Origin of the sequence: Desulfosporosinus lacus DSM 15449 (genome assembly GCF_900129935.1) — a bacterium.
Lineage (GTDB): Bacteria > Bacillota > Desulfitobacteriia > Desulfitobacteriales > Desulfitobacteriaceae > Desulfosporosinus > Desulfosporosinus lacus.
The window spans coordinates 57,672-115,342 of sequence record NZ_FQXJ01000011.1 but is presented as its reverse complement, the minus strand read 5'-3'; the positions used below and the strand labels follow the sequence as shown (position 1 = coordinate 115,342).

The following is a 57,671-nucleotide window of genomic DNA, read 5'->3' as shown; positions in this document are numbered from 1 at the left end:
TGAAGCCATTATCTATCTGGAGAAACAAGGAAAGGTAACAGCGCCAACTGGAGACGGTTATTACAATGGTGAAATAACTCATCATCATGGGCACCATCACTGTCACAATGGGAATCACCTTTTTTCTGGCCTGAAGAAAATTGGTCAGTTTTGCTTGAAAATGATTCGCAAAGGCAACACAAATTCCTTTGAAGTACTCAAGGGTGAGGAAATCAAAGCATCATTTCCCGTGATCGTCCTTGGATTGCTGCTGATCTTTGCATTCTGGGTTACTATTCCACTTATCATTATGGGATTATTCTTTGGTTTGCGTTATCGGTTCCTTGGACCTGAGTTTAATAATAACACAGTCAATGACGCGATGAATAGTGCGGCTAACGCTGCTGAAAATCTAAAAAAATCCATAAACATCTAAGAAAATCCGGATGATTGAATCCAAAAGGATGCGGACGATTAAAAGTCGTCAGTATCCTTTTTTACTTGGTGGGAATTGTCACCATATTGCATTTGCATTTAGTACCGCTCCATACCTCAAAGAAAGAATGATTCACAAAAATAACAAGCCCTTTCTTTTTGGGTCAAGAAAGGGCTTGTGCCTCCACAGTTATTTGTAAAATAAACTGCAGGATTTCTCGATATTACGAAGAATACTTCTAACAAGAATGATTTGAGTCGTTTTTTGGAAGGCAGGGATAAATAATGAGGCCGTTATTGAATCGGCAAAACTATTTTCTTTTTTGGATTCTTAGTTTGACATTTTTGCTAATTCAAGCGACCCATGTCAATGCAGCCCCCCCTGAAATAAAAACGATCAGCGTGGTTATGGATGACAGCTATCCCCCTTATGCTTTTCGCGACAGTCAGGGTAATTTACAAGGAATCACGCTTGACCAGTGGAAACTTTTTGAGCAAAAGACTGGGATAAAAGTGACTATCACCGGGATGAACTGGAATAAAGCCTATGAGAGTATGATAAATGGTGAATTCGATGTCATTGATACGATCTCTTATAATGCTGACAGAGCCAAGATCTTTGATTATTCAAATCCTTATGCGACAATTGATGTCCCCATATTTTTTCACAAAAGTATATCTGGGATTACTGATGTTAAATCTTTGAAAGGATTTACTGTGGCAGTGAAAAAAGGGGATAACAGTATCCATTTTCTTAAAGAAAATGGCATCACCAATATTGAAGAATATGATACGGCTGAGGCGATTGTCCAAGCAGCTAAAGATCAGAAGGCCGTAATATTTACGATAGGAAAACCCCCTGCCCTCTACTATCTGTATAAATCGGGAATACAAGATAACTTCAATTATTCAAGTTCGTCATTATACACAAGCCAATTTTTCAGAGCCATTTACAAGGGTCATTCGGGGTTTATGCCTGCCATTAATAATGGATTTGCGCAGATTTCCGAGAGTGAATATGAAGCCATTGATAAAAAGTGGTTTGGTTTAACGAATATACCTTTCTATGAACATCCCTTATTCAGAGTTTCTGTCATTGTCGTAGGTACAGTTTTTCTGGTGGCATTGCTATTATTTATCTGGAATAGGACGCTTCGGCGCATGGTCCAACAAAAAACCAATGAGCTAAGGAGTGCCCTTAGAACAAAAGAACAAGTTGAAGCTGAAATCAGAGAGTTAAATGCTGAACTTGAAAACAGAGTCATTGAAAGAACCTCACAGCTGGAGGACCTTAATAGTGAGCTTGAAGAAAGTAATGCGCTGCTTGAGGAAGAGATTGTCAAGCGTGAGAACGTAGAAGAAGAGATCAGAGCCTTGAATGAGGAGCTTGAAGATAAGATAAGAATGCGTACAAGTCAGTTAGATCAGCTCAATAGAATATTGGCGCAACACAATGCTTTGTTAAGCGAATCACAAAGAGTGGCCCGTCTGGGGAGCTATGTTACAGATCTCATAACGAGAGAATGGCAGTGTTCACCAGCGCTTGAAGAAATTTTGGGGATTGATCCAATCTATCCACACACGAAGGAAGGATGGATGAGAATTGTTCATCCAGATTGGAGGGCCCCCCTTTCTAATTATTTTTTGCAGATTAAAAATGCACAGCAGCGCTTCGATTTTGAATACAAAATCATACGTATCAATGATGGAGAGGAACGCTGGGTGCATGAGCTTGGAAAAGTTGAATTTGATCAACAAGTCAACAGGGTTCGATTGATTGGCATGATTCAGGATGTGACCGATCGCAAGCGTACCGAAGAGGAAATCATATATTTAAGCTTCCATGATCAATTGACTGGTCTCTATAACCGGCGCTTTTTTGAAGAGGAATTAAAACGACTCGATGTTGTAAGGAATTATCCCTTGACTCTAGTAATGGCTGATGTTAATGGGCTTAAACTAATTAATGATTCCTTCGGTCATGCCATCGGAGATGAACTCCTAAAAAACGTTGCCCTAGTGCTTCGCAAAGGCTGCCGAGGAGATGATATTATTGCCCGACTCGGTGGAGATGAATTTGTCATCCTTTTGCCCAATACAGATGCTGCTCAAACTGAACAAATTCTCAAACGAATCAATACCTTAGCTTCACAGGAAAGAGTTGGTTCAATCGAATTATCTATTTCGTTTGGCTATGAAACAAAGCGTTACGAGAAAGAGGATATCCGTGAACTTTTAAAAAAAGCCGAAGATTATATGTACAAGAGAAAACTCTTTGAAGGCCCAAGTATACGTGGGAAAACCATCGAGACGATTATCCGAACCCTTCACGAAAAGAATAAACGAGAAGAACAGCACTCATACCGAGTTTCCGCCCTCTGCCAAAGTATGGGGGAAGCCCTTGGTCTGCTGGAAGGAGAAGTTCAGGAACTAAAAAACGTTGGCTTACTTCATGATATTGGCAAGATAGCAATCGACGAAGAAATACTCAACAAACCCGGGAAATTAACCCATGAAGAATGGGAAGAAATCAAACGGCATCCAGAAATCGGTTATCGCATTCTGAGTACGGTCAATGGTATGGTAGAAATAGCGGAATATGTGCTGGCTCACCATGAACGATGGGATGGTTTAGGCTATCCGAGGGGTTTAAAGGGTGAGGAGTTACCCCTTCAACCTAGGATTATTGCCATTGCAGATGCCTATGATGCCATGACGAGTGCCAGAAGCTATCGAGCCGCTTTACCTAATAAAGCAGCTATCGCAGAACTTCAAAAGAATGCAGGCATTCAATTCGACCCTGAATTAGTTACCCTCTTCATTGACAAAGTTATCAACGCATCTTCAGACGATATTTTGTGATATAAGGGAAGCCATCTCTGGCTTCCCTTATATCATCATAATATCAACACAATTATTAAAGATAGCCAATATTAATATCCCATTGCCCGTCTTATTCCTCCATCAAAATGTTCATTTCAGTTGAAGAAGCAAAATGAATTCTTTTTTTGAATTCGTATCAGGATATCATGGAATAATGCACCACATTTATTCACTTGAGAGTCTTTATCTCTCATCCACCATAAGATGATTCACGAGCCCAAAAATCCGTTCTTGTCGCTCAGTCGTAAGTTGATCAGTATAGCTTTTTACATATAACCTTAATGTCTGTTCCGTTTCTGATAAATCCACAGCTTGAATACTCGATTTGAATGGGTGCCTTCTAATCAATTCGGCGATTTCAACGTCTCGAAAGATGTCAAGAACCGAGGTGATTTCTTCTTCGCTCAACCGTGCATCAAACAGTAGATCTTCGATATCCCCAAAAGATTTCGCTTTTTCTTTGATAAGCGCAAGCTTATCCGATGAATATCGGCATATTAACAATTCGTTAATGAATTCTCTATAGTCTTCATCATCCATTTTCGCACTGGATAAAAACTGGATTTTGGGTTTCAAGTCTGGATTAGTGGGAGATACAAACGTTTTGCCGAGGGTATTTGTTCTGACTGCATTGACGATACTCGATGTGATTCTCGGCAAACTTTTTTCAATGTATCTATGAAGGGAAAGAGTTGTAATCCTCAACTCTTGAAGTACTTTTTCAGTGGCCTTGCGAATCTTCAAAGCAATTAAATAATCATCATCTTCCGCCAGTTCATCCTGCAGACGTTCAATTTCCTCCTTCAAACTATCTAATTTTAAAACGCTGCGGTTTGCAAGCGTGCGCCCCAATGTTGCTGTCACTACCTGCTCAAAGATATTAATTAATAAATCTTTGTACCCCTCATCATACCCGCTAAGCAAATGATGTATATCCTCGGCATCGAAATAACTGCAAAATTCATTTTCGATAAATAAGTTCTCTAGGTATTTTAGAATAAACTCTACTCCCGTCAAATCCGTAACGGGATTGCAGAGCTGATAATCTATCGATGCCATTACTTCATGCGCTGCATAATCAGGGTTGTAAGCTTTGAAAAAAATTCCAATGCCCTCGTCAAGTGTTGCGTTATAGGTATAGTTTAAAGTCGTTACTTTATTGGCTTTAGCCATTATATAGAAATGTTTTGCAGAGTGTACTTTGCCATTGATTAATACTCTTCCTTTTTGATACATTTCGGGAATCTTACCTATTTTAAGTTCACTGACCGCACAATCAGCATCTGGCAAGGATTTTAAATAGAGCCCAATTGTATAAAGATTGGATTTCATGATGCTTTCGGCGGCTTCCACTCTTATTGAGCTACTTTCACCGTCGTTGTATCGTTCACTTTTATAGGCTAAAAACTTAATACATTGCAGTTGAATATTTTCGATTTCGGAATCATTTAAGAGACCGTAGGCATATGCCTCGTGTAGAATTGAAGTAAAATAGGATTCACCGCTCAAATTTTTGTTGTCAATGAGATGTCGCTTTTCAAGATTGGCCATCGTCATCTACGCCCTCCTCATCACAAGCTAAATCTTCCGAGTATTCGGCTGTATATCCGAATCGTATATTGCGTGCCATATTGGCAAGTTCTCGCCCCGAAAGCAACTCGAGTGATCCCTGACATATGCCGTCAAATCTTTGTTTCATGAATTTGATCAAATCGTCATCGCTCATTAGATCGAGGGTTTCGTTTTTGTAATAATAAAACATATCCGTTAAGTCATGAAGTGATTCAGCATAGTTGGGCATAGAAAGATAAGGAGAGTTACAAAACTCACGGATGATTTTTTCGATCACTCCTCCTCCGAACTCGATTCGCCCGTTATCTTTTAAGGCTAAGTTACGCGTTTCAACCAAGTCAACCGCATCGCATTGAGACAACCTTAAACCGAATTGCACAGTTAGGTCGTTACATTTTTCAAGTTCTGCTACCGATTGTTTTCGAATTAGTGCTGAGGATATACCCATTATTTCGAAAGACAATAGGAACCACCTCCATCGAAAATATTTCCTAAAATTTGTTGACATATTCCTTCAACTGTGATATGATTATATTATATAGAATAATTTAAAACTATTGATTAATATCTATAATAGCATTTTTCCAAGTAAAAAGAAATACCAAAGCGACAATTTTTTCGCTTTGGTATTTTTCCTTTTGAACGAATTTTAATATGTTTTACTTTCATGCATCGTGCCTTCTAAATAGGTAAGCTTCTGGCGAAATGGAAATCACCTTCCAAATCCTTTCTTTTGCCGTAAATCATATGCCAAAATGAAGAAATACTCAGTAGACGTATCCCCCACCGCTTCCGATGGGGGTTCAAATGAGTAGGACGGGAGAAATTCATTTTTCATAAGACGGGAAATTTAATCATGCCAATTACCTTTTACTAGGAACAAGAAGGAAAATCTGTCCCTTCATAAGCATGCCTATGCCTATCTTCAAAGGTTGTTATTCCCCTGTAGCAGTGAATATGCCCACCACCAGGAAGATGTAAAGCAGGTCCAGTTTCACCTCCGTAGTTATGAACATGACCATTGTCTAGGGTGGTGACCCCATGATAGCAATGGACATGGGTATTCCCTCTTCTGATTCCTAGGCTGGATACACCGATAATTCTGTGAGAGTGACCGTGATCAAACGATGTGGGAAAGCAATACTTATGAACGTGAAATATATCCGCATTATAATCCACCAACAATTACCTCCTATTCCAATTTTATATAGGTTATGCAATTGGAACTCGAAGGTGCTCAGTTGTTTATACCAGTCTGCCGAATATACTGTTTATGGCGGCCTTAAGCCCTCCTCCTCGAGCAGGAATTTAAAGCCCCTTTCAGACATTTCCAAAACCAAACGGCAATGTCTATATTCCAACCATTTGATACTGTGATAATAGCCTTACGCGGAAATCATACACTGGTTTCTTCCAGCTAATTTGCCCCGATAAAGAGCCTCATCTGCGCTGGCGATTAGTATGTCCAAGGAGGTGTTTTCCCGGTATTGACATAATCCAAGGGTAATCGTAACGCTCTTGCCGATGTCTGCGTGGCAGTATTCCGCTACTGCCCTGCGTATCTCATCGGCCTTGCCATGAATCGTATCCAATTGCTCCGTCTCCAGTACTATTAAGAATTCCTCGCCGCCCCACCGACCAACAAAACCACCGTCGCCAATAGCTGCCCTTAATATTGCTGATAAAAGCACAAGGATTTCGTCGCCTTTAACATGCCCGAACTGATCATTAATCTCTTTAAAATGATCAATATCAGCTAAGCCAATGTAAAAGTCCTTTTTCAGCTCAATAAGTTCCTTAATTTTTGCAAGCACCAACCGTCTGTTGGGTAATTTAGTTAGATAATCTGTTTTAGACATGACTTCCATTTCCTCCAGAGCCTTCTGTAAATCGGAAGTCCGTTCCTTAACCAGGGATTCAAGATTACTGTTCATAAGCTTAAGCTCTGACAAAATAGCTTTATTCTCTAAAGAGAGCTGCTCAGCTCTTGTAAAAGCATTGGAAAATCTGGCAGACAAGGTATAGGCCTGCGTAAAGGTAAAGACTGAAACACCGAAGGGAATGAGTGAAGGTGTATTGGCAAGTGTGATTTGATAAATAAAATCATTGATGATTGTTATTCCTAAAAAAGCAAAACCCAGCAATACGATATTGGCAAAGGGAAATCCTTTCCATACGCCAATCACCAAGCGAATCATGGCATAGCTTAATAGTATAAATGCGAATCCAGCATAAATCATCAATAGCCTGTCCGCTGAACTATAGGGAATCCATAGGATGAGAAAAGCAACCACTGATCCCAGAGCGATGCTGAACTTGACAAACCATTTGGCGAACAGGCCATCCAAAGCATAGTATAAGAATCCACATAAAGCTGCAAAACCGATAAACACAGATAGATAAGCTATTCGTCCGTAAACAAAAAAACCGAGATTCAAATGACTTGGTAAAAAGCGTTCTCCTACCAATAACATACGGAGTGCAAACAAGAGGCAAAAAACCCCGAAATAAAGCGGTGCACGATCCTTTGTCCTCATAATATACAGACCAAAATGATAGATTCCCATAATTAGCAGCATACCAAAAAGGAACAAATCCCTGCCTAAACCCAACTGTACTGCTTGGGAAATCTGGGAGGCTAATCCGATTCTGGGCGCTACGATGGTACAATCTTCCGCTGTAAAATCTGATGTATGATAAATTAGCTCCACTTCATTGCTTTCCGGGTTAAAGTAGGTGGTGAGTATATTGTAGTAAGGTACGCTATTCTCCCGGCCCGTTCCGACTTTTCCCACTTCACCGTGTAGATTGCCGTCAATGTAGAGTTTAAAGGATGTCAGTATGATATCTGTCCTTAGTCCATATGTCGACCTACCCTCAGGCAGTTTTATTACGAGCCTCATCGTACCGTAGAATTTGTTTTCCGCAAAGGGCTTGAAGCGTGCCATGCCTTCTTTGGTGCTGGGTATTTCAATAGGGGTTGGAATAACGTCAACACCCTTCGCAAAGTCTTCATGAGTCAGAAACCGATTGAAGTAGAATGACCACGCACCTTCTAAACTAACAATTCCATTTTTCTCAAATGACCAATTGCTTAAATCCAGGACACCGTTGATTGGTTTTGGTGGTTGCGCGACAGTTGGTTTATGTAAAAATAATGTAGCTGATAAAAGGATGATTAGCGCTATAATTGCAAATATCGGAGCGATTTTCTTTCTCATAATATCATCTCTACTTATTCAGTCTGGCCCCATCAATAAAGTGAAAAGGCTGCAGGGAGGGCATATTGTCGCCTTTGTTAAAGTCATCCGGACAATACCCGTTTGGTACGTATTCTGTAGAGATAAATCCCATCGCCATGAAAGTCTCTGCCGTTAATTCACTGCAAAACACTTCCGTATTGGGCGCTGGTTTATTAAAAGACCTGCCTTCTATATAGTATTTCAATGCATTTTCAGCCGTTGGAAATCCACGATCATGAACTTTGTATATGAAAGCCTTAAGCTGTTCTAGCTCCGGTTGCTTCAACGAACGATTTAAATATTTCACCAGAAAATGCGTATCGTAATGTTGATTTACATCCACCTGGATACGATCATGCAGTGATACGAGCATGGGGCCGTTTTCTTTGGGTTTGCCTGTCAGGTAATCCGTAAGGCCGTCACCGGAGGCTGTCGACTCCCAAAAAAAAGGTTCTTCAACCGTCATGCCGATATCCTTGGGTAAAACAACCATACCCACGTGTGACCAGTAGGACCATTCAATCAATTCGATCAGCTTACTTGTCGTTTGAACACCATGGAATAAAATCAGATCCCCGGTTTTGAGGCTGGCTTTTACATCATTGTAAGCTATCTCTCTAATCATAATCTTCATCATCCTTTTAATTTTTTCGAAATATCCTTGCCCACTCCAACCTTACCACCGTCTCTACATGCCTTGTCATATTTCTCTTTGTGTTTGATCCTTGGTATAGTGTCAAATAAACCCATTTTAGACACTAATCTTTTTTTTTCGAGCTATCCATTTATATTTCCGCGTGATTTGTTTATTCCCTTCCAGGACATTGAAAAAAAGCAAAAAAAATCAAAGACGTAGCTTCTTATTGCTAATTGATGAAACAGCAAATCTGCTACCGCAACGCCTTGAGGAGACAAAAAAAATGCCGCTTGAAGCTGATAAGCTCTTGGCGGCGGGGTATATTTCTTTATCCAGTTAATTATTCAGTTGATTATTTTGCAGCGCAAATTTCAAAGCTGTAATATATTCTTTTCGAGCTCGTTGGCTGATTTCAGCCGTAGGAACAATTTCATCAAAGCCATGAAAGCACCCGGGATATAAATGAAATTCCGTAGGTACACCAGCCTGCCTTAGTCTTGCTGCATAATCCATGGTTTCATCGCGAAATGGATCTAAATCACCTACACAAGTATATGTGGGCGGAAGCCCTGATAAATCAGCGGCACGGGCTGGAGCAGCATAGGGAGATACATCTCCTTTATTACTTCCTAAATACATTTTCCAGGCCTTTTGACAAGATCTTTTATTCCATACTCTTCCATCAATTATTTCGTGATAGAATATGAACCGAATCCAAGAAGGATCTTTAATACTTCTTAAGGAAACCGGAATAATCCTCCAGTCTATGGAAACCCTATATATCTTCTCTCCGTCTTATTTTGAAATATGCTTGTTTAGTTTATCAATCAGTTCCTGTACCGAAACACCATGCACCATGCAAGCCTGCTCCAGACTTTCGCTAGTGGAAGAAGGACAACCCAGACAATGCATTCCCATCTCTAAAAAATAAGGTGCCGTAGTTTGATCTGCCTTTAGGATTTCCCCAATTAAAGTATTCTTTGTTACGGTCATTTTCATTTCCTCCTTTCTTTATATTTAGTTAATTAATCTTGTTGATCTATTAGCTTGGTGAAAAATCCAGGTCCTGTCAAGACTTGTTCAATTTTAGGCAAAGCGATCCCTAACGCCTCTTTCAATACATCTTCGATGGTTTCCACCGCAACAATTTGAACCTTATTTTTCACTTCTTCTGGGACATCCTTAAGATCAGCAACATTATCCTTGGGAATCAAGACTTTGGTGATCCCAGCACGTTCCGCAGCTATCAATTTTTCTTTTAATCCCCCGATCGGAAGAACAACACCTCTAAGCGTGATCTCCCCCGTCATGGCGAGTTTCGCATCCACCATTATACCGGTAATCAGAGATGCAAATGCTGTAAATAGGGCGATTCCTGCTGACGGCCCATCCTTGGGAACGGCTCCGGACGGTACATGAACATGCAAGTCTTTATCTTTAAACTGAATGGCATTCATAGGCAACCGAGATTTCAGAAGACTTAAAGCAATCCTTGCCGATTCCTTCATAACATCTCCTAACTGACCTGTTAAGAGGATGTGATCGTTGCCAGGCATTTCTGTTGCTTCGATAAACAGAATCTCGCCCCCCACCGGCGTCCACGCTAATCCAGTGACAACGCCCGGCGGATTAATTTCCTGAGCCATGTCATGCCTGGACATTTTTCTGCCCAGAATCTCCTCCAAGGCATCCACTTCAAGAACATAAGGTTTTTCAACGGTTCCAAGTACAACCTTTTCCACGACACTTCTGGCAATGGCAGCCAATCGTTTTTTCAGTCCCCGGACACCGGCCTCCATGGTGTAGTCTGAAATGATGTTCTTTAAGGTTGCATCACTGATTTGGACATCAGCCTCCGTTAAACCATGTTCTTCTAGTGCTTCCTGAATCAAATGGTTTTTACCAATGTTAAACTTTTCATTTGTTGTATAGCTTGAAAGCTGGATGACTTCCATGCGGTCCAGCAAGGGTCCGGGAATGCTTTCCAGGGAGTTTGCTGTTGCAATAAAAAATACGTTGGACAAATCGTACGGCAAATCCAAATAATGGTCTGTAAAGGTATTGTTTTGTTCAGGATCCAACACTTCGAGTAACGCACTTGCTGGGTCCCCGTTATATCCCGTCATCAATTTATCCACTTCATCTAAAACCATAACAGGATTCATTACTCCAGCCTTTTTGATGCTTTGCAGGATTCGTCCGGGCATTGCACCTACATAAGTTCTGCGGTGCCCACGGATTTCAGCCTCGTCGCGGATACCACCCAGACTGAGTCTCGTATATTTTCGGCCCAATGCTCCCGCGATACTCTTACCCAAGCTTGTTTTCCCTGTTCCAGGAGGACCCACGAGCAGAAGAATAGAACCATGTTTATCTTTCTTTAATTGCATGACCGCAAGATGCTGTATGATACGGTCCTTTACTTTTTCCAGGCCATAATGCTGCTCATCTAGGATACGCCGGGCTTCTCCAATATCGACGGGTTTCTCCGCCTGCATTTCCCAAGGTAGTTGTACAAGAAGATCTAAATAGTTTTGAATCACATGATAATCCGAGCTTGCAGGATTCTGACTTTCCAGTTTGCTTAACTCTTCTAGTGAAGCTGTTTGAATCTCTTCAGGCATGTGTGCCTCTTCAATTCGTGTTTTATAATCTTTCTTCTTTTTGCTGGCTGGTTCGTCTTCATTCAGTTCTTTCTGAATCTCTCTCAGTTGTTCCCTCAACACTGCCTCACGATAATTTTTATTCGCTTTTTCAGAAAACCGTTCCGACATTTCAATCTGGAGCTGAATTGCTTCTTTGTAATGTAAGAAATAATCAATAAACGTCAAACCGCGCTCCTTTAATGACGCTGTTTCCATCAAGGTATATTTCTCTTCCTTTGAAAATGGAAGAAACCGTGAGATATATCCTATCAGAACATTAAGATCCTTTATCTCATCAATTGCTTTTACAATGCCCTCTGACTCTCTGAATTTGGCTCCAATTTGATGAGATATAGTTTGAATATAGGTCATCATTTCTTTCTGACCGGTTTCGTTGAGGTCGATGACCTCCTGCGCTGATACCGTTTTTCCAGTGATCATGTTTTCGGCAATGTTGATGTCCGAAACTTCCACACGGTCTAAGACCTTAACTTGAACATGGTATCCTTTTTCGCTGGGGTTCACCTCTAGTATCTTAAGGGCAACGCCTGTTGAGTAGAAATCCTCCTCATTGATTTCGTGTCGGTCCCTATGCCGCTTTAACGGCAACGCCACAATCTCTTGATTTTTGTCTCGAATACAGGCTAGCTCATCCTCGCTGAAGCGGTCTATTCTTAATGGATAAGTCATTCCAGGTAATAAAACAAGATTTTCTATGGCTAATATCATATAAATTGTCTCCTCTTTCATAAATGAATGCTCATTTAATAATTTTTAAATAGGGAAGCGAGCTATTACCCTCGCTTAAGAACTAGAAATCTAATCGTTTGAGACCGAATGAACCTAGCTCAGACTAGATTTTAAGAATTTTTAAGAAGTGCCTTTTGAATGATATAAATCAATTCGTCCAAACGTTCCATGGCCATGCTTTCAGACTCACAACTTTTCACTGCAATCATTTTTACAGGGGCAAACAGAATAGCGTATAAATTATCATTGTTAAAGTTATTTAATATCTGCTGTTTCTTTAAATCCGTCAGCAACTGATTTAAATCCGCTGGTCCCTTCATCGAACCACAACTGCTCTGAAGAACAGGGCAGGTACTAAATTGTTCAATAAAATGAAAAACTTCTTTGTTTTCAATAATGAAGAAATAATACCGTCGGATCAGTTCCGCAATAATTTCTTCTCCAACCATATTGGGGCTTAAACATTGAAGCAAATATTGAATCGCATCTTCCGAATATTCCCGATAAATTTCTCTAAGCATGGTCTCCTTATTTTCATAATAGATGTATACTGTCGCCGGAGATACGCCAGCGGCCTTTGCTATTTTTGAGATAGATGTGCCCTGGAACCCCTCCTCCAGAATCAATTGCACCACTGCAATTTTAATGCATCTTTGCTTTTCGTCATCTTTTCTTCTCATGAGCGCCGCCTAACTTTTAGATAAAATTGATGATAAATATATAATAAACGATCATTCGTTTATTGTCAAATGGAATGATTTTGAGTTGACCTGTACGCTCTCCATCAGCTAACAAAAACTCATTAGAGCTTTAGTTTATAAAGCCCTGTTAAATCATCGAAGTAATAACTGTTATACTCAAGTACTTTGCTTGATACAATATTGTCTTTAACCGGATCTGCGATTATTTGGGCAGGATTTTCCTTATATATAATCATTTGAGTTAGTTTCTTAACTATTTGATTCCCAATTCCCTTGCCTAAAAAATGTTCATTTCCAATGAGATAATCAATACCAAATGTACCTTCCGGCTCATTGTCCCAGGCATACCCTTCATCAGTTTTGCCGCAATCATAGTACTGGCAAAATCCGATAGGTCTATCCTCATATTCGATAATATAATGGTTTATCCAATAATATTGGCCTTCGCGATTATATATTTCATTGAGCCATTCACTTGGATCACCAAACCATTTTCGGATATGTTCTTTATTCAACCATTCTTCAAACAGCGGTATATCAACGTTTTTTATTTTTCTGATATTTAAATCTCCGCTATCCATACTGCTGTTTATCACTCCTTCCATACACAGAGATATAATCAAATGCTTTATTCCCTTCTAGCCGGGCAGGATGCGCTGATTATTATTACTATTTTTGTTCAATTTCGCTAACACATTCACTTTTAATCTTTTCAACCAGAAATTGCAGTGCATCAATAACATGTGGTCGGATGTCACCGCCTATCAGCACATACATTATGTCGTCGCCAAGTTCAAGCTGGCCTTCATTAAGCCAAACCCTGACATAGAAGATACCCTCCATCTTATAGGTTTCAGCAATCGCCCAATCAACCTTTGCTGCATCATAAGCAAATTCCATTCCCGTTACCAGCGAACCGTCATCAATTCCTTGGCGCACCTTGGCTTTAGGCGTTTGACGCACAACACCATTGTGAACTAAAAACATCCCTTCCTGTAAAGCCGCCGGATCGGTTTTTGCTTCTTTAAGCCATTCATCCATTGATGGCGATGGTTTTTTCATATTTTCATTAATCATAAACTAATACACTCCCATTCTGAATACTCTTCAACTTGCTCCATGATTTCAGGAAAACATACTAATCTATCCACCAGTATTATCTTTCACTACCCCATATTTTAACATTGGCGTAAAGATTTTGATAGATAAAGGCGGCGACAAGTATTAGGCGGAGACTTTGGCCAAAAAGGAAACCTCAGGAAAATCACGTATTCTCCCAAGGTTGAGGTTTCATGTTATTCAAATCTCCTGCTACATCCAATCGATTCTCATTTATTTAATACCCTTTTCTTAACTTCTTCATGTGAGTACACTTTACCTTCTTCGGCTCTTTTTAGAGACAGCTCTATTTTCTTCTTTACATAAAGCTGGTACATTATATCATCCCCCAAAAATCCCATTGACGGGATGTGACTGTTGGGCTTTGTCAGGTTTAAATAAATAAATTCACGTTGGAATCCTCTGCTTCTCCTAAATAATAACCGACTCCACCAATTTTAACGCCGTCGAGTAACTCCTCTTGTTTTAGACCCATGACATCCATGGACATTTGACAAGCTACTACCTCCACTCCATTGCTCATTGCGGCCTGGATGAGCTCTTCCAGGGAAGAGACATTTTTGTCCTTCATAATTTTTCTGATCATTTTTCCGCCCATGCCCAGCATATTCATGTTCGATAACTTAAGCCGTTTGCTCCCCCTCGGCATCATCATGCTGAACATCTTATCCATAAAGCCCTTTTCAGTGTTGACTTTTTCGTGTTTACGCAGAATATTTAGTCCCCAAAAAGTAAAAAACATCGTAACTTTCTTGCCCATGGACGCAGCTCCATTGGCAATGATGAAGGACGCTATAGCCTTGTCCAAATCTCCGCTAAAGACAACCATTGTCTTATTATCCTTTAAAGATGTTGCTCCCGACTCTTGCCTAACAGAGTCATTTAGAGCACCCTTTTTGATGAAAGCTGTAATAACACCCCCGACCTTGGCTACGTCGATTAGTTGATTATTGGTTCTCTTACTCCAAGCTTTAATATCTTCATAAAAGCCCGGGTCAGACGCCACAATCTTGAGAATTTGGCCCTGCTTTAAAGGGTCCATTGCAGCTTTGACCTGCATCAGCGGTCCAGGACAACACAACCCGCAGGCATCAATGCTTTTATCAAAATGGCCCTTAGGGGTATCCACTCTAATTGGTTCTTGGCTAGATTGTTGGTTCTCAGCGCATATCGTTTTCGGATGGGATTCCTCTATCATGGCAGTTTTATACCCTCCTGTAACATTTAATACGTTAAAGCCATTTTGACTTAGAATCCTATCTGCTACATATCCCCTTAAACCTACTTGGCAATACTCTATGATCTGTTTATTCTTATCTAACTCGCCCATTCTGTCTCTTAAACTATCCAAGGGAATGTTGATGGAACCGGGTAAGTGCCCATTGTTATGCTCCTCTTCCGTTCGCACATCCAGAAGTATGGAATCCTTGAGTGCAGACAACTCAAGGTCCTTCCAAGCTACAACATGAGTTCTTCCTGCTAGGACGTTTTGAGCTAAAAATCCGACCATATTAACAGGGTCTTTTGCCGATGAAAAGGGAGGAGCGTAGGCTAATTCTAATTCAGCTAAGTCATCTACCGTGCCTTTTAAGCGAATGACCGCAGCAATAACATCAATTCGTTTGTCAACGCCATCATAACCAATACCCTGCGCTCCTAATACTTGGCCTTCATCACTAAAAATCAGTTTCAAGGTCAGCTGTAAAGCAGCCGGGTAATAGGATGCATGAGCTACAGGATGAACGTATACCACCCGATAAGGCAGATTGGCTTTTTGCAGACTGCGCTCATTGGCCCCTGTGCTGGCCGCCGTTAAGCTGAAAACTTTAAGGATCGAGGTTCCTTGAGTGCCCTTATAAATCGAATTCAAACCCGCAATATTATCAGCAGCGATTCTTCCCTGCTTATTTGCCGGTCCCGCCAAAGGGACAGCCGTCTTTTCTCCAGTAATAAAGTCGACAACCTCTATGGCATCTCCTACTGCGTAAACATCTTTTACATTGGTTTGCATTCTTTCATCAACGACTATATGGCCTTTCGACCCTAACCCTATTCCCGAGTCTTTCAAAAAAGCAGTGTCAGGTGCTACCCCAATGGCCAGAATGACTAGATCAGCAGAAACCATTTTTTCACTGCTCAACGTCACTTCGATTTGGCTTCCACCCTCTTGAAAAGCTTTAACGCCGTCACCCAAGATAAGATCCACGCCATTTTCAACTAATTCCTTTTCAGCCATTACCACCATGTCTGAGTCAAAAGGAGCTAAAATATGGGGAGCGGCTTCGACTAAAGTAACTTTCAAACCTCTCTCGATCAGGTTTTCAGCCATTTCAACTCCGACGAAACCTCCACCAATCACTATGGCACTATTGATACCCTTTTGATCAACATATGCCTTGACTCTATCTGTGTCCGGAATGTTTCTCAAGGTAAATATCTTCGAACTGTCTACCCCCGAGATATTGGGCCGGAGAGCTTTGGCTCCAGGTGATAATACGAGAGCATCATAAGATTCTTCGTAAATCCCTTGATCCTTACTTCTGACCGTCACCATTTTCTTTTCTGTGTCGATACCAACGACTTCACTATTGATCCTCACATCAATGTTAAACCTTGCTTTCATATCCGCAGGAGTTTGGACGAGAAGTTTATCTCTCTCCTTTATAGTTTCACCGATGTAATAGGGAAGACCGCAGTTGGCGAAAGAAATGTATTCATCTCTTTCAAACAATATGATCTGGGCTTTTTCATCAAGTCTTCTAAGACGCGCAGCAGCGGAGGCTCCCCCAGCTACTCCGCCAACTATGAGTACCTTTTTTGTCATAGAAATATACCTCCATAAATGCTTAGTAAATTATAGTTTGAGAATTAAAGTGCTAACTTTATTTCGATTCCGCTTCAGGCTTCGACTGCAAACTTACTTGCTTAAGTCGATTATTATTATACCCCCCAGTGGTTATGGGGTCAATGGGAAATATATAACAAAGTATTTACCAACAAAAAAACTACCTCATTAACTGAGATAGTTTTCATTGATTCCACAAGTTGCGCTCCACAACGGCCACAATGCTACTCAGAGAGACGGATAACCTGGCCTTGGTGCAAGATTACCTGAGGCATAGCGATCCAAAGACTCCCACATTCGCTACCTATGACGACAGAATACCAATATTGGCAACAACCCGGGAGTTCAGATGATGAACCCGAGTTGTTATATATTTTCTCTAAATGTATATTGTGTACGCTATGTACATAATATACAATAGGAGGTGAAAAGCATGGTTACGAAAAAGGAGGGTATAATTATGCAAGAAGTTATTAATGCCACAGATGTCAGGAGAGATTGGGGAAGTTTTATTGACCATGTTGTGCGTTTTAAGCCCTCTTTGGTAAAACGGAACAGAGACTATCTTGCAGCTATATCTCTGGAGCATTTGGAAGTCGTTTTAACACCGTATAGGTTCACTCTTGAATATGAAAAAGAGGCTGACGGCAGCTTAAGTGGTTCTCTGAAAGAGCTGGATATCATAGCTAATGCTGCAAGTTTGGAGTTATTAAAATCGGAGATTACCAAAGAACTGATTGAATATGCACAAGAATATATGGATGAGTTCGGTAAATATTATGGGGCTCCCAACAGAAAGCCTCATTTCCCTTATGTTATGCGGGTGCTAATTCAGAAAGATGAGGATGCAGTAAGAGGTTTGCTTGATGCCTAGCTGGAGAGAATTAAAGAGATTTTGTGAACGGGATGGATGGGAGCTATACAAAGATACAGATCATTATTTTTATCGGAAAACAATGGATGATGGGAGCTTAAAACGTACCAAGATCTCCAAGGGGGCAGGTGAAATATCTCCGCGGTTATGGAAGGATATTTTAAAGAAGCAATTACAGGTGGATGAAGTATATTTTAATAGAATGATCTAAATAGTCCCGGATTGGTCTGGGATTTTTTATTTTACCAACGGCGGCCCCGTGGCCGCCACTTCTCGCCTAACTTGTGGCAAGACAACATAAGCACCAGCATATACCAGCGCATCGCATCTTGCGTTTTATTTTAATGTTCGGCTCCATGTTTGCTCTTCCGTAATTTCTTTTCCGGAGCAGACAAAGTTCTATTTTTTTGATTTCGGCGTTCCATCATGTTAGATTTTAATTCGGTCTCTCTAAGCTGTTCATGATAACTGTATCCTCCCGCAGAACCAAACAAATAACAGGGCTTTTGCCCTCTTCTGCTCCATCCTTGCTACGGCTTCTGAACAAATGTTGCTTGAGGGCGTAACTGTGACCTAATAACCTGCTTTAAGCAAATTCTTGCCTAGGTTATCGAACTTCAAGGAAAGGTGAAGAAGGAATTAAAAAGCAAAAAGTAGAAAGTTTCATATAAAAAATTGGAAATAGGAACACGAGGGTAAATGAAATGAACGAAGCACTTTTTGACCACGTTGCTACACATTATGATTCCTGGTATGATACTGAGCTCGGATCAGTATCTGATCAAGTTGAACGCCACCTGGCCCAGTCCATGTTTAAGGCACCGGGTCCCAAGGTTCTTGAGATCGGATGTGGTACTGGACAATATACGAGCTGGCTTGTGCAAGAGGGATATGAGGTCACTGCTGTCGATATTTCTGGTGAAATGATGGCTCTGGCCAAAAAGAAACTAGCGGCGATTGAGGTAAACACCGCAAAAGCTAAGCCTGTTTACTGGTGGCATGCTGATATTACAGAAATTCTGGATCAACTTGAAACCTATAATGGGATTTTTTCCATGACCGCCTTTGAATTCGTACCTGAACCGGAAAACGTCTTGAGAAAACTTTTTAGCCGGTTAAAGCCCGGGGGCTGTATGATGATCGGACTCATCGCTGGCATGAGTGCCTGGAGTGAATACTATGGGGAGGCAGCTCGTAACAAGCCCACTTCTGTCTTTGCCCGCGCTGCTCTTTATACCAAAGAGGAAATAGGTTCCTGGCAAATCGGTGTACCTGTGGAGATTGGAGAATGTCTTTTCTTCCCGCCGAATGTTCAAACAACAGCTGAGGCCCTCTCTCTCGAGGACAAAAGAGAAGGAAATCCTGGGTTTGTAGTGGCAAAGTGGGTAAAGGGCTGATGGAATTGCCGAGTCAAAAATAAGGAAGTCCAGTCATACTGGACTTCCTTATTTTATCGATTTAAGTACTTATTAGGTGGAGATGTGTATTTATAGACCCTTTTTTTATCCAGTGTTATAATCATCTTATTTAGATTAACTTAATGAGTATCTATTACACTGAGTAATACTATAAATAATCAAAGAAGGAAAGTAACATTATGGAAAAGTCAAAGCTGATTGAAATGATCAAGAATAATCCTAATGCCATAGCCTATATAACTAATCCTACCGATGAGATAAAGTTATTGGCTGTTAAAAACAATGGACTTACATTAAAATATATAGAAAATCCAACTCAAGAGATGCAAGAATTTGCTATAGACAATAATGGTCGAGCGATTCAATTTATAGATGACCCTACAGAAGATATGATGATAAAAGCGATAAATGATGGATGGGTTAACTTAGAGTATCTTAAAAATCCCAACGAGAAGATAATAAAATTAGCGATCAATCAAGCTGGCTGGGCTATTAAATATGTGAAGAACCCAAGTGAAGACTTGCAATTATTAGCTGTACGAAAAAATTACGATTCAATAAAATTTATCAAAGACCCTTGCGAACGTGTACAAGAAGAGGCTGTAAAAATCACTTATGATGCCTTGAAATATATAAATTCTCCTACACATAATGCAGAGCTTATAGCTATCAAGAATAATGAGCGGGCTATTACCTTTATAAATGATTTAGATAAAAACAAAATCTTAGAATTTTTGAAAGTAAATATTTTAGTGATTAAATATGTTATGAAAGAAATATCTAAAGATGAATTAGAACAAACGTTAAAGGAATCATTATCAAATGAAGATGTTGAAGAAAAATATGTGAGAGATTATTTAAATTGTAGTAATATAGATAAAAATAGCGACATTATGCCAATCGACAAGATCATGTTTATATATAAATATGGAAGTAAAAAGGCAAAAAAAATAGCTGTCGATGAAAAGCTGAAGATGCTATAGGAGTGAGACATCATGAATTTTACAGACACATTAAAAAGTGTTGACTTAGTACTATCGACTGGAGAAGTACCTTTAATCGTTGGGGAAAGCGGAATCGGAAAAACAGCTTTAGCCAAGGAAATTGCTCAAGAAAATCATTGGAGTTTAATTGTAATTAATGGAAATCTCCTTAAAGAAGGTGAAATCGGTGGTCTGCCAACGATAGAGTCTTATGCAGGAGTTAATGATAAAGAAGATCAAGTTGAAAAGAAAGCGACGGTATATGCCGTCCATCATAAGCTAAGGGAAATTGATGAAGAAATATCTCAAGGAAAAACCGTTCTTTTATTTATCGACGAGATCAATCGCTGTGAACATACAGTCCAACAGGAACTTATGAATTTAATTTTAAATCGGGAAATCAATGGCTATAAATTACCTGAAGGTGTAAAAATCTTAGCCGCTATGAATCCTTCCAGTAAATATGGTTCGGATTTTGATTACCAGGTTGTCGATATGGATGCCGCCCAAGAAAATCGATTTGTCTGGTTATCTATGGAGCCAGATTATAATCAGTGGATCGATTGGGCAATAGAGGCCGGAATTGAGCAAAAGGTTGTCGAGTTTATCTCTACTTTCCCCGATTATTTGCATAAGATCAACGAAGATGATCTGAGCGCAACGCCCAGAAGCTATGAGCGAATTTCCAGCAGTTATAAAATTTATAAGGATAAAAAAGATTCCATACCTAGATCCGTGTTTTTAAATGTTATCAAGGGGAATGTCGGGAGATTAATAGCAGAAGAGTTTGTGAGCTTTGTTGAATCAGATTATCGTTCGCTCATATCTTATAAAGATGTTTTTTTAGGAAATTCTCTTCCTGAATCGATCATAGAAAGAGTGAAAAACGAAAGCCATACCAGACTTTATCTATCCGCAAAGAATATTCTCAAAAACTTAGAATCAAATCTATTAAACAATAGTGATAATTCAAGTTTTTATATGGACAGGCTGATTGAGTTTTTAAAAATACATCCTGTAGATTTAAAGATAGGAATCATGAAAGATATTAAAAACAGTTATCCTGAAGTATACAAACATGCCATAGAAAATGAAGCGTTTATCGAATCATATTTTGAATCTTATCGTTTAATAAGGTGATAATCTATGGAAAGTTTTTTTGATAACCAAGTTAAAGAGCTCTATGAAAAAGCGGATATTATCATTAATAATTTCTTAAAATCAAAGCGCAAAGATAAAAATCCCAAGGTAAATATACCCAAAGAGTTTAAAGAAGAGTTTTTTAGCCTTGTAGATCAAGTCAACTTAAGTCTTATGGAAGACAAAGATAATTTCTATGGCTATTTTTTGATGCAAATGTCCCGAGAAATACGATTTGACATCAGCAGTCCTACTGCTGTGAATTTTAAAGGGGCTAAGTATGTTATCTATTTTAATCCCATCATTTTTTTAAATCTTAATATCAAACAAATGGAAAGTACCATTAAACACGAAATTCTCCATATATTATCTAGGCATTTAATCAGAGCTGAAGAATTTAAGGGTGGCTACAGCACATTAGCCATCAATCTGGCCATGAATATCGTCGTCAATACCTATTTAGATCATCTCCCCCCCTATTCTGTTACCTTAGAATGGTTGAATTTAAATTATTCGTTAAACCTCCTGCCCTTTAAACCTTTTGAATATTATGCGGAAGAGATCCAAACCGCCCTGGACTTGCTGGAAGCGGATGAGGATGCAGCCGATGAAAGTGATACAGATGACGCTGATGATAGCAACGATAAAGCCAGGGCTGCTAACGATGCTGCCGCTGATCCTGATCGGGACGAAACAATAGAAACCGAGTATAATCCTGAAAAAGCCCATGACCTTTGGGCAGACTCCAGTGATATCGATGAAAAAACCCTTCAAGAATTTACGGAGAAGTTTATTGATAATGCTCAAAAAGGCAGCGTTCCAAATTATTTAGAAAGTATGATCTCATCCCTTAAAAACAGCAAGGGTGAATTACCTTGGAATTTATATCTTAAGCGGCTGATGGGAACGGTTGAAAGTAATAAAAAGAAGACGATAACCAGACGAAACCGAAGACAGCCCGATAGATTAGATTTAAGAGGTCAACTCAGGAGTCATAAAGCCAGGATTGTTGTTGCCCTGGATATCAGCGGAAGCATCAGTGATCAAGAATTTAATCAAGCCATTAAAGAAGTCCTGGAGATCGTTAAAAATTATAATCATGAAATTACGATTATCGAATGTGACAGTGAAATCAGACGTGTGTATAACGTCAAATCTGTCAAGGATCTAAAAGATCGAAGTAATATCAGCGGGGGCACCAGATTTACCCCGGTTTTTGAGTATGCCAATCATCATAAGGTTAATTTGTTAGTCTATTTTACGGATGGCAAAGGTGAAGAAAAGCTTATGACAATACCCAGAGGGTATAAAACCTTATGGGTTATTTCCGGGAGAGGAGATAAGCTTTCCTTAAATCATTCATATGGGGCAGTCAAAAAGCTTAAAAACATTGAAATAAAAGATGATTCATTAAAAATGAGTGATGTTAAAATAGAAGGATTTTCAATGCAAGACCAGGAAAGTATGGGTATTTGAGGCTCAGTAATCGTCTCCACGTGCCGTGCCTTGACGACAAAAAAGATGCCGCTTGAAGCTGATAGCGAAGGACGATTTTTTAAAATCAAACCAGGGGGTGTCGCAAATTACTTTTAATAGTATTGCGACACCCCCTTTTAATTGTAAGCTATGAGATTGAAGCTAGTCTTTTTTGCTTATCTAGAAACAAAATAAACCAGCAGACTTTGGTAATTATCCGAGTTTGCTGTTAGGCAGCAAATGACTAAAACTTTCAGCAAACTGCATAACAACGGTTTGTACTTCCTCCAACTTTTCCGGCTTTAGCCAAGCAATCATTTTAGGGAAAAACAGCATAATATCATCCTGTGTAAAATTGCCTTCTGTCAGCTTCTTAAAGTTTTCAACAAGTAATTCTTTTGCTTCCTCTACCTTGTCATCTTTTACTCTTTCTAAAATAAAACTTAAAAAATGTTCCTGTTCGTGATTCATATTAACCTCCATTAAGCTTTATACATCCCATAGTATATCACAAATTATTAGTATGTTCACAGCTTGCTCCGCTCCCAGTACGATATACAAAACACCCTCAACCGTCTCAATGTAAAGATCAAACGTTATGAAGATGTAATTATCCCTGTTGAGGACGATCTGAAATTACTGAAATGACAATCATAAGAACCCCCCCCTCAATCGGCGTCAGAAAAAACTGCGCGCTGCGACTGATGGGTTTATACTATACTTTTTCAGCTTTGCCGCCTTGACATACAGCGGTTCATTCCGTCACCACACCCAGCGCCGTTATCAAAACCGTTTACTTTTGAAATGGATGGGATAAACATGGAAGATGCCTGTGATTTAGTTTTTGCAGCATCTGTGTCAGTAAATATGTTATTGCAGCATAGCAGCCCATAATTGCCATATGATCCAATATGAAGCCAACCAGCGAAGGCGTAGCGGTCCAATCGTTAAAACCATGCTGGAGAAGTAATTTTGAGGCAGATAGAATCTCACTCCTCAATTGCCTGCTTTAACGCTGCATTATAGACTTCAATAAAGGACTTTCCTGTATTTTTGGCAATATTTCTGCAGTCTTCATATTCAGGCGCATATTTAACAAAACCGTCTTTGGAAGCCATTTTTACTCTGACATCCCCAAATTTCGTCGATACCTTGATGATTTCTCTGTTCATAATGTATCTTTTGCAGTTGCTTCTTCTTATCCCCAAAGTCGTTGTTTCTCTTAGAATCATAGCGGCAAGCTTCTCTTCATCCTGAATTTCAGCAATTACCGTCAGCATAACCGCAGGGCGGTTCTTTTTCATAAATACGGGGGTATAAAACACATCGAGGGCTCCATTTTCAAACAACCGTTCCATGGTATAACCCATTGCTTCGCCGTTCATATCGTCTATGTTGGTTTCAAGGGTGACTATCTCATCAAGAGTGCCCTTACCCGTCTCATCCATCGTACCCAAAACTAGCCTCAATGCATTGAAGCCGACCGTTTCCCTTTTTCCCATACCATAGCCTACCCTGTCGACAAACATTTGGGGCATATAGCCAAAGCCTGACGACAGGCACTTAATTATTCCCATTCCGGTGGGAGTTACAAGCTCTGTATTGATATCTGTCTGAATCAAAGGTATTCCGCTTCCGGACAGCATTTCCATCACCGCCGGCACGGGAACCGGTATGGAACCATGTTGGCATTTTATAAAGCCATGTCCGTCATAGAGCTTTGAGGCATACACTCTGTCAATTCCGAGCAAGTCCAGACATATGGCTGTACCTACAATATCGACAATGGAGTCGACGGCTCCGACTTCATGGAAATGTACCTCTGCAATGTCTTTATCATGAACTTTGGCTTCAGCCGCGGCGATTTCCCTGAATACCTGTTTACTGAAATCTTTCACTCCTTGGGATAGGTCACTTTCATCAATGAGTCCTTCGATGTCTCCCAAGTTTCGTGCCTGGTGGTTGTGAAAGTGGCTGTGATTTTGTTCGCTACGATGAAAATGATGCTCGTGATCGCAGTTATGCTCATGATTATGGTGATGATGCCCCTGACTATGGTTATCATCGTGGTGACAATGTCCCTGGTGATCCTCTTCGTCATAGGACAGGATTACCTGAACATCCTTACCGGTTATCCCGTTCTTGATGCTTTTCCCTATCACAAGCCTATAGTCTTCAAGGTGAAGCTTGGTAAGCTCCCTCCTGAAGAGCTGTTCATCAATACCCAGGTCCATCAGCGCGCCAAGGGTCATATCCCCGCTGATCCCTGAAAAACAGTCAAAATAAAGTACCTTCATAAAATTCTTCCTCCTGTTTAATCCGGTAAAGCATAATCCAGCGCAAAAAAATCCTTGTCTTACGCTACAATTCATTAATCATACTGGCCAGATAACCGGGTACGTCCTCGATCAGGACATGTCCGTTACAAGCCAAGGAAATAACCACGAACCCAACCGTTTCCCTTTTGCCGATTATCACTTTTTCAATATTATCAACGATTCTATCTAAAGCGTCCGAAGTATTTCTCATTTTGCACCTTTATCTAAAAATTTTTCTTATTACCTGTAGTTACTCCAGGTCAGTACTTTTCATTGCTTAATTGTGGTTAACAATGGCCTGAAAGCCATTTTGACTAGAATTTTAGGAAAAGAAAGGGGCTTCCCTGTTCTACTCAAACGATGCTTGGGGCCTTTATTTTCTGACTAACTTTTCATAGGCTTTCATCACTAATTTTGAAGAATCCTTTTCCGAGACTATTTTTGCGGGAACTCCTGCAACCGTTACATTACTCGGAACGTTTTGATTCACGACGGCGTTTGCCCCAATTGTTACATTATCTCCGATCGTTATCCCTCCGAATATTTTAGCACCGGGACCAATATATACATTGTTCCCGATCGTGGGACACTTTCCATCGAATACTCCAATGTTTACTGCAGAATGAACTCTACAGTTTTTTCCGACTCGTACATCCGGATGTACGACTAAACTTCCCCAATGGGCAATGCTCAGACCGGGCCCAAAAACGTGGCGTGGGATTGTAAATCCGAGATTCGTTGAAAGCTTCATCAGCTTGAATTTGAGTACGGTTAAATAGATTCGGCCCAAAATATCTTTTCTGCAGCTTTCATAGTATTCTGCTTTTCTTAAGGTGCGTTGAAAATGAACTAATGGTCGATTAAAGCGAAACCACCAATGGTATCGAGCTTGATAATGAGCAGCCAAGTCTGCAGCAACATAAAGCTTATAGTCTTCTTTTGAACTAATTATCTGAACTCCCCCACTTCTTATGCCAAATAGAAATTGCTTTACACGTAGAACGCCTCAGTTTTATTAAAGGCCGCGCCTAAGGGGGGCTGATTGATGCCGCTTAAAGCGACTAGGTATTGAGGCAATCCGATCAAGCCCTAGTCTCCTTTTCGGTTACTTTGAAACGTTTAGTTGATAGTTAGCCTCTGATAGCCACCCGTGTTGTAGGAAGTCACGTCCTTGCACACTGACATCGTTCTCTTTAACGTCAACAACTAACCCCTGACTGGTCTCGGAGGAAGCTGGCCACACTCGACTTACAGATGCGCTATTAAACATGGTAAACCTGTCTTTGACAAAAGAATCCGCTGAACCTAATCTGATGTGTAAATGACCGGCGAAGAGAACAACATTCGGTACCGATTGAAGGATTTTAACAAGTTCTTCCTGTTGGACCACTAAGTTGTACTTTCTTTTTGCCTCACTTTGGGAGGAAAATACGGGTTGGTGCAAAAAGACAAAGACAGGTTTTCCGGGGGTGCGGTTCTCGGAGATTTTCGATTTCAACCATGTTAATTGTGTTTCCGAAAGATAGGCAGCATCCCCAATATTAGGATCTGACATTCTCGACTTTTCGGATCCAAGAAAGATGAAATGATAACCGTTAATATAGTGATCCGTATAAACCTTATCTCGTCCGGCAAAGTCTAAAAATCGTTGTATCACCTGGGGATCCGTCTCTTGATTGGGAAATGTATCCGCATTCCAAGCATTGCTGTCCGGATCATGAAAGGCTTTGTAAAATTCGTGATTTCCAATGGTGGGCACTATCGGCGTGGTTTTTCCTGTACTCGTCCGAACGGAACGAAGAATTTCGTTAACCGTTTGATAGTCCTTCGGGGTACCATCGCCAAGATCACCGTTCAATACAACGAGATCAAGTGGTGGTTGTTGATTCATTAGAAGATCTTCTAGGGCCGTTTGAAATTTCATCGGTGCCGTTTCGCTTTGAAGAATATGAATATCACTGATCACCGCAAATCGAACATTGTTTTGACTCGACTTAGATCCATCGTTTGCTTCCGAAGCGGAGGACAATGGAAGCGTTCCCATTAGGGGAATAGTTTCCTTTGTTTCTGAAGACTGAGGTATCTCATGAATGGAGGTAACTACGTCGGATTCTTTGGTTAAAATAGAATTCCCATGATTTTCTTCTAATGAAAAAATTGACTGGACACTTAGACCTAAAAAAAAGCCAGAAATCACAAATAGACCTATAATCCATAACCTTTTAGCTTTGATGTCGATCCCTCGCTTCTGATGTAATGTCATTTATTGAGCATTCTTGCCTCCCTTTATTAGTATAGGCATTGCACTGGGAAAGTGCTTTCAAAATGCTGATAGAGTTTTTTGATTTTCTGACTTTCTGCGACTAAACAAAAAACTTGCCCGTTATAGGGCAACTCAATAAAGCATATTAGCTCAACAGAGTAATACGTGATCCGCTATTCAATTCCGTAGGCAAAGGAAAATTCAACAAAGAAATGATTGACCTGGAGTAAACTCTATGTGTTATGTTATTCTTGGCAATGTCAGTATTTCAAAAAAAACCTCCGTAAAATTGAAAGCTCTTCCCCCCGCTGAATGATAGAATTACAGTAGCTGCGAGTCAGCTGCCGTTTTCCCTGCGGTACTCCATCGGTGTCATTCCGGTATATTTTTTGAACACGGTTGAGAAATAGGAAAAGTTATCGACGCCGACACGGATTGCAATATCGCTGACTGAGGCGTTAGTGTGCAGCAAGCGTTTGGCTTCCTCTATGCGCACTTGGGTTATATAATCGGGAATCGGCATCCCGGCTTCCTTATTGAAGATACGGGAAAGGTAATCTGAGTTGACGAACAGCAGATTGGCCAATTCCTGACGGCTAATATTCTCGCTGTAATGCTCGGCGATGTAAGCTTTAACCTTGTCAGCTAGGGTTTCGCCACGGCTTCTTTCCCGGATAAGCTCAATGGCTTGCCCACTAAACTGATTAATCCATTTAAGCAGGTCAAATATGGAATTGGAGGCGTTACGATAGAGCTGGCGGGCATTTTCGCTCCCAAACAGGGCGCTGGCCTTTATCTCCCAGCTTCTAAGCACCTTATATGTCATCTGCACCAGGTCATGGTGCAAGGCAAACAGGAGTCCGGCATTTACTGTACCGGTGGCTTTTGCTTTATCAAGGAAGTCCTTGACGCTGTTAACCAGCTTGATTTTCTCGCCGATGCTTTTACCCAAAAAGAACTTTTTATCAGCAGGAGGATATAGGCATGATCGTAACCTCTTTTTATTCTTTGGTAGCCGGTATGCACTGTTTTTGATGGGTAAGCCACAGGCCGTCATCGTTTAGTCTTTTTGCTTCTTTCAGCCGAAAGGAAGCTGCCATCGTCGCATTGTCGGTTTGATATTTTCCTGTTTCGAAAAGCGAAACTGACTTTACCGAGTACTCAGCTTCGGGTATGACTACAAGACTGATTTCGTCGATCAGACCTTCTTGCAGAAAGGAACCATTCACAATGCCGCCGCCCTCCAGCAGCAGCTTTTCAATGCCGAAGAGCTGCTTAAGCTTTTGGGCGACAAGGGCGAGGTTCAGCTCGGTTATTCCCCCAAAGAGATAAGAAATACCTTTGGCCTGCAAATGCGCCAGAAAAGCGTCGGAAACGTTTTGGGTCAGCACTTCGATGATATGTGCGCCATTATAGCCGTCGTCCGGATCTGAAATGGCGCGGCCGCTCCACCAAAGTTTTCCCCGAGGGTCGATGGCAACCGCGTAAAAAGCCGCCCGCTCCGCGACATAGTCCACCCGCTCAATGGGTGGATCTTCATACACGGTCGGCGGAACGGGCGGCTGGGGAAAGCTGCCCTCCATCGTCACCCTGCCGCAGAGAAAGCCGTCTGCGCCGTATTCCCTGTGAATTCTGAAGTAGTCCTCAATAAGTTCGCTGTGAGCATCTCTTCCTAAAAAGTCCCCGGTTACCTTTCCGTCCAGCGATGTCACCATGTGGCATATGATATACGGTCTGTCCATGGCACACCTCCTGTTCATTTCAGCTTGTCGTAAGCTTCATCATCCATCGGTTCCAGCCATTCGTTGGAAGCACCTTCGGCAGGAATCTCCACTGCAAGATGGGCGAACCAGCTGTCTTTTGCCGCGCCATGCCAGTGCTTGACCTCAGGTAGGATGTTGACCACATCACCGGGGTGCAGTTCTTGTGGTTCCTCTCCCCATGCCTGATACCAGCCACGCCCCTCGGTGCAGAGCAAAATCTGTCCGCCTTTGTGATGGATATGCCAGTTATTACGGCATCCCGGCTCAAAGGTCACATTAGCAATGGGGCCGCCCTTGTCGGTCAGCGGCTGCAAATAAGCCTGCCCCATAAAGTATTTGGAATACATTTCGGGCAGCGGAGCGCCCGTCTTAAAAAGTTCGTTTCTTTCATTGTTCATTATCTTGTTCTCCTTTACTTGCTTTTTCTGTGATTGACATATTACGCACCTCGTTCACTTTCCCAGACCTGTGAGAAACTCTACCATCTGCGGATCATAGTGGGAGAAGAAAGCGCTTTCCCTCTCGTCCAGCGCGGCAAAAGTAGGCAATCAGAATTTTACTGCTCATAAAAATTCTCCTTTCAGTATTGCTTAGCTTAAAGTACTCTTTAGACTTTTCAATAACAGCGTAGCACTTGGAGTCAACTCCAAGTCAAGAGGTTTTTTATATAATTAAACCTTTTTAAAAAACCAGCCGGCAGAAAGATGATGACGCCCCACCTCGATCATAATGATGATCGGAAAAAGATAAGCTTTTCCCTTGGCCAGTTTCGTAGTTTCTTCCACTTAAACCACCTCCTATTTTCGTAATAATAAAGAATGACTTTTCATGGCGCTATACAACTGATCATTCGACACTGCAAAACTTGAAGATAGGGTAAAAATGAGTTACAGTATAGTCCACCGCTTACAAATGAATATGAAAATGAGCACCAGCGTTCTGAAGGATGTTGGTGCTATTGGCAATATCTTTACGATGGAGGAATACTGATGGAAACCGAATTTATTGAAATACTTGGTGCTAGAGAAAACAATCTGAAAAATGTCAGTTTGAAAATACCCAAAAGGAAGCTGACCATTTTTACTGGAGTTTCGGGTTCTGGAAAATCATCGATTGTTTTTGATACGATAGCACAAGAAGCTGGTAGAGAGTTAAATGAGACATTCAGTAATTTTGTGCGTACCTTTCTTCCGAAGTATGGACGACCAGACGTTGATTCAATCTCTAACTTATCAACCGCCATTGTCGTTGACCAAAAACGGCTTGGGGGGAATTCACGCTCTACACTGGGTACAATTACAGACATTAACTCCTTATTGAGGTTGCTTTTTTCCAGATTGGGTGAGCCAAATATTGGCCTATCCTTTAACTTCTCCTTCAATGACCCACATGGCATGTGTCAAACATGCGAAGGCATCGGACAAATCATGACCTTGGATATAGATAAGGCGTTAAATAGGGAAAAATCATTAAACGATGGCGCAATTTTACTTCCGGGGTTCGGTGTAGGCACTTGGCAATGGAAAATGTATGCCAATCACGGCTTCTTCGACAATGACAAGAAGATCAAGGACTATACTAAAGAAGAGTATGATAAATTGGTTTACGCAAAACCCGAAAAAATTTTGATTAACATCATGGATGGGGAAATGAATTCCACCTACGAGGGACTTATAGAAAGGTTCACTCGCCAAAACATCAAAACAGATCGGGAAAAGTCCCAAGCTAATCAGAAAAAGATTGAAGCCTTTACTTCCATCCAAAAATGTTGTGATTGTAATGGAAAAAGGTATAACGAAATGGCTCTATCCTCGAAAATACACGGATATAACATTTACGATATGACCGCTATGCAAATTGACGAATTAGTTGAGATACTTAAAAAAATAGAGGATAAAACATTTGCTCCAATTGTGCAGAGCATCATTGAACGACTGGAGAACTTAATTCATATCGGACTGGATTATCTGAGCCTGACAAGAGAAACATCGACTTTGTCGGGCGGAGAATCACAGCGTGTCAAAATGGTCAAACACTTATCAAGCAGTTTAACGGACGTTATGTATATTTTCGATGAACCAAGCATAGGGCTTCATTCCAGAGATGTACATAGGCTAAACGAGTTGCTGCTCAAAATCAGAGATAAGGGAAATACCGTCATCGTTGTTGAACATGACCCCGATGTTATGAAAATAGCCGACCATATTGTGGATGTCGGTCCAAAGGCAGGCTCACAGGGCGGAAATATCGTGTTTGAGGGCAATTTTGAGGATTTGAAACAGGCAGATACATTGACAGGAAAGTTTCTAGGAAAAAGGCTTGAACTTAATGAGAATCCAAGGATTAGCCATGAATTTTATGAAACTAAGAAAAGCAGTATCCACAATCTAAAAAACGTGAGCCTGCAGATACCTAAAGGTTTGTTTACGGTAGTCACGGGTGTCGCCGGTTCGGGTAAGAGTACCATAGTCAATGAGGTTTTTATAAAAGAATATACTGAAGCAGTGGTGATTGACCAAAGCGCTGTAAGTGCTAACATTCGTTCTAATTCAGCCACCTATACAGGAATCATGGATTTGATTCGCCAGATATTTGCAGATGAAAATAAGGTGAGCGCTGGGCTATTCAGCTATAACTCCGAGGGTGGTTGCACTAATTGTGGGGGAACGGGATTTATTGAAACCGACCTCTCATTTATGGATTCCATGAAAACTGTTTGCGAAGATTGTGGGGGAAAGCGCTATAAAAAGGACGTTTTAGGTTATCAATACAAGGGCAAAAACATTGTCAACATTATGGAAATGAGCATAACAGAAGCCAATGAGTTTTTTGAGCATAAGGAGATCATGAAAAAACTGAAAAGTATCATTGATGTGGGGCTTCAATATATGACCTTGGGGCAACCGCTGAACACTCTCTCAGGTGGCGAGTGCCAACGATTGAAGCTTGCCAAGGAATTAAACAAAAAAGGCAACATCTATATTATGGACGAACCCACAACAGGGCTTCATATGTCAGACATAACTAATATTCTATCGATTATTGACAGGCTTGTAAAAAAAGGAAACACCGTAGTTGTAATTGAGCATAATCTCGATATAATCAGAAGAGCAGACTGGATTATCGACATGGGACCGGACGGTGGAAACCGAGGTGGCGAGATTCTTTATAGCGGGAACCTGATGGGGTTGAAGGAATGTAATAGGTCTATAACTGGAAAATACATTTAAACTTGGCTTCTATGGTAATCAACTGTCGAGCCCCAATTCACAAATTGTCTCAATAGCAAGTAGATTGAAAATAGAATTTTTTGAATTCAGGCTGGCAATATTTCACAAAAACCTTCAGATAACATATAATAACATCGTGTGTGTTTAGTTTTACGAACACTTTACAAACCGATAATTTAGGTTTAACACTTTTTTGATAGAATGAGTAAAACATGAGCTAATTAAGGAGGTTCTTATGTATTGGCATTTCCATTCTGAACTATTAAAGTTAGGTCAGGAAATTGGGCAGCTATGGGCACCAGAACTGCGTGGTGCTAGTGATGAGGCAACATTCTTTGCCGCCAAAGGAAAGGTCTTGGATATCCTAAACGTGTTATACGGTGAAAAATCGAGAGAGTTCCGAGTGGTCAAACTGACCAGTTCACCTGCCACTGTCGTTAAAGTTGTAAATCATGTTATGCGCAAATCGGACATGAACTCACCCAGTTCTAAGGTTGTCAACCTGTAATTATTCGACCTTCAATAGAAGCATGCATAAGCAAAACAAGATGAGAGGTGATTTTCCTCTCATCTTGTTTTGCTTATGGTTAATTGGGCGATTTCGCTGCTTTTCAAGTCCAGGTCTTTTAGGAGGTCTTTTTTCTCCTGAATGGCCTGTTCTCTGTCCTTGACAGCCTGCTGTAATTCCAATTTGGTCATGCTCTCGACATCATCCTCCGCGATAAACTCATCCCGCTCCTCTTCCGGGATCCCAAGAAGGATGGGCGCCTGGGTGTAGGTCAATTCGTCACTGGTGACGAATTTGGATTACCGTCACTGTCGAGGGAAGCAAGCATTTTCATCCAATACTCTTTTAACCTAGTCTACAGCTTACATATAAAGATTGAGCTTTACACATTATATAAGCAAAACGTGCTAAAAGGAGATGAATTAGTGAAAAAAGATAGACTTGTTGCAGGAGGTATCGCAGGATTTATAGCAAGTATTACTTGTGACATTGTAGGGATTATATATAAATCATTGGGATGGACTGATAGAACTTTCAACGATTACGCAACAATTATACTTACATATCAAGTTTATTCTAAAGAAGGAATTTTTGGTATAATTCTTTCGATGATTAGCCATGCAGCAGTATGTATAATCTTTGGAGTTATTTTTGCTTACATGATAATGTTTACATCTATCAATTATTTATATCTCAAAGGATTAGGGTATAGTTTAGTTATTTGGTTATTACTCAATACATTTGGAACAATACTTAATCTACCTCTATTTAGAAAAATGCCATTAAGCGTCGCATATTCAACACTTTCTACTGCCTTAATATATGGCTTCATGGTTTCTTTGACTTTAAGAATTATCGATAAGAAAATGCATTTACTATAGTAATTGGAGTTTCTTAAACTTTATTTTTTAAATGACATTCCTGACCTACCATCTCTTCTTCTGGCTTTAACATAACAATTGCTAAATCAGCTCACTCACCATTTCTCAGGTAATCCACGCTAAAAATTCTTAGCCTATGTCTCGAAAAAATCGTCCCCTAAACGTGCTCGCAAATGATGATAAAACGTGTTCTTTAGAGTGTCTTCTTTGAGAATAAAGTCATTATTAAAATGCGCGCGCTTGGATTACTCCCATCTGAAAAAGCGAATAGAAACACCAATACATGTCACTGCAAGTGCAATCATCACAATAACGGGCAGCAAGACACTATCGATTCGCAAGTCAAGTGAAGCGGCTTTTAGGGCAGTTCTCGCAAACTTGAATTGCTCCATGTGGAAATCCGTGAAAACCCGATAGCCGTTCGCCTCCCGTTGAGGCTTGGGTATCAGTCCAACCTCCTCATAAAGCCGCACTGTATTGGGATGGATTCCGATGCGATGTGCAATCTCTGCTGTTTTATAGGTATTCATTCAATCAGATCCCCTCCGATCTTTTACCTATTATTGCATTCGGCAAAAGTCTGGTGTTAATATGGAGGGTTCTAATCATAACCGACGATGATAAATTTCTTAACCATATTTTGAAGATCTTTCGCTGCATCATTCATCTGCAGAGCGTTAACGGCCATTTCTTCCATCGAGGAGGTTTGCTCTTCCGTAGCTGCTGAAGCCTCTTGGGTAGAAGCAGCGCTCTCTTCCGCTACTTCAGCAATGCTGTTCATCGTCTGTACCATGTTTTTGACTTCCCGGCCAAGCCCCAGCGCAGCGAAGGAGATGCTGCCCGTTTCCGTCATAACCTTCTCGACGGCTCCTTGGATATCGCGAAGGGAATCTTGTGTTTCATTTACTGCTGATTCCTGAGCGCTCACGGCTTGGCTAGCCAGCAGTACCTCCTCCTCGGTTTCAAAAATCCCTTTCAAAATTTCCTGGATCAGACCGGCAATTTCCCGGGTAGCAACCGTGGACTTTTCCGCCAGTTTGCGCACTTCTTCGGCGACGACTGAGAAACCCTTTCCCTGCTCCCCTGCTCTGGCCGCCTCAATGGCCGCATTCAAGGCCAAGAGATTGGTTCGGGAGGCAATATCGTTGATAACATTGACAATCTGTCCGATTTCATCTGATTTATTGGCCAAAGCATTGATTTTATTGACCACGCCCGTTGAAGCTTTTTTGTTTTTTTCCATGGCATCAAATTGGGTAGCAATGGCCTGGAATCCTGTTTCCATTGTTTTATGGGTTTCCCCGCTGACCTTAGCCAGATGTCCGGTACTATTTTTTATCGCTGTTATTGCCTTATTGATTGCTTCAATCATATCTGTTCCTTGTTTTACGGACAAAGCCTGGGTATTGGCACCTTCGGCCAAACGAGAGATGGTTAGGGCAATCTCTTCAGCAGCCTTACTGGTCTGATCAGCATTAGCCGCCATCTGCTCTGAAAAAGCACTTACTTGGCCTGTCGAGTTCCCAACACTTTTAACCAATCCTTGCATTTCATCTACAAACAGGTTAAAGTACTTGCCCAATTCACCAAGTTCGTCTTTAGATTGCTCCTGAACTCTTATGGTAAGATCTCCTTTTCCTTCGGCTGCCCCTTTCAGAATAGCCAGTACCCCAGCGAGGGGCTTGATGACCAATCTCCTGACAATCAAAGCCATTGCAAGAATAAGGAAAACAGCTAAGACTACAGAAACCATCCCTATTCTTTTTGTTGTTTCCCCAATCAGGCTGTTGATTAGTCCTGTATTATCTCCGATGAACATCATACCGACAATTTTATTGTCTACATCAACAATGGGCGAGTAAACAGCGCTGTAGTCGGTGCCCCTAATATTGGATTGGCCATAATATATTTGTCCTTTCTTTAACACATCCTCGGTTATTTGCTGGTTTTCCAGTTTAGTTCCAATAATCCGCTCCCCTTTTTCATCCAGAAAAGTAGTCATTACCCTCTTCTCGCCAATGAAAACAGTAATTTCCGAATCAAACAATTTCTTAAACCTGTCAACAAAGGCTTCGCTGCCAAATGTATAACCTGTGGAAATAACTCCGATAATGTCACCGTTAGCATTTCTAAGAGGAGAACCCGCCCGGATAAAAAGCCCGGCTTCTTTTCCTTCTTCGATCCCAACACTTTTTTCTCCCCGAAGGGCCATCTGAATATTGATTTGACCGGCAATACTGTCCCCGAATTTCTCCGGTTCATGAGCCCTGACTAAAACCTTGCCTTCTAAGTCCGTAATCAGAAAATAGTCCAGTCCGAAAGACTCCATTGCCAATTGTCCGAGATCAATAGCCGTCTTGCGGTCGCCCACCTGATAGGCCTGGAGCAGATTGGCGGAACTTTCAAACCAGCCTGCTGCATTCAAGGCCTTTTCTTTCATCATGTCTGTTTCTGACTGAAAAGCATCTGCTTTTTTGTTTAAATTCTCCTGATAAAACCCGGAAAGGTTTTCCTTGATGCTCCCATGAATGCTGTATCCCAGAAGAAAAACCGCTACGGCCATGACGAGAACCACGGGGATAATAATTTTTTTACTTAAACTCATGTCGCGACTCCTTATCTGCACTCCAATACTTCAAAGCCTAGAAAGCCGCCCTGCAGGCGGCTATACCTTTCTAAGTCACAATGTTATTCCAGCAAGTGAACTCTTTTTTCATTCTCTTGTCTCCTTCCAATCCTTTCAATTGCCTGAAATACTGTCCACGTTGATTCATTCGCAGAGGGCTAGGTGCCTTTTAATCTAAACAGTTATGTGTAATAATTGATTATGATTATCAATTTCATTAGCAAGTAAATATTAACACTTGGTTTTTGTTCTTGTCAATATGTTTTTTTCCAATTTGACACAAACTAAAGCTGTAATGTTTATTAGCGTTCCTATGAGTTCATTGAAAAATATAGTATGCTGTAAAACTGTTCTAAAGAGTAAAAAGCACCTGCTTAATTTTGCAGATGCTTCCAAATACTCATTCAAAACCAACTAATGCTACATTTACCTATAAGGATGAGCTATTTGATTGATAGGTAGTAAAATATCTTACAATTAATTTCATAAGTCAATCTACCTATTATACCTCAATGTCGGAGATAATTACCTCGGGCTTTTCTCAATGGTTAACTATTCAGGCTTAACATATACACATATTTTTAGATTTAAGCATTTATACTAGAGTGTATTAAATAGAAGAGATGGTTAATAATAATGATTTATATTATCATTAGACTCACTAATTTTACGATCTGGATTATCGCTGGATACATATGGGGAGATTGGAGGAATTGGTCTAAGTATTACTCTACAATTTTAATCTTTAGTTCTGGCAATATAGTTTATAACCTTGTTTCTAACGAGTATACGTTGTGGGATTATACACCAACTTTCGTTAATTCATCAGTTATTTCTCTAGTCATGGCATTAACTGTATTCCCGTCAACAGTTCTAATATTTATCTATCATTACCCGAATTATCGATCACGTATAATCAAATGCATTTATATTTTTTCTTGGTCAGTACTTTACACTCTTATAGAATTAATATTTAATTTACTTGGACTAATTTACTATGAGCATGGATGGAATCTAAAATGGTCTTTTTGTTTCAATATGCTCACTTTTCCTTTGCTATTACTCCACTGGCGCAAGCCTCCACTAGCATGGTTAGGAATAGTCGTATTAGGTATATCCTTAATTTTTCTATTTAATATTCCTTTACGCTATGTTGAGTAAACATTCGATCCTTTATTCACTATATGAGTCAATTTCATAATGTTTAGTCTAGCCATCGACATGTATGCAGATTATCACGTGACAGGCCGTTTATGTAGCACGGAAGAAATATCCTTATTTCTTAACCCGATAGAATTTCTAATAGCAACTTATGCAAACAGCCTGGGCATATATTCTTTAATAACGGAAAACATAAAACCATTAATGATAAGCCAGCTAGTGACTTTTATGAAAGAGGTTAATGTAACTTGGATGTTTCTCAAGCGCTACAAACCTATGAGTTTATCCGTATTTCTCTGCTTGAGCTAAATATAAAGATAATTGAGCTGTGGTTCAAATACATGATATTTACATGGAGATGGTGGCTTAATGTCGGGGCAACTTTGATTCCATGGATTGTCTGGATTATCTTAAGGAAAAAGGAAAGTACTGACAGACTGCTGTATGCGGGTGTCCTCGGGGCCGGCATTGCAGGTTTGTTAGATGGAATTGGCGTGGAATATGGTATATGGGATTATCGTTACAAGTTAGAACCATTAATCCCTGGCTTTTTTCCGTTTGACTTTAGCTTGTTTCCTGTTGCAGTCATGCTATCGCTTCAATACCTGCCAAAACTTAACCCTATAATTAAGGCTGTTGCATTTTCCGCTTTTAGTTCTTTTATAGTTGAGCCATTTTGGGTTAGTTTACAAATCTATCACCATAAATCTTGGAAGCACTATTACTCTTTTCCTGTGTTAGTGGTAATTTACTTAATTATTTACTATGTAGCTTTTAGAAGGTCTAAATTTGAACCTTTGTAGTTACCCTCTAAACTATTTGATTTTAGCTTTACAGAATACGGGGTATTTTGCGTGGATGTTTTTCAAGTAATGCAATCCTATGATGCTCTCCGAACTTCAGCAATTGAACTTCACTTCAAATTAATAGATTTATGGTATTACGACTTTCTCTCCAATAGGAGATGGTGGGTCAACCTAGGCATATTGATCATTCCCTGGATTGTATGGATTTATTTAAGGAAAAAGGAAAGCACTGATAGGCTTTTATATGGTGGTATTGTCGCAATTGGCATAACATCTACATTAGACGGAATTGGAGTGGAATATGGATTATGGAATTATCACTATAATGTAGACCCTTTAATTCCGCCATTTCTTCCCTTTGACCTAAGTTTATTTCCGGTAGCAATTATGTTATCACTACAGTATAAACCGAAATTCAACCCCATAATTAAGGCAATAATTTTTTCCTTAATTATTTCATTTATAATTCAACCAATTGCAGTGAAGTTACTCATCTTTAATCCTAAACTTTTCAACACCTTTTATTTCGTTCCTATACATATTATAGTTTACTTAATAATTTATTATGTAACTTATAAGAGATCTAATTTTGAATCGTTGACTAAATAGATTTTGAAGGTGTGCACTTCTAATCCACTTGAAGATTGCTGCTCCCGCTTTCCGGTAAATTCCAATTGATACCTTGATGATACTTGAGTTTTTGTCCAATAAACTGACTTTTTAAATGACAGGAAGGGATTTACATTGTTGTGGGTGAATCTCTTATTGGATGCATACAATATTTAGAGGCACAAAGAACTTCCTATTATAAAACATGATTCTGGATATACATGTGCAGCTATTAAAGAAATAAGAAAGTGGGAATGTGTAATGAGTGAAGATCAGAAATGCCCTATATGCCCGAAATGCGAGAAGGAGTATGATAATGGGAATTCTATAGAAGAAATTAATGTCTGTCCAAATTGCGAAGCGATGGAAACGCTAAAAATTTACGCAAAGCACCTAGTCCAGGAAAAATAATATTAAACTGATCATTTCGCCAGTTGACTAAATGCTTATGAATAGCCCCTTTATAAAGGCTCTCTTGATTACTTTTCGGCGGTAATTTTAGATTGTATCTGGGAGAGCCTTTGTTTGCTTTGCTATGTATCCAGGCTTAAGGGTGAGACAAGCTCATACCAGGCATGTCCAACAAATCGACAGCGCTGTCGATTTGTTGGACATGCCTGGTATCTATAAGAACGTTGCCCTTAGATTCGGCGCTGGTTGTGAAATACCAGCTCGAGCTGACACCCGCCGGCGCCCCGGTGTTCAGACAGAAAGACCTGAGTGGTGTGAAGCACGACGCTACGAAAGAAGACCTCTATGATGTGGCTGAGGCATTTTCAGTCGTTTCGGTCTTTCTAGGCCGAGTGAATCGCTTCATTAGCCCAGTCATCGAGTCCTTTCAAGGTGGCTTCATGGGTTTGCTTGCAAATTTCCGGCAATTCCCCGCCCCATGCTTTTTCGGCAGCCTTATAACCTTTTTCTATTGCATCTCTTAATAAAGCTGCCTTGGAGGGATCTCCACCCGAAAGAGCTTTGGCAAATTCGATGGCCCTTTCCGAAGTCTGCTTTACACCCCAAAAACCGTCTTCGGAAATTTCCTGTTGCGCATTTAGGCGAGTTGAATCATCTACCTCTAGATTTTGATAAAAATCCTTTAGTTCCCCATCATATTTTTTCATAATTTGATCATAGCTTAGGCCCTTGCCTTCGCCTGTTTTCAGACTCTGCATAGTGATAAGGTTTTCAACTATTTCTCGCAAATTACTCATTTTTGCATCAACTTGCCTGCTGATTTCGCTCAGTGTTGCCGAATCTCTGGTATACGTTATCTTCGTTTTGTTGGTCGTTTGTTCTGATGTCTCATATACAGCGGCTTCTGTGACTGGAATTACTTGCGTCGTATCAGCGGCAGCCACTTTGGAAGTATGCTCACTATCAATAACTTTTACCGCGTTGGTGATCCCACTTTGTGCCGAAGTTGGTACTGGATTAATTGCCATAATAATTCCCCCCATTCTCACATAGATCCTTTTATTATATATCGTCATTTTTGATAAAAACTTAATACTACTAAATTTTTACTCCAATATTTTGTGTCCCAGCTTTTTTAGAGCACGGACCCAATCCCTTGTGCCCTGCAGGTAATTTCTGATTACAGCCATGTATATGGGTTCTATGGCTGTAATCAAAAGCGTAAAACAGAGGATAATGAAAAGTAATCCAGGGGTTATACGGGTATGAAAAAGCTTATTTGGAGATAATAAATTTTTCTTTGCCTTAGTATTGATTAGAGTATTGATGATAGTTCCCCCTATGAACAGAAAGGGAAGCAATGATTGGCGGATCATTGCTTCCCTTTTAGCGTCATTATGCAAATATCTCCCATATATATAGCGGAGCCCTAAGCGTAAACACAAGACACGCCAACAGGATTGTAGACATCACATTATAATATCTTTAAAATAATATTTATTTGAAAATTTTTATAATAACAATTATAATTAAGAATCATACATATTAACTCCGCAAAGACTAAAGCATAACCCTTCAAGAAAGGACGTGATTAACTTGACTCATTGGCGCAGCGGTACACAACCCATGTCTTATCCTTTAAATCCACATGACCCGCGTAATCCCGCCCAGAAAAATAAGGATTTGCCCTCACTCCCAAAAGTATATCAAGATTTCTTTCGGGAAATAATCCGTTTCGTTCCTGAGCAACGAGTCTTTATCGACCCCTTTTTCACCTTAGGCTATGGCATTGATGCCAGCTTTTATCGCTTAATCCCTAAGGTGGTTGTTAAAGTCGTCAATAATGAAGAAATGGCGGCGATTTTGAAAATTGCTCAAACCTTACATACACCGGTTACCTTCCGATGTGCCGGGACCAGTTTATCGGGGCAGGCTTTAACTGATTCCGTCCTGCTGGTGGTCCAGGGAGCATGGCGGCACTATGAGGTTCATGAAGACGGCAAGGCCATCTCCCTGGAACCGGGTATCCTTGGCGTTGAGGCAAACCGCTACTTAAGATCTTATCGCCGCAAAATCGGACCGGACCCGGCCTCCATTGATCACTGCATGATCGGAGGGATCGCAGCCAACAATGCCAGTGGCATGTGCTGCGGTACTGCCGATAACAGCTATAAAACAGTGGCAGACATGCGCCTTATTTTCGATGACGGAACCCTGCTTGATACGGCAGATCCTGCCTCTTGCCGTGATTTTTTGCAAAGCAGACCGGATCTTATCCGCCAAATAGAAGGCATTCGGGACGAGCTAAAGGCCGATCCGGAGCTGACTGAGCTGATTAAAAAGAAGTACAAAATCAAGAATACCACAGGCTACAGCATCAATGCCTTTGTGGACTTTGAGGACCCTCTTGAGATTATCAAGCATGTCATGATCGGTTCGGAAGGGACTTTAGGGTTTATCTCGCGGATTACCTATAAAACGGTGTTTGAACATGACCATAAAGCCTCGGCTTTAATCATTTATCCCGATATGGACCATGCTTGCCGCGCTGTGATGAAGCTTAATAGAGATTTAGTATCCGCTGCGGAAATGATGGATCGAGTTTCCCTTAGAACCATGGAAGACGAGCCCGGTATGCCTGATTATTTAAAAACTCTCTCAGAAGAGGCAACCTCCCTCCTGGTGGAGGTCCGGGCCGAAAATCGTGAGCTTCTGGAACAACGAATTCAAGAGGTTATATTACGGTTGGAGAGCGTACCGACGGTTCTGCCCATTGACTTTACCTCGGTAAAATCCGAGTATGAAACCTACTGGAAAATACGCAAAGGAATTTTTCCAGCCGTGGGTGGAATCCGTGAACAAGGGACTGCTGTGATTATCGAAGATGTGGCCTTTCCCTTAGAACGATTAGCCGAGGCCACCATCGACCTGCGAGCTATTCTTAATAAATTCGGTTACCATAAGGCCATTATCTACGGACATGCCCTGGACGGGAACTGGCACTTTATCTTTACCCAGAAGTTCGAGACGGAGGAAGAAATCAAGCAGTATTCGGGACTAATGAAGGAAGTTAATGAACTGGTTGTTAAGAAATACAATGGTTCCCTGAAAGCCGAGCATGGAACCGGGCGGAATATGGCTCCCTTCGTCGAACTGGAATGGGGGAGCAAAGCCTACCAGCTGATGAGACGGATAAAAACCGCCTTTGATCCCTATGGTCTACTAAATCCCGGTGTGATCATCAATGACAACAAGAATGTTTATCTGGAAAACTTAAAAATGATGCCTCAGTCTCATGAAACCATTGATCGTTGTACCAACTGCGGCTTCTGCCAGGATATCTGTCCTTCCAAAAATTTGACCACAACTCCACGGATGCGGATTATTCTGCAGCGTGAAATTTCCTACCTTAAAAGGACGGGCCGAGATCCACAGCGGTTAACGCGCTTGCAGAAGGATTATGACTATGCCGGAAATGCCACCTGTGCTACGGATGGACTCTGTGCCAAAGCCTGCCCGCTGTCCATTAATACCGGCGACAATTCCAAATATCTGCGTTCCCAGGCCATTACTCCCACCACTCGCTTCATTGCCCAACGTCTGTCAAAAAATATGAATGGGGTAACCACCTTTATGCGCTTTGGCCTGGGGGCAGTGAATGCAGCTCATTCACTCCTGGGAACCGGGGTTATGAATAAACTTGGGTCTAAGGCCTTCCTTGTAACGAAGAATCGGATTCCTCTCTGGAATCCTTGGATGCCTGGCCGAGGGTCCGCTCCCCAAACGAGATCCGGTTCTGCAACAGGACCCTTGACTACGGCGCAGGCCGCTTCCCCGGGGTCAGAACCCTTGAAGGTAGTCTATTTCCCCAGTTGCATCAGCCGCTCTATGGGGCCTGCTCGTCAAGACAAGGATCAAAGACCTCTCCATGAAGTGATGCTGTCCATCTTAACCAAAGCTGGCTATGAAGTCATCATCCCACCGGACATGACGAATTTATGTTGTGGTATGCCCTGGGAAAGTAAAGGCTTCTTTCAGATAGCTGATGAGAAGAGTGACCAACTGGAGAAGGTCCTGCTCAAAGCCAGTGAAAATGGCAAATATCCAATCCTCTGCGACACCAGCCCCTGTCTCTATCGCATGAAACGGGCCTTTAAATCCGGGATTAAGCTTCATGATTCCGTGGAGTTCACCCACGATTTCTTGATGGAACACTTAAAGTTCAGACAGGTCCCGGAAACGGTAGCCGTTCACGTGACTTGTAGTTCGGTTAAAATGCAGATCAGCAATAAATTTAAAGCCCTGGCCGAAGCCTGTGCGGAAAAGGTGATTATGCCTGATGATGTTCATTGCTGCGGCTTTGCAGGAGATCGAGGATTTTCTTTCCCAGAGTTGAATTATTCTGCCTTAGCAGGACTTAAACCCTCCCTCCCCAAGGAGTGCACTTCAGGTTATTCCAATAGCAGAACCTGTGAGATCGGGCTTTCCTTGCATAGTGGAATCAGCTATCAATCCCTGATGTATCTTGTGGATCGTGCTTCATCGCCGCTCCCACTTGAGTAACGTCAGTTAGCCCGGAGACTAAAATCTCCGGGCTAATCTTTGACGGGATTAAACATTATGAAATCCCCTCATATAATTCAGTCTGTACTCTGCTGACGTTAAACCGTCTATAGGTTGATGAACATAATCGAGATAATCAACTGAATAGCACATGTTCTACTATTTAGGTATGCAGTATGACTGTACTTATAGCTATTGCAGTCATAATCCGATGCCATACTAACCAATGTTCACCAAATTTTCTCTTTAACATACATGTTGCTATTAATGCTATAATGGCAAACATGCAGATAAATCCCATTACATAGCCGATAATTGGGATTGTACTTACCACCTGAAAGGAAAACACCATATGTATCAATCCTGCTACGACTAAAACATAACCTGCCGGTTTATGTATAGTCATTAGTAACCTATCAACAGATTTTATACCAACCCGTTTGGTAACAAATTTCGCTACTACAATAAAAAACGCACAGATAGCAATCTTTGCTGAAAGGATGTTGATTAACATCATTAAATAACTCATTTGGTTTCCTCCAATTCTTCCAACTGCATTAGTTAACTTTTACAATACCAAGTTTACAAGATGCTTCTAAATAATCAGATGATAAAATCTAAACAATTCCTAAACTATTTTTGCGTAAAGAAAACTTGGCAGGCGCAGGCGTCTGCCTTAGTTGCACTTATACCACCAGAATTATGCTACTCAAAACATATACTTTCTGGATAGGTATAAAAAAACCATGCAGACGTTAGCCTCTGCATGGTTTTAAAGAATTCTAAACTCTATGCATTTAGTCGATACCCAGCTCCCCAAACTGTTTCTATGATTTTGGGATTACTAGGGTCTTCCTCAATCTTTTCTCGGATACGATTAATATGTACCATCACCGTTGCACTGGCACCCACATAATCATATCCCCATATTTTTACAAAAAGCTGCTCCTTTGAAAATACAATATCAGGGTTCATCGCAAGAAACTTCAGTAGTTCGAACTCCCGATTTGGAAATTTGATTTCCTGTTCACCACGATAAGCTTTATAGCTCAATGTCATTATCTTTAAATTCCCAATCTGAATTGTCCCCTGCTGTGCTAGTGTATCCAGCGCCGGTTTTTTCTTCAAGTCACCGCCGGCTAATCGTTCATATCTGCTTAAGTGGGATTTTACTCTTGCCACCAATTCCGCCGGATCAAATGGTTTGGCAATATAGTCATCTGCCCCAAGACCTAAGCCACGTATCTTATCAATGGATTCTGTTTTAGCCGTCACCATCAAGATAGGAATATCTATTTTGTCACGTATTTCCCGACAGATATCATACCCACTGCTGCCCGGCAACATTAAGTCCAATAATATTAAATCATAGTCTCCTGCCAGTACCGCGTCTACTACCTTACAGCCATCCTGAATCAGTTCTGTTTCATATCCGCTGATTTCTAAGTAATCTTTTTCCAGCATAGCTATTTCATTGTCATCTTCTACAATTAGAATCTTGCTCACTGCACGTCCTCCGTTACCTTCGGTAAAGATATTACTATTTTCAGTCCATTATCATTCTCTGCTGTGATGCTTCCGTCATATGCCTCTACAATATATTTTGCGATATATAAACCAAGACCATTTCCCTCACTGTTTTTCTTACTCCTCGACTCGTCTCCTCTATAAAACTGTTCAAATAAGTGCGGAAGTTTATCTAAATCCACACCACTTCCATTATCCGAAACCACGATGACCTCTCGGTGATTCTCCTGGATAAGTGAAATCTTAATCTCCAAAGAATCCGTATTGGCATATTTTAAGCTATTCTCCACCAAATTCGTTAATACCCGTTGCATTTGATCTATATCGATAGATGCCCTATGAATCTTTCCTGATGTATCAAAGGAAATACTGGCACCTTTTGTCTCTAAATCATTTTTGCATCCTTCAACAAACTTCCTGATAAATTCGTTTAAGTCAGTCACTTGCAGATAGAAGGGCATGTTTCCCGTTTCCATTTTGGAAAAGTAGAACAAACGTTGCAATAGGACATCCATTTCACAAGCCTTCGCATAAGCAATGTCCAGATATTGATTTTGTTTTTCCGGAGTATTGGCAATTCCATCTTTTATACCTTTAATATAGCCTTTTACAGAAGTAAGCGGTGTGCGTAAATCATGTGAAATACCTGATACCATATCCGTTCTCGCCTTCTCGTAAGTAGCATTTTTTTTCTGTTCCTCGAATAAATAGCTCTGCATATGATTAAAGGAAGTACATACTGTCACAAATTCATCCTCTCCTGCATAAACAATCGGATCTTCTAGATTTTTTTCTTCAATTCGTTTTGCGGCATCCATCAGCTGATCAATAGGTTTCATAATACGTTCTACAAGGCTCTTAGTAAATAACTGACTAATTCCCAAAATAGCTAAAATAGCTGCCAAACCAATTAGAATAAAACGAATAATAAATCTTTCAAAACTTGTACCAAACCAGGTGAATTCATCCTCGGCGTTATTTACAGCAACGATGTTATATTCATGATCGTCGACTAGAATAGATTTTCTTACGACAGTCAAGGAATCCCGATAATATACGCTGGCATGGTCTCCCACTATATCAATTACTTTAAGAAAATCCGTCAGTTCTTCTTCATCATCAGACTCAAAATTGGAGTATTTTTTCTTATCATCTACCATCACAAATAATTGGTAATCGTATTTTGAAAGACTCTTACTAAGAGTTTCATAATCAAGCATGATTTCAGGTGATTGTTCAAACAAGCTTTGGACCTCAAACACATTTTCATCCAGCTTCGCCTTGGCATTCTCTGTATTGATATTTTCATTTAAATTAACCAAGGCTGCAGTGATGGCTAGTAAGGTAACCAACGAAACCAAAACCATGACTGTATTAGAAATGAAAATTCTGTTTCGTATTTTCATACTGGCCTCTCTTCCCACAACACAAAGGGTTTACTACGGTTGATCGTTCCCTGTCATTGATTCAATAATACCTGATATCATAAGCACAAACAATGCTACCCTCCAAAAAATTGACTATCCCATTTTTTGCTCATTTCTACTATTCATTGATTGCAGGAGGTCTAAGGATGAACACAAACGATAGGGTAAGAGCGGAGCTGTCCAATTATGAGTAAATGCAAATGAATATTGATCCCGAATTCGGATCAATATTCATAATTGGACATGAGGGATCAAAACTAGGAATCGTGATCGACGGTACACGCAATCATCCTATAAAAATAATCTTTACTACTTGGCAAGCTTATTTTAACTGAACTTATAGATGCGTTTGACAAGTTTAAGGCCAAGAGATATAAGGCGTGGGTTGATTTTCTGCCCGAACCTTATGCCTGAATTGAGAAAGTTCTTGCGCAGTACAGCATATAGCTTTTCATCCTTTTCCTTAATAAACTCCCAAAGCTCGTCTGCCTTGCAGCTAAGCATTTCGTCTCCTGGAATATAGATATGAGTGACAGTGATGGCGATCATCATTGAAAGATAGAAAATCATGTAGCGTCTGAGCTTCTCGCCTTCAATGTCCTGAAAAAGATCGTAGGCCTCAATCATCAGGCGCGTCACTTTAAGTTGCTGGTCAATCTGCTTGATCATGACCTGGGTGTTGACGGATTGACCGGGCCGGCCAATGAGATAGTGATATGGAGAACAGTCCAGATATACTAAGCGCTTCACATAGGGCAGAGGTAGATAGGCGACAAGGTTGTCTACATAAAAAGTGTGTTCCGGCAGCTTGAGGCCGCACTCTCGCAGCAAATCCGTCCGGTAAAACAAGGAGTGCATGAGCATTAGCTGGTCGAAGCGAAAACGACCCATACTGTCCCAGGTAATAACCTTGCCTTGTGGAAAAACATTACTAAAGCGCATGACTTTATGCTTACCGTTATAGGAATATTCGTAGACATAGTTCGTGATCAGCAGGTCTATGGAGCCAATGCCGCGCAGCAACGAAAGTACCGACCTGTAGTCGGCAGTATCCAGCCAGTCGTCGCTGTCGACAATCTTAAAATACCTACCTGTGGCCACCTCCAGTCCGCGGTTGACAGCCGAGCCATGTCCACCGTTCTCTTTCTGCTCAAGGCGGACAATTCCGGGAAAACGAGCGCAGTATTCCCGGGCGATCTCCGCCGTGCTGTCCGTAGAACCATCATCCACCACAATAACCTCCACCTCCTGCCCGCCCTTAACTACACTGTCCAGGCAGTGGCGAAGATAGTCCTGCGAATTATAGGATGGTACAACAATTGATAAAAGTTTGATAGTTTTCATCTCCAGACTATCTTCATTTTGTCCGTTTTAGTTTCAGCGACTTCGTGTCCTTCTGACGATTCGTGTGCCACAGGTTCCCGAGCGCTTCTCCGTATTGTCCGTGTAGGGATCTAATGTAGAGGTAACCTCCAAGGGGCAGGAGTGCAGCATATTGTATCAGGTGCAACAGCAAGCTTGCTGACAGTGCCGTAGTCGGATTAATTCCTAGGCCCCCAAGGGCCAGAATTGTCCCGTATTGAAAAAGGCCGATGGCACCGGGCGTGGCCGGTATAAAATTAATAATATTAGTGGCGGCAAATACGGCAAGGGACAGCCGAATGGACGCCACCCAGGGGAAGCCGAAGGCGACAAGGCCAATCCAGGTCGATACAAGCAGGATAACCCATGAAAGGAGCACCCAATTCATCATTTTCACGGTGCCAACATTTAAATAGTCACTGAGATAACTACGCAGCGGCGAATGAAAAAAGATGAGAATCACGAACACTATAAACGCGGCAATACTGAGAAAAGTAAGAATCCACAAGGCATTTAACAAATTTTGGTCTTTAAATCCGGCAAAGGGAACTGCGGCGATTGAGAGAATCATAATTGCCGCGAAATCTGCCATGGCCGGAATAACCAGCAGGTTTGTTATCTTTATGGCACTGTATCCCTTCGGAAAAAAAGCCGCCCGCAACCCCTCTCCGACGTGGAAGGGCAAAACCATGTTCGCAGCATGACCTATACCCACGATTTGAAGAGCTGTCATTCTGTCCATGTCCCGGTCAATACCCCGTGTATAGGCGAGTCCACGAATATAGTTGGCATACGCAAAGATAGCCACTGAAACCAGCGCAAGGCCCCAATTGATGTCAGCCTGGAAAAGCACGCTCACATGCAGGCTTTTGAGCGCCTCAATCGAGTAATAAATAATGACGACGGTCATGATTATACCTATAAACAGCTTTAGTTTTGTTTTCGTGGGCATTCATTTGCTCCCTTGGTCCAAGATTCTGTTAGGTCGTGTTTTTTCTTGAATGTGCCTTAATTAAATTTATAGACTCTGCGTGCTATGTTATATAAGCTGATGGTAATTTTATTGCCGGAACTTCCGGGCAGGTTGGCAACGATCCTCAAGAACCTGATACTTGCATGCCGGTACAGGCCGTTATCGCAACTTGCGAGGAAGGACCAAAGCTCTTTTTCCTTCCTATTATCTTCCTTTGTGCCGGAAATCCTTAAGAATACTGTGCAAATTATCATCATCATGGCTAAATAGCTCAGCATATAGTCGGATAGCTTTTTGCTGGTTATGCTCCCAGGGAGATGGTGACATCCTATCATGATGCGCGTTACCAAGAGTTGTTGATCAATTCTTCTAAGCATGACACTTTCATTGACAGATTGGTCCTCCCGCCCGATAAAATAATGGTAAAGATCCACATCCAGATAGTAGATAGTTTTCACTGAAGGCAGGGGCTGATAAACAAAAATATTATCGACATAAAAGGTATGCTTTGGCAATTTAAGGCCACATTCGTGAAGTAGTTGTGTTCTATAAATCAACGAATGCATCAGAAGATATTTCCAGGGGGGGAACTTCCTCATGTCATCCCAACCGAAGATCTGATTGTGGGGAAAGACATTGCTATAATTAATGACGTGCCTAGTCCCTTCCAGTAGCTTTTCATAGATATAGTTGCAGACCAGCATATCAGGAGCAGCGTTGCCACCCACGAAGGTTTCAAGGGTGTGCAGCACCTCAATCATACCTGGGCCATCGAGCCAGTCGTCTGAATCGACCACTTTAAAATAAAGACCGGAAGCGTTTTTTAGGCCGGTATTGACCGCTTCGCCATGTCCTCCGTTATCTTGATGGATCACCCGTACTATATCAGGGTATTGCAAGGCATATTTATCGGCAATTTCTCGGGTGTCGTCGGTAGACCCATCATTGACAATAATAACTTCCACATCATTTCCACAGGGAAGAAGAGAATCGATGCAGCGTTCCATATAAGCCGCTGAATTGTAGCAGGGTACGGTAAATGTAATTTTTTTCAACATAAGCTCCCTTTCTGCAGCTTTTATTCTGCCTAAAAACTACCAAACTCATTACTTCATTAAGGTGTCAGCAAGCTCCAAGGCCTTCTTAACTATGGCGTCCATGTTGTAGTATTTGTACTCCGCTAGCCTGCCCAGTAAGTGAACTTGGGGAAATTCGTCGGTAAGCTTCCGGTATCGCTCATAAAGGGTGGTGTTTTCAGGGTTTTGGATTGGATAATAGGGAGTCTCGTTGTCGGCACCCGTATAAGCCCGTGGATATTCTTTGACGATGGTCGTTCGTCCGTCCAGAGCTTGTCCTGTGAGGTGTTTGAATTCGGTGATACGGGTATATTCTTGGTCAACAGGATAATTCACAGTCCCCCTGGACTGGTACCAGGTGATATCGTAAGTTTCAAAGACAAAATCCAAAGTCCGGTAGGGTAGGCGGCCGTAGCGGCAGTCAAACAGTTCGTCTGTCGGTCCTGAGTATATTACGGTGCCGTTGAACGGGGAACCGTCAAAAAACACTTTCCCGGATTCCAGCCGGAGCATCCTGCGGGCATCGGAATTAAGCCGGAGCTCTATATTGGGGTGATTTAACATGTACTCGAAGAGCGAAGTATAGCTCTGGGCAGGGATACCCTGATAAGTGTCCTGAAAGTAGCGGTTATCATAAGAGATAACGACAGGGACACGGGCGGTAACCAAAGCATCGATTTCGTCGGGAGCCAGGCCCCATTGCTTTTGCGTGTAATATAAAAATATGTTGTTGTATATGAAATCCGCAAGGTCTGCAAGGTCTGTATCAGGCTGTCGACGCAGATCCAAGATGGGTACCTTGCTTGCGAGGCCATAGATGGCGATCAGCTTTTGCTCTATACGCGTTGCTTTGGAAGACTCAAAGGCCAAATGGAGCGAATTAAGATTAAAAGGAATAGGTATTAGCTTTCCGTTTATGTCGCCCACTACCTCGTGGGAGTAATTTCGCCATTGTGTGAACCGAGAGAGATAATCGAAGACCCTTTTGTTGTCCGTATGAAAGATATGGGGGCCAAATTGATGGACTAAAATTCCGCTCTCACTGAGGTGATCATAAGCATTTCCACCTATATGGTCCCTCATCTCCAGGACAAGCACTTTTTTACCTGCCCGCTCTGCCAGTTCACTCGCTATAACTGTGCCTGCCATGCCGCAACCGACGACAAGACAGTCGTACATTTCTCTTTTTTTCATGTTTCTGTACCCTACCTTCAAAATTCTAAGGAACAAAGCCGCTTAGAATAAAATGAATAATAAATCTTTCAAAACTTGTACCAAACCACTATGTTATATTCATGATCGTCTACCACAAGAGATTTTCCTACGATAGTCAACGAATCCCTATAATACACGCTTGCCTGGTCTCCCACTAAAAAATCAAATGCTTTCATATAATTCGTCGTTTCTTCTTCATCATCAGGCTCAAAATTCGAGTGTTTTTTATCGTTATCTACCGTCACAAATAATTGGTAATGGTATTTTGAAAGGCTCTTACTAAATGTTTCATAATCAAGCACGATTTCAGTTGATTGTTCAAACAAGCTTTGGACCTCAAACACATTTTCATTCAGCTTCGCCTTTGCAATCTCAGTATTGATATTTTCATTCCTGAATGAATTAACCAAGGCTCCAGTGATGGCAAGTAATGTAACCAACGAAACCAAAACCATTACTGTATTAGAAATGAAAATTCTGTTTCTTATTTTCATACTAACCTCTCTTCTCACAACACAAAGGGTTTACTACGATTGATCGTTCTGCTACCCTTCAAAAAATCGACTATCCGATTTTTTGCTCATTTCTACTATTCATTGTTAATTGCAGCATAGCCTCAACTGCCCGTTCCGTTGAGCGACCGGGTAAAGCGACGGCCGCTTTCTCGCGAACTTTCTCCATTTCTTTTGGATTGCTTAAAAAACGTTTTAGGATCCATTCCAGTTCTTCTTCTGTGCCTGCAACCTGCCCTGCACCTAAACGTTCTACAAAACGCGCATTTTCTTCTTCTTGACCTGGTATGGCCTTATAGATAACCAGCGGCAAGTGCTTCGTTAGTGCCTCAGAAACTGTTAAACCTCCCGCCTTAGTAATAATCAAGTCGGAAACGGACATTAGTTCCTCTAGGTTATGAACGTAACCTAAGCGTACCATGGGGTTAAGTGATTGCTCGATAACCTCTCCTAAAGAATGATAAAGTCTTGTATTCTTACCACAAACAACAATAGTCTGGACTGGTTCAGGAGAATCTGCCAGTGTTTTGCAGATTCTTGTTGCACTTTTTGAACCCCCATAGGCTCCCCCCATGACTAGAAAGGTGGGGATATTTGGTCTCAATCCTAACCTGGAAATTATGTGCCCCCGATCCATTTCCAGGTCGAATTTTGGGCTGACCGGGATCCCCGTCACGAGAATACGTGGTGCCTTGATTCCCCTGGATACTAAACTTGCTTTTACTTCCTCACAGGCCACCATGTATTGATCAACCCCGGGATGAACCCAGTGACTGTGGAGAGTATAGTCTGTTATTACGGTGATAACCGGTACCTGAAGAAGTTGTTCGAGTCTCAGCTGGGCTAAGATCGAAGAGATGGTTGGATAGGTACAGACAATGAGATCTGGTGCAAAGGCCTGAATGTATTGAAGAAAATCCCTGCGGCCCAATTGTTTCAGAAAACCTTGAATCCTCGATTCAGGTTGTAATCTATCAGTGATATTATACAGTTTTTTCCAGATCTTTGGGGTATGTTTAGTCATCTCAAGGTAAACATTTTTGGCCATTGTGTTTAGCCGCTTACTCAAAAAATCGCCAAAATCCAAGTGAATGATTTCTGCATCAGGCGCCTTAACACGTAAGCCTTCAATCATGGCTTGTGCAGCCCGGAAATGTCCGTTTCCAAACCCAGCAGAAAACACAAGAATCCTTAACTGTTTCAACCCTATCCCTCCCTCTCAACATTCTTTTTTAATTGTTGATAAACAAAATCAAGAAACCCAGCAGAAGTGGAAATCGTTAGAGGAATCAAGATTTCTGACGCTTTGGTATAACTCTCTTCCGAACACCCGCTCTCCAATGATACTAAGGGATATAGACGGGCTGAAAAACGAGCATTATAATCAATCCATTGAGCTGGGTGAGAAAATGGCAGATACATACCACTCTTTGCCGGAAACTTAGCCCAGTTTTGAGTCGCCCAGGCTTCGAACTCTTTGTGACCGTCGAAAACACTCCCCAAGGAATGGTGTGGTTCACACATGTCCTGTACTAGATGTAGCGCAGCTCCGAGAAAGAACATTCCTTTATCGACGTCCTTTGGAAACAAAGTGAACGCCCGATTGAAATAGCACTGGCACTCACCTGTTGCACCCGGCCAGATCATGCTCCCTTGCTTGTCGGGATGGCTATAAAAGTGGTTAACGTTCTTCCAACCCCTGTCAGCCCAGTATAATCCTTTTGCTAGCATCGAATGATGATTCTGGAATAATCTGGCGACCTCCTCTTTTCCATCATGAGTCAATGTAACATAGGCCTGTTCCAGACAGTGAACATGGGTTTCTCCAGGTTTGTCAAGAAAATATTGCAACGGTCCCGCTGACGCGAGAAGTAATTTTGTTACCTTAACAAGGGTTTGGCCAATAATTCCCTCATACATTCCAATTCAGCACCTTTTCTTTTCTTTTCTTTTCTTTTACAATACCAAGTTTACAAAATGCTTCTAAATTATAAGATGATAATATCTAAACAATATCTAAACAGTTCCTAAACTATTCTGGCGTAAAAAACCATGCAGACGTTAAGCCGCTGCATGGTTTTAAAGAATTCTATAATTTAGGCATTTGGTCGATACCCTGCTCCCAAACCGTTTCTATGGGATTACCAGGGTCTTCCTCGAAGGACGAGGGGACGGGAAAGAGGAAGAAGTTTTTTTAACGGAGCTTGGAGATCAATTGAGGATTATGTCGAGGAAATTCACCGTGTACAGGCTTCGAAAGGCTTAAAACCGTAAAGCGACGAAATAAAAGCTGGCGCACATTTTCTTTATAAGTTATGTGTGCCAGCCTTTATTTGTTGATATTATATTTTTTAGCCATTTGACGTTGCAGTATTTTATAAAACATGTGATTTTTCGTGATCATGTAATAATAAATTCAATAAAAAGCCACACGAATTCTGTAATTTCAGTCGTATTACCCTTTTAATCCTGGAAATTACCTATAAGCATATTTCTCATACTTAAGGATATTCTTTTACCCACAAACCGCTTTATTTCATTAATTGATCTAAACCAGCTTCCGACGTTAACTTTTCAAGATTATTAAATATCTTCTCTTCGTCCCAGTTCCACCATTGAAGCTTTAGCAAAAATTCAACTTTTTCATCACTGAAACGCTTATTCAGTTCACCGTCAATACGGCCTTCCTCACACAGCTTTTGAATCCGGCGCTCGGAGATGCCCCACTTTTGTGAAGCTTCTTTTGGAGTAATATAATTCATGAGTTCCTCCTTGGATCGAACCTTTTATTTTATTATATACGTTATAACGAATAATATCAGGGCAATGATCTGCTGTGGACACTCAAAAACGTAAAAAGGCAAAAAATAAATGGGGCGAATTGCCCCATAGCCGCTGATATCTATTTACGCTCTATCACGACGATCATCTCTAGGTGCCTTGAGGAGATGCCGTACCCCTCTGGTATCCCCTTGGCAGAAGGCCATATTTCAGAAACAGTCGACTGGATAAATGATGAAAACTAATTACAGGGCAGTTGTATGCCACGCCAACCGCTTACATCGCATTGGCCATATTCATTATCACCCACAGCCACCACCATACCATCCGATTTAAGACCGACGGTATGAAGGTAACCGACAGCAACCGCCACAATATCGCACCCGTCGCTTACACCGCATTGGCCATACCGATTATTACCCACACACGTCACCGTTCCGTCAGATTTAAGACCAACTGTATGACGACGACCCGCCGCTATGGTATCTTTGGGAATTGCCCATAATACCTTGCTGAACCGAACTACGCTGTTAATCCGGCCTTCCTCGCACAATTTTCATTTTTGTTCTTTTACTGAATACTGTTCTATTGCTTCTTCAACATACTGATTTAATGATTTGCCCTCTATCAAGGCCCTTTGGGCTGCCTGTTTATGAAGCTCAGGGGTTATCCTTACATTAAAGCTACCTTTATACATCTTTTCCGGTTCTTTACCGTTCAAATTGCACAGTTCAAGATAATCCTCAACCGCTTCTTCAAATGCTGACTTTAGTTCGCTGACACTACTGCCTTCATAACTGATTGAATCATTTATGCCTTCAATCTTGCCATAAAAAATCTCGTCTTCTGTGCTGTAATGCACTGAACCAATATAATCTTTGTATATCATCACATCTTTCATAATCAAATCACTCCCTGATTTTTCAACTCTTCAATCAACTGCTCGACTTGATATTTCTTCAATATATTTCCCGGATGCGGTTTATGAAGTCTTATAATATGTCCTGTTTCACAGTGGGCGAAAGCAACCCTCGACCCCGAAGTACGCCCCCTGTTGTCTTCTTTGTAACCAAATTTCGCTAACAGACTTCTTGCTTCATCATATTCAAAGTCGATAGGTCTATTAAGCAATCTGTCTATAAGTTTATCTCTTTTGCTCATCGTGCACCTCTTATCTTTAATATATTATCAAAGATAAAAATATGCAACTAAATATTAGTTGCATATTCCATTGCGTTCTATCCTTTATCCACAATTATTACGCTAATAAAAAACAAATTAAGCGGGTATATCGAATAGTAATACCGTCTTTGATTTTACGACAATAATACTTGGACTACAAGGTATTGATATCATCCGTACCAATGTAAATAATGGCATATTTACTGTGAGGAATTAAGTAATGGTCGGTTAAGAATTGCTGCAGGCACAATGTACGTAGCAATTAAGAAAAATTTTCGTAACCGATCCATTTTGCCAGTGACTAAAGGCTTATGAATAGCCGCTTCATAAAGGCTCTCTTGATTACTTTTCGACGGTCATTTTTAGATTTGTATCTGGGAGAGCCTTTATTTGCTCTGCCTGTTGGATGTAGGAATCTTATGCCTGCTCATTCTCCGCATGCACATTCTCCTTCAACGACTTCATCAAGAAATCAATCACACTCTTTTTGAAAGTGCATTCGAAGTAACAGTTACCCTAATTATTCCACTACCCTCCATGGTTTATTTAGTACCTTTTCAATAAATATTCTTGCGATTTCCGGATCGAACTGGGAACCAGAGTTATTTCGAATTTCAGCAAGGGCTTCTGCTTCACTCAATGCATTCCGGTATGATCGTTCACTGGTCATTGCATCATAAGTGTCAGCCAAAGCGATGATTCTCGATACCATAGGGATAGCATCACCTTTTAAACCTTTCGGATATCCTGCACCATCCCATCTTTCATGATGTGCCAAGATATAATCTGCTAAATCTAACATGCTAAACGATGAGCTGAGTATTCTATATCCGATGTCAGGATGCCGACTACTTTCATTTTTCTCCTGCTCTGTAAGTTTTCCAGGTTTATTAAAAAAACGCTCTTCGATTGCGATTTTCCCTATATCATGAAGGAGTCCGACTACTTTAAGCCTACTTACTTCAATTTCTGACAAGCCCATTGCCTTTCCTATAAATTGGCAGATCTCGCTAACTCTTTGAGAGTGTTGCTCTTCCCTTGGATTCTTTTCGTGTAGAGTACGAATAATTGTACTTATTGTATTATCCCGTAAACTTTCATTCTCAATAATCTTATGTTTATACATATTATCCTCCGCACTTTTGAGGACTTTTAGTATATCTTGATCGGTTTCTTTCTTTGCATCCCAACCAAATGAGATACTGACACGAATGCCGTTAACATAGACATCCGAATATTGGTCTTTGATTCTATCAACGATTTCTCGAAAATTACTTATTTTTGCATCAACTTGCCTGCTAATTTCGCTCAGTGTCGAATCTCTGGTATTTGTAATCTTCGTTTTGTTGGTAGTTTGTTCTGATGTCTCATATACAGCGGCTTCTGTGACTGGAATTACTTGCGTCGTATCAGCGGCAGCCACTTTGGAAGTATGATCACTAATATTATACTTATTGTATTTCCCGTGTACCTCCCCAGAGGATTTAAGGGAAAATCAGAGTCCCTGAAACTTCTAAATCAGGAAACCAATACGACCGAACTGTTTCCTGTTTCCTATAGGTCCGAAAAAGATCAATATCCAGGTCCTTAAACCCGTAAACCACTATAATCTCCTGATCAGGATCAACAATCCAAAACTCCCTGACCCCGGAAATCATATAGGTATTCAGCTTATCCACCATATCTTTAGACCTGGTGCTTGGCGATAAGATCTCAACAACCAAAACCGGCGTGCCCATATATCGGCCTTTTTCATCGGTGGTCTCAGCCACATCACA

Annotated in this window: 56 protein-coding genes and 1 pseudogene (2 of these 57 cut by a window edge); 17 read left to right on the top strand and 40 right to left on the bottom strand. The window is 41.0% G+C overall.

Translation table 11 applies throughout. From position 1 onward, the window contains the following. On the top strand, positions 1 to 415 hold the 3' portion of the coding sequence (locus tag BUB11_RS15685; RefSeq protein WP_073030695.1) for a UBA domain-containing protein. 98 nt of this gene lie to the left of the window's left edge; the window shows 415 of its 513 coding nt (coding positions 99-513); its start codon lies off the left edge, out of view; its stop codon occupies positions 413 to 415. Between the two features lie 284 nt (positions 416 to 699). Next, positions 700 to 3,276, top strand: a complete 2,577-nt coding sequence (locus BUB11_RS15680; protein WP_073030694.1) for an HD domain-containing phosphohydrolase — start codon at positions 700 to 702, stop codon at positions 3,274 to 3,276. 204 nt (positions 3,277 to 3,480) lie between these two features. Here the strand turns inward: BUB11_RS15680 and BUB11_RS15675 are convergent, their stop codons facing one another. From BUB11_RS15675 to BUB11_RS15655, 5 genes are all read right to left on the bottom strand, one after another. After that, positions 3,481 to 4,854: a DUF6179 domain-containing protein gene (locus BUB11_RS15675; protein WP_242947567.1), complete on the bottom strand. Its 1,374-nt coding sequence runs from the start codon at positions 4,852 to 4,854 to the stop codon at positions 3,481 to 3,483. Continuing rightward, on the bottom strand, positions 4,835 to 5,332 hold the full coding sequence (locus tag BUB11_RS15670) for a DUF6323 family protein (protein ID WP_073030693.1): 498 nt from the start codon (positions 5,330 to 5,332) through the stop codon (positions 4,835 to 4,837). Before BUB11_RS15670 ends, BUB11_RS15675 begins: the two co-directional genes overlap by 20 nt. Positions 5,333 to 5,742: 410 nt before the next feature. Continuing rightward, entirely contained in the window at positions 5,743 to 6,048 is a 306-nt protein-coding gene (locus BUB11_RS15665) for a YmaF family protein (protein ID WP_073030740.1), read from the bottom strand. Between the two features lie 206 nt (positions 6,049 to 6,254). After that, on the bottom strand, positions 6,255 to 8,090 hold the full coding sequence (locus BUB11_RS15660; protein ID WP_073030692.1) for a sensor domain-containing diguanylate cyclase: 1,836 nt from the start codon (positions 8,088 to 8,090) through the stop codon (positions 6,255 to 6,257). Between the two features lie 10 nt (positions 8,091 to 8,100). Beyond that, entirely contained in the window at positions 8,101 to 8,736 is a 636-nt protein-coding gene (locus tag BUB11_RS15655; protein WP_242947566.1) for a hypothetical protein, read from the bottom strand. 199 nt (positions 8,737 to 8,935) lie between these two features. On the opposite strand from BUB11_RS15655, the gene BUB11_RS28035 reads away from it, so the two are divergent. Beyond that, positions 8,936 to 9,088 (top strand): hypothetical protein, encoded by a 153-nt coding sequence (locus BUB11_RS28035; RefSeq protein ID WP_207650043.1) that lies wholly within the window; start codon positions 8,936 to 8,938, stop codon positions 9,086 to 9,088. Here BUB11_RS28035 and BUB11_RS15650 read toward each other — a convergent pair. The 7 genes from BUB11_RS15650 to BUB11_RS15620 all read right to left on the bottom strand — a co-directional run bounded on the left by BUB11_RS15650 (position 9,085) and on the right by BUB11_RS15620 (position 16,787). Next, a complete protein-coding gene (locus BUB11_RS15650) occupies positions 9,085 to 9,435 on the bottom strand; it encodes an alpha/beta hydrolase fold domain-containing protein (protein ID WP_282434010.1) in 351 nt (116 codons plus the stop codon). The two genes, BUB11_RS28035 and BUB11_RS15650, sit on opposite strands and share 4 nt — an antisense overlap. A gap of 108 nt (positions 9,436 to 9,543) precedes the next feature. Then, entirely contained in the window at positions 9,544 to 9,741 is a 198-nt protein-coding gene (locus BUB11_RS15645) for a DUF1858 domain-containing protein (RefSeq protein ID WP_073030690.1), read from the bottom strand. Positions 9,742 to 9,773: 32 nt separating this feature from the next. Further along, positions 9,774 to 12,122, bottom strand: a complete 2,349-nt coding sequence (gene lon, locus BUB11_RS15640; protein ID WP_143187629.1) for an endopeptidase La — start codon at positions 12,120 to 12,122, stop codon at positions 9,774 to 9,776. Positions 12,123 to 12,253: 131 nt separating this feature from the next. Beyond that, complete coding sequence (locus tag BUB11_RS15635; protein WP_073030688.1) at positions 12,254 to 12,823, bottom strand: TetR/AcrR family transcriptional regulator; 570 nt, start codon at positions 12,821 to 12,823, stop codon at positions 12,254 to 12,256. 122 nt (positions 12,824 to 12,945) lie between these two features. Continuing rightward, a complete protein-coding gene (locus tag BUB11_RS15630; RefSeq protein WP_073030687.1) occupies positions 12,946 to 13,425 on the bottom strand; it encodes a GNAT family N-acetyltransferase in 480 nt (159 codons plus the stop codon). 88 nt (positions 13,426 to 13,513) lie between these two features. Next, entirely contained in the window at positions 13,514 to 13,921 is a 408-nt protein-coding gene (locus BUB11_RS15625) for a molybdenum cofactor biosynthesis protein MoaE (protein ID WP_073030686.1), read from the bottom strand. A 415-nt stretch (positions 13,922 to 14,336) separates the two neighbouring features. Then, complete coding sequence (locus BUB11_RS15620; protein ID WP_073030685.1) at positions 14,337 to 16,787, bottom strand: DsrE/DsrF/DrsH-like family protein; 2,451 nt, start codon at positions 16,785 to 16,787, stop codon at positions 14,337 to 14,339. Positions 16,788 to 17,241: 454 nt separating this feature from the next. Between BUB11_RS15620 and BUB11_RS15615 the strand changes: the two genes are divergently transcribed. The 6 genes from BUB11_RS15615 (at position 17,242) to BUB11_RS15590 (ending at position 22,699) form a co-directional block, all read left to right on the top strand. Beyond that, a complete protein-coding gene (locus BUB11_RS15615; protein WP_073030684.1) occupies positions 17,242 to 17,682 on the top strand; it encodes a hypothetical protein in 441 nt (146 codons plus the stop codon). Next, the gene (locus tag BUB11_RS15610; protein WP_073030683.1) at positions 17,675 to 17,893 is read left to right on the top strand and encodes a hypothetical protein; all 219 of its coding nucleotides are present in this window, start codon (positions 17,675 to 17,677) and stop codon (positions 17,891 to 17,893) included. The genes BUB11_RS15615 and BUB11_RS15610 overlap by 8 nt, the downstream gene beginning before the upstream one ends. 493 nt (positions 17,894 to 18,386) lie before the next feature. Further along, entirely contained in the window at positions 18,387 to 19,079 is a 693-nt protein-coding gene (locus tag BUB11_RS15605; protein WP_073030682.1) for a class I SAM-dependent methyltransferase, read from the top strand. A gap of 200 nt (positions 19,080 to 19,279) precedes the next feature. Continuing rightward, the gene (locus BUB11_RS15600; RefSeq protein WP_073030681.1) at positions 19,280 to 20,083 is read left to right on the top strand and encodes a hypothetical protein; all 804 of its coding nucleotides are present in this window, start codon (positions 19,280 to 19,282) and stop codon (positions 20,081 to 20,083) included. A gap of 12 nt (positions 20,084 to 20,095) precedes the next feature. Next, on the top strand, positions 20,096 to 21,223 hold the full coding sequence (locus tag BUB11_RS15595; protein WP_073030680.1) for an ATP-binding protein: 1,128 nt from the start codon (positions 20,096 to 20,098) through the stop codon (positions 21,221 to 21,223). Between the two features lie 6 nt (positions 21,224 to 21,229). Continuing rightward, positions 21,230 to 22,699 carry a vWA domain-containing protein gene (locus BUB11_RS15590; RefSeq protein WP_073030679.1) on the top strand — a complete coding sequence of 490 codons (1,470 nt, stop codon included), beginning with the start codon at positions 21,230 to 21,232 and terminating at the stop codon, positions 22,697 to 22,699. A gap of 213 nt (positions 22,700 to 22,912) precedes the next feature. Here the strand turns inward: BUB11_RS15590 and BUB11_RS15585 are convergent, their stop codons facing one another. The 8 genes from BUB11_RS15585 to BUB11_RS15555 all read right to left on the bottom strand — a co-directional run bounded on the left by BUB11_RS15585 (position 22,913) and on the right by BUB11_RS15555 (position 29,441). Further along, positions 22,913 to 23,170: a hypothetical protein gene (locus BUB11_RS15585; protein WP_084110326.1), complete on the bottom strand. Its 258-nt coding sequence runs from the start codon at positions 23,168 to 23,170 to the stop codon at positions 22,913 to 22,915. Between the two features lie 518 nt (positions 23,171 to 23,688). Beyond that, on the bottom strand, positions 23,689 to 24,996 hold the full coding sequence (gene larC / locus BUB11_RS15580) for a nickel pincer cofactor biosynthesis protein LarC (RefSeq protein WP_073030677.1): 1,308 nt from the start codon (positions 24,994 to 24,996) through the stop codon (positions 23,689 to 23,691). A 64-nt stretch (positions 24,997 to 25,060) separates the two neighbouring features. Next, a complete protein-coding gene (locus tag BUB11_RS27590) occupies positions 25,061 to 25,228 on the bottom strand; it encodes a hypothetical protein (protein ID WP_159436944.1) in 168 nt (55 codons plus the stop codon). A gap of 162 nt (positions 25,229 to 25,390) precedes the next feature. Next, on the bottom strand, positions 25,391 to 25,924 hold the full coding sequence (locus BUB11_RS15575) for a serine acetyltransferase (protein ID WP_242947564.1): 534 nt from the start codon (positions 25,922 to 25,924) through the stop codon (positions 25,391 to 25,393). Positions 25,925 to 26,122: 198 nt separating this feature from the next. Continuing rightward, positions 26,123 to 27,280 (bottom strand): metallophosphoesterase family protein, encoded by a 1,158-nt coding sequence (locus tag BUB11_RS15570; RefSeq protein WP_084110324.1) that lies wholly within the window; start codon positions 27,278 to 27,280, stop codon positions 26,123 to 26,125. 337 nt (positions 27,281 to 27,617) lie between these two features. After that, positions 27,618 to 28,232, bottom strand: coding sequence for a helix-turn-helix transcriptional regulator (locus BUB11_RS15565; RefSeq protein ID WP_073030675.1), 615 nt, complete (start codon positions 28,230 to 28,232; stop codon positions 27,618 to 27,620). Between the two features lie 49 nt (positions 28,233 to 28,281). Further along, positions 28,282 to 29,022 (bottom strand): dihydrofolate reductase family protein, encoded by a 741-nt coding sequence (locus BUB11_RS15560; RefSeq protein WP_073030674.1) that lies wholly within the window; start codon positions 29,020 to 29,022, stop codon positions 28,282 to 28,284. Between the two features lie 14 nt (positions 29,023 to 29,036). Next, on the bottom strand, positions 29,037 to 29,441 hold the full coding sequence (locus BUB11_RS15555) for a cupin domain-containing protein (protein WP_073030673.1): 405 nt from the start codon (positions 29,439 to 29,441) through the stop codon (positions 29,037 to 29,039). Positions 29,442 to 30,032: 591 nt separating this feature from the next. Here BUB11_RS15555 and BUB11_RS15550 point away from each other — a divergent pair. Both BUB11_RS15550 and BUB11_RS15545 read left to right on the top strand, forming a co-directional pair. Next, a complete protein-coding gene (locus tag BUB11_RS15550) occupies positions 30,033 to 32,273 on the top strand; it encodes an ATP-binding cassette domain-containing protein (protein WP_073030672.1) in 2,241 nt (746 codons plus the stop codon). Positions 32,274 to 32,508: 235 nt separating this feature from the next. After that, on the top strand, positions 32,509 to 32,781 hold the full coding sequence (locus BUB11_RS15545) for a hypothetical protein (protein ID WP_073030671.1): 273 nt from the start codon (positions 32,509 to 32,511) through the stop codon (positions 32,779 to 32,781). Positions 32,782 to 32,840: 59 nt separating this feature from the next. Here BUB11_RS15545 and BUB11_RS15540 read toward each other — a convergent pair whose 3' ends face one another. Beyond that, positions 32,841 to 33,056: a DUF3102 domain-containing protein gene (locus BUB11_RS15540; RefSeq protein WP_242947563.1), complete on the bottom strand. Its 216-nt coding sequence runs from the start codon at positions 33,054 to 33,056 to the stop codon at positions 32,841 to 32,843. Between the two features lie 150 nt (positions 33,057 to 33,206). Between BUB11_RS15540 and BUB11_RS15535 the strand changes: the two genes are divergently transcribed. Continuing rightward, positions 33,207 to 33,662, top strand: a complete 456-nt coding sequence (locus BUB11_RS15535) for a hypothetical protein (RefSeq protein ID WP_073030670.1) — start codon at positions 33,207 to 33,209, stop codon at positions 33,660 to 33,662. A 245-nt stretch (positions 33,663 to 33,907) separates the two neighbouring features. Here the strand turns inward: BUB11_RS15535 and BUB11_RS29100 are convergent, their stop codons facing one another. Both BUB11_RS29100 and BUB11_RS15525 read right to left on the bottom strand, forming a co-directional pair. After that, positions 33,908 to 34,192: a MerR family DNA-binding transcriptional regulator gene (locus tag BUB11_RS29100; protein WP_427846318.1), complete on the bottom strand. Its 285-nt coding sequence runs from the start codon at positions 34,190 to 34,192 to the stop codon at positions 33,908 to 33,910. A 71-nt stretch (positions 34,193 to 34,263) separates the two neighbouring features. After that, entirely contained in the window at positions 34,264 to 36,267 is a 2,004-nt protein-coding gene (locus tag BUB11_RS15525) for a methyl-accepting chemotaxis protein (RefSeq protein WP_073030669.1), read from the bottom strand. A 657-nt stretch (positions 36,268 to 36,924) separates the two neighbouring features. Between BUB11_RS15525 and BUB11_RS29095 the strand changes: the two genes are divergently transcribed. From BUB11_RS29095 to BUB11_RS28305, 4 genes and pseudogenes are all read left to right on the top strand, one after another. After that, a complete protein-coding gene (locus BUB11_RS29095) occupies positions 36,925 to 37,449 on the top strand; it encodes a CBO0543 family protein (RefSeq protein WP_073030668.1) in 525 nt (174 codons plus the stop codon). Between the two features lie 248 nt (positions 37,450 to 37,697). After that, positions 37,698 to 38,252 carry a CBO0543 family protein gene (locus BUB11_RS15515; protein ID WP_073030667.1) on the top strand — a complete coding sequence of 185 codons (555 nt, stop codon included), beginning with the start codon at positions 37,698 to 37,700 and terminating at the stop codon, positions 38,250 to 38,252. Positions 38,253 to 38,321: 69 nt separating this feature from the next. Next, complete coding sequence (locus BUB11_RS29090; RefSeq protein ID WP_073030738.1) at positions 38,322 to 38,864, top strand: CBO0543 family protein; 543 nt, start codon at positions 38,322 to 38,324, stop codon at positions 38,862 to 38,864. Positions 38,865 to 39,439: 575 nt separating this feature from the next. Continuing rightward, positions 39,440 to 39,583 (top strand): annotated as a pseudogene (locus tag BUB11_RS28305) (DUF1659 domain-containing protein); the annotation flags it as partial. Positions 39,584 to 39,658: 75 nt separating this feature from the next. On the opposite strand, the gene BUB11_RS28300 reads toward BUB11_RS28305, so the two are convergent. Beyond that, positions 39,659 to 40,303, bottom strand: coding sequence for a hypothetical protein (locus BUB11_RS28300; protein ID WP_073030665.1), 645 nt, complete (start codon positions 40,301 to 40,303; stop codon positions 39,659 to 39,661). Positions 40,304 to 40,871: 568 nt separating this feature from the next. Here BUB11_RS28300 and BUB11_RS15490 point away from each other — a divergent pair. Next, positions 40,872 to 43,838, top strand: a complete 2,967-nt coding sequence (locus BUB11_RS15490; RefSeq protein WP_073030663.1) for an FAD-binding and (Fe-S)-binding domain-containing protein — start codon at positions 40,872 to 40,874, stop codon at positions 43,836 to 43,838. A gap of 163 nt (positions 43,839 to 44,001) precedes the next feature. Here the strand turns inward: BUB11_RS15490 and BUB11_RS15485 are convergent, their stop codons facing one another. The 16 genes from BUB11_RS15485 to BUB11_RS15410 all read right to left on the bottom strand — a co-directional run. After that, positions 44,002 to 44,367, bottom strand: a complete 366-nt coding sequence (locus BUB11_RS15485) for a ferric reductase-like transmembrane domain-containing protein (RefSeq protein ID WP_073030662.1) — start codon at positions 44,365 to 44,367, stop codon at positions 44,002 to 44,004. Between the two features lie 260 nt (positions 44,368 to 44,627). Further along, positions 44,628 to 45,344, bottom strand: a complete 717-nt coding sequence (locus tag BUB11_RS15480) for a response regulator transcription factor (RefSeq protein WP_073030661.1) — start codon at positions 45,342 to 45,344, stop codon at positions 44,628 to 44,630. After that, positions 45,341 to 46,771 carry a sensor histidine kinase gene (locus BUB11_RS15475; RefSeq protein ID WP_073030660.1) on the bottom strand — a complete coding sequence of 477 codons (1,431 nt, stop codon included), beginning with the start codon at positions 46,769 to 46,771 and terminating at the stop codon, positions 45,341 to 45,343. The genes BUB11_RS15480 and BUB11_RS15475 overlap by 4 nt, the downstream gene beginning before the upstream one ends. Before the next feature lie 348 nt (positions 46,772 to 47,119). After that, positions 47,120 to 48,136, bottom strand: coding sequence for a glycosyltransferase family 2 protein (locus BUB11_RS15470; RefSeq protein ID WP_073030659.1), 1,017 nt, complete (start codon positions 48,134 to 48,136; stop codon positions 47,120 to 47,122). Between the two features lie 13 nt (positions 48,137 to 48,149). Beyond that, positions 48,150 to 49,106, bottom strand: coding sequence for a lysylphosphatidylglycerol synthase domain-containing protein (locus BUB11_RS15465; protein ID WP_073030658.1), 957 nt, complete (start codon positions 49,104 to 49,106; stop codon positions 48,150 to 48,152). Positions 49,107 to 49,162: 56 nt separating this feature from the next. Beyond that, positions 49,163 to 50,185: a glycosyltransferase gene (locus tag BUB11_RS15460; RefSeq protein ID WP_073030657.1), complete on the bottom strand. Its 1,023-nt coding sequence runs from the start codon at positions 50,183 to 50,185 to the stop codon at positions 49,163 to 49,165. A 48-nt stretch (positions 50,186 to 50,233) separates the two neighbouring features. Beyond that, on the bottom strand, positions 50,234 to 51,397 hold the full coding sequence (glf, locus tag BUB11_RS15455; protein WP_084110319.1) for a UDP-galactopyranose mutase: 1,164 nt from the start codon (positions 51,395 to 51,397) through the stop codon (positions 50,234 to 50,236). A gap of 68 nt (positions 51,398 to 51,465) precedes the next feature. Further along, positions 51,466 to 51,912, bottom strand: coding sequence for a hypothetical protein (locus tag BUB11_RS15450; protein WP_073030656.1), 447 nt, complete (start codon positions 51,910 to 51,912; stop codon positions 51,466 to 51,468). 70 nt (positions 51,913 to 51,982) lie between these two features. Next, a complete protein-coding gene (locus BUB11_RS15445; RefSeq protein ID WP_073030655.1) occupies positions 51,983 to 53,134 on the bottom strand; it encodes an MGDG synthase family glycosyltransferase in 1,152 nt (383 codons plus the stop codon). Between the two features lie 2 nt (positions 53,135 to 53,136). Further along, positions 53,137 to 53,850, bottom strand: coding sequence for a zinc dependent phospholipase C family protein (locus BUB11_RS15440; RefSeq protein ID WP_073030654.1), 714 nt, complete (start codon positions 53,848 to 53,850; stop codon positions 53,137 to 53,139). 611 nt (positions 53,851 to 54,461) lie between these two features. Next, positions 54,462 to 54,692, bottom strand: a complete 231-nt coding sequence (locus BUB11_RS28295) for a hypothetical protein (RefSeq protein WP_084110318.1) — start codon at positions 54,690 to 54,692, stop codon at positions 54,462 to 54,464. 260 nt (positions 54,693 to 54,952) lie between these two features. Then, complete coding sequence (locus tag BUB11_RS15430) at positions 54,953 to 55,264, bottom strand: hypothetical protein (RefSeq protein ID WP_084110317.1); 312 nt, start codon at positions 55,262 to 55,264, stop codon at positions 54,953 to 54,955. A gap of 3 nt (positions 55,265 to 55,267) precedes the next feature. Then, entirely contained in the window at positions 55,268 to 55,612 is a 345-nt protein-coding gene (locus BUB11_RS15425; protein ID WP_073030653.1) for a type II toxin-antitoxin system HicB family antitoxin, read from the bottom strand. Positions 55,613 to 55,614: 2 nt separating this feature from the next. Further along, the gene (locus BUB11_RS15420; protein WP_073030652.1) at positions 55,615 to 55,872 is read right to left on the bottom strand and encodes a type II toxin-antitoxin system HicA family toxin; all 258 of its coding nucleotides are present in this window, start codon (positions 55,870 to 55,872) and stop codon (positions 55,615 to 55,617) included. A 541-nt stretch (positions 55,873 to 56,413) separates the two neighbouring features. Further along, positions 56,414 to 57,316, bottom strand: a complete 903-nt coding sequence (locus BUB11_RS15415) for an HD-GYP domain-containing protein (protein ID WP_345788583.1) — start codon at positions 57,314 to 57,316, stop codon at positions 56,414 to 56,416. A gap of 61 nt (positions 57,317 to 57,377) precedes the next feature. Then, positions 57,378 to 57,671 carry the end of a type II toxin-antitoxin system Phd/YefM family antitoxin gene (locus tag BUB11_RS15410; protein ID WP_073030651.1) on the bottom strand. 477 nt of this gene lie beyond the right edge of the window, so 294 of the gene's 771 nt are visible here — the last part of the coding sequence; the start codon falls outside the window, past its right edge — the gene reads right to left on this strand; the stop codon is at positions 57,378 to 57,380.

Coding starts and splice junctions, on each gene's coding strand:
- BUB11_RS15680 (WP_073030694.1), top strand. CDS start 700: ATGAGGCCGTTATTGAATCGGCAAAACTATTTTCTTTTTTGGATTCTT.
- BUB11_RS15675 (WP_242947567.1), bottom strand. CDS start 4,854: ATGACGATGGCCAATCTTGAAAAGCGACATCTCATTGACAACAAAAAT.
- BUB11_RS15660 (WP_073030692.1), bottom strand. CDS start 8,090: ATGAGAAAGAAAATCGCTCCGATATTTGCAATTATAGCGCTAATCATC.
- BUB11_RS15655 (WP_242947566.1), bottom strand. CDS start 8,736: ATGATTAGAGAGATAGCTTACAATGATGTAAAAGCCAGCCTCAAAACC.
- BUB11_RS15645 (WP_073030690.1), bottom strand. CDS start 9,741: ATGACCGTAACAAAGAATACTTTAATTGGGGAAATCCTAAAGGCAGAT.
- lon (WP_143187629.1), bottom strand. CDS start 12,122: ATGATATTAGCCATAGAAAATCTTGTTTTATTACCTGGAATGACTTAT.
- BUB11_RS15635 (WP_073030688.1), bottom strand. CDS start 12,823: ATGAGAAGAAAAGATGACGAAAAGCAAAGATGCATTAAAATTGCAGTG.
- BUB11_RS15630 (WP_073030687.1), bottom strand. CDS start 13,425: ATGGATAGCGGAGATTTAAATATCAGAAAAATAAAAAACGTTGATATA.
- BUB11_RS15625 (WP_073030686.1), bottom strand. CDS start 13,921: ATGATTAATGAAAATATGAAAAAACCATCGCCATCAATGGATGAATGG.
- BUB11_RS15620 (WP_073030685.1), bottom strand. CDS start 16,787: ATGACAAAAAAGGTACTCATAGTTGGCGGAGTAGCTGGGGGAGCCTCC.
- BUB11_RS15615 (WP_073030684.1), top strand. CDS start 17,242: ATGGTTACGAAAAAGGAGGGTATAATTATGCAAGAAGTTATTAATGCC.
- BUB11_RS15610 (WP_073030683.1), top strand. CDS start 17,675: ATGCCTAGCTGGAGAGAATTAAAGAGATTTTGTGAACGGGATGGATGG.
- BUB11_RS15605 (WP_073030682.1), top strand. CDS start 18,387: ATGAACGAAGCACTTTTTGACCACGTTGCTACACATTATGATTCCTGG.
- BUB11_RS15600 (WP_073030681.1), top strand. CDS start 19,280: ATGGAAAAGTCAAAGCTGATTGAAATGATCAAGAATAATCCTAATGCC.
- BUB11_RS15595 (WP_073030680.1), top strand. CDS start 20,096: ATGAATTTTACAGACACATTAAAAAGTGTTGACTTAGTACTATCGACT.
- BUB11_RS15590 (WP_073030679.1), top strand. CDS start 21,230: ATGGAAAGTTTTTTTGATAACCAAGTTAAAGAGCTCTATGAAAAAGCG.
- BUB11_RS15585 (WP_084110326.1), bottom strand. CDS start 23,170: ATGAATCACGAACAGGAACATTTTTTAAGTTTTATTTTAGAAAGAGTA.
- larC (WP_073030677.1), bottom strand. CDS start 24,996: ATGAAGGTACTTTATTTTGACTGTTTTTCAGGGATCAGCGGGGATATG.
- BUB11_RS27590 (WP_159436944.1), bottom strand. CDS start 25,228: ATGAGAAATACTTCGGACGCTTTAGATAGAATCGTTGATAATATTGAA.
- BUB11_RS15570 (WP_084110324.1), bottom strand. CDS start 27,280: ATGACATTACATCAGAAGCGAGGGATCGACATCAAAGCTAAAAGGTTA.
- BUB11_RS15560 (WP_073030674.1), bottom strand. CDS start 29,022: ATGGACAGACCGTATATCATATGCCACATGGTGACATCGCTGGACGGA.
- BUB11_RS15555 (WP_073030673.1), bottom strand. CDS start 29,441: ATGAACAATGAAAGAAACGAACTTTTTAAGACGGGCGCTCCGCTGCCC.
- BUB11_RS15550 (WP_073030672.1), top strand. CDS start 30,033: ATGGAAACCGAATTTATTGAAATACTTGGTGCTAGAGAAAACAATCTG.
- BUB11_RS15545 (WP_073030671.1), top strand. CDS start 32,509: ATGTATTGGCATTTCCATTCTGAACTATTAAAGTTAGGTCAGGAAATT.
- BUB11_RS29100 (WP_427846318.1), bottom strand. CDS start 34,192: ATGAATACCTATAAAACAGCAGAGATTGCACATCGCATCGGAATCCAT.
- BUB11_RS15525 (WP_073030669.1), bottom strand. CDS start 36,267: ATGAGTTTAAGTAAAAAAATTATTATCCCCGTGGTTCTCGTCATGGCC.
- BUB11_RS29095 (WP_073030668.1), top strand. CDS start 36,925: ATGATTTATATTATCATTAGACTCACTAATTTTACGATCTGGATTATC.
- BUB11_RS29090 (WP_073030738.1), top strand. CDS start 38,322: ATGCAATCCTATGATGCTCTCCGAACTTCAGCAATTGAACTTCACTTC.
- BUB11_RS28300 (WP_073030665.1), bottom strand. CDS start 40,303: ATGGCAATTAATCCAGTACCAACTTCGGCACAAAGTGGGATCACCAAC.
- BUB11_RS15485 (WP_073030662.1), bottom strand. CDS start 44,367: ATGAGTTATTTAATGATGTTAATCAACATCCTTTCAGCAAAGATTGCT.
- BUB11_RS15475 (WP_073030660.1), bottom strand. CDS start 46,771: ATGAAAATACGAAACAGAATTTTCATTTCTAATACAGTCATGGTTTTG.
- BUB11_RS15470 (WP_073030659.1), bottom strand. CDS start 48,136: ATGAAAACTATCAAACTTTTATCAATTGTTGTACCATCCTATAATTCG.
- BUB11_RS15465 (WP_073030658.1), bottom strand. CDS start 49,106: ATGCCCACGAAAACAAAACTAAAGCTGTTTATAGGTATAATCATGACC.
- BUB11_RS15460 (WP_073030657.1), bottom strand. CDS start 50,185: ATGTTGAAAAAAATTACATTTACCGTACCCTGCTACAATTCAGCGGCT.
- glf (WP_084110319.1), bottom strand. CDS start 51,397: ATGAAAAAAAGAGAAATGTACGACTGTCTTGTCGTCGGTTGCGGCATG.
- BUB11_RS15450 (WP_073030656.1), bottom strand. CDS start 51,912: ATGAAAATAAGAAACAGAATTTTCATTTCTAATACAGTAATGGTTTTG.
- BUB11_RS15440 (WP_073030654.1), bottom strand. CDS start 53,850: ATGTATGAGGGAATTATTGGCCAAACCCTTGTTAAGGTAACAAAATTA.
- BUB11_RS28295 (WP_084110318.1), bottom strand. CDS start 54,692: ATGAATTATATTACTCCAAAAGAAGCTTCACAAAAGTGGGGCATCTCC.
- BUB11_RS15425 (WP_073030653.1), bottom strand. CDS start 55,612: ATGAAAGATGTGATGATATACAAAGATTATATTGGTTCAGTGCATTAC.
- BUB11_RS15420 (WP_073030652.1), bottom strand. CDS start 55,872: ATGAGCAAAAGAGATAAACTTATAGACAGATTGCTTAATAGACCTATC.